General features: G+C 62.4%; 60 protein-coding genes. 31 read left to right on the top strand and 29 right to left on the bottom strand.

Annotated elements, in window-relative coordinates; genetic code table 11:
- Nucleotides 1-506: 506 nt before the first annotated feature.
- Complete coding sequence (gene rhtA / locus AC788_RS00635; protein ID WP_049858715.1) at nt 507-1,388, top strand: threonine/homoserine exporter RhtA; 882 nt, start codon at nt 507-509, stop codon at nt 1,386-1,388.
- A gap of 9 nt (nt 1,389-1,397) precedes the next feature.
- On the opposite strand, the gene AC788_RS00640 is transcribed toward rhtA, so the two are convergent.
- Entirely contained in the window at nt 1,398-3,206 is a 1,809-nt protein-coding gene (locus tag AC788_RS00640; protein ID WP_049858716.1) for an aminopeptidase P family protein, read from the bottom strand.
- 140 nt (nt 3,207-3,346) lie between these two features.
- Nucleotides 3,347-3,910 carry an XRE family transcriptional regulator gene (locus AC788_RS00645; RefSeq protein WP_049858717.1) on the bottom strand — a complete coding sequence of 188 codons (564 nt, stop codon included), beginning with the start codon at nt 3,908-3,910 and terminating at the stop codon, nt 3,347-3,349.
- Nucleotides 3,911-4,100: 190 nt separating this feature from the next.
- On the opposite strand from AC788_RS00645, the gene AC788_RS00650 reads away from it, so the two are divergent.
- Genes AC788_RS00650 through AC788_RS00675 form a run of 6 tightly spaced genes read left to right on the top strand, consistent with a single transcriptional unit; the run spans nt 4,101 to nt 10,164 of the window.
- Nucleotides 4,101-7,019, top strand: a complete 2,919-nt coding sequence (locus AC788_RS00650; RefSeq protein ID WP_049858718.1) for a monovalent cation/H+ antiporter subunit A — start codon at nt 4,101-4,103, stop codon at nt 7,017-7,019.
- Complete coding sequence (locus tag AC788_RS00655; RefSeq protein WP_043186251.1) at nt 7,019-7,363, top strand: Na+/H+ antiporter subunit C; 345 nt, start codon at nt 7,019-7,021, stop codon at nt 7,361-7,363. The genes AC788_RS00650 and AC788_RS00655 overlap by 1 nt, the downstream gene beginning before the upstream one ends.
- Nucleotides 7,360-9,039 (top strand): monovalent cation/H+ antiporter subunit D, encoded by a 1,680-nt coding sequence (locus AC788_RS00660; RefSeq protein WP_049858719.1) that lies wholly within the window; start codon nt 7,360-7,362, stop codon nt 9,037-9,039. The genes AC788_RS00655 and AC788_RS00660 overlap by 4 nt, the downstream gene beginning before the upstream one ends.
- The gene (locus tag AC788_RS00665) at nt 9,036-9,524 is read left to right on the top strand and encodes a Na+/H+ antiporter subunit E (protein WP_049858720.1); all 489 of its coding nucleotides are present in this window, start codon (nt 9,036-9,038) and stop codon (nt 9,522-9,524) included. Before AC788_RS00660 ends, AC788_RS00665 begins: the two co-directional genes overlap by 4 nt.
- Entirely contained in the window at nt 9,521-9,799 is a 279-nt protein-coding gene (locus AC788_RS00670) for a K+/H+ antiporter subunit F (RefSeq protein WP_049858721.1), read from the top strand. The genes AC788_RS00665 and AC788_RS00670 overlap by 4 nt, the downstream gene beginning before the upstream one ends.
- Entirely contained in the window at nt 9,796-10,164 is a 369-nt protein-coding gene (locus tag AC788_RS00675; RefSeq protein ID WP_049858722.1) for a Na+/H+ antiporter subunit G, read from the top strand. Before AC788_RS00670 ends, AC788_RS00675 begins: the two co-directional genes overlap by 4 nt.
- Nucleotide 10,165: 1 nt before the next feature.
- Here the strand turns inward: AC788_RS00675 and AC788_RS00680 are convergent, their stop codons facing one another.
- Entirely contained in the window at nt 10,166-11,182 is a 1,017-nt protein-coding gene (locus AC788_RS00680; RefSeq protein ID WP_049858723.1) for an ABC transporter substrate-binding protein, read from the bottom strand.
- Between the two features lie 70 nt (nt 11,183-11,252).
- Entirely contained in the window at nt 11,253-11,720 is a 468-nt protein-coding gene (locus AC788_RS00685; RefSeq protein WP_082223526.1) for a hypothetical protein, read from the bottom strand.
- Nucleotides 11,721-12,226: 506 nt separating this feature from the next.
- Between AC788_RS00685 and AC788_RS00690 the strand changes: the two genes are divergently transcribed.
- Nucleotides 12,227-12,463 (top strand): DUF2789 domain-containing protein, encoded by a 237-nt coding sequence (locus AC788_RS00690; RefSeq protein WP_049858725.1) that lies wholly within the window; start codon nt 12,227-12,229, stop codon nt 12,461-12,463.
- 21 nt (nt 12,464-12,484) lie between these two features.
- Here the strand turns inward: AC788_RS00690 and AC788_RS00695 are convergent, their stop codons facing one another.
- Nucleotides 12,485-12,889, bottom strand: a complete 405-nt coding sequence (locus AC788_RS00695) for a TraR/DksA family transcriptional regulator (protein ID WP_049858726.1) — start codon at nt 12,887-12,889, stop codon at nt 12,485-12,487.
- Nucleotides 12,890-13,163: 274 nt separating this feature from the next.
- On the opposite strand from AC788_RS00695, the gene AC788_RS00700 reads away from it, so the two are divergent.
- Nucleotides 13,164-13,808, top strand: coding sequence for a YceH family protein (locus AC788_RS00700; RefSeq protein ID WP_049858727.1), 645 nt, complete (start codon nt 13,164-13,166; stop codon nt 13,806-13,808).
- An 8-nt stretch (nt 13,809-13,816) separates the two neighbouring features.
- Here AC788_RS00700 and AC788_RS00705 read toward each other — a convergent pair whose 3' ends face one another.
- Nucleotides 13,817-14,635, bottom strand: a complete 819-nt coding sequence (locus AC788_RS00705) for a shikimate 5-dehydrogenase (protein WP_049858728.1) — start codon at nt 14,633-14,635, stop codon at nt 13,817-13,819.
- A gap of 183 nt (nt 14,636-14,818) precedes the next feature.
- On the opposite strand from AC788_RS00705, the gene AC788_RS00710 reads away from it, so the two are divergent.
- The 3 genes from AC788_RS00710 (at nt 14,819) to pbpG (ending at nt 16,604) form a co-directional block, all read left to right on the top strand.
- Nucleotides 14,819-15,184 carry a hypothetical protein gene (locus tag AC788_RS00710; protein WP_049858729.1) on the top strand — a complete coding sequence of 122 codons (366 nt, stop codon included), beginning with the start codon at nt 14,819-14,821 and terminating at the stop codon, nt 15,182-15,184.
- 113 nt (nt 15,185-15,297) lie between these two features.
- Nucleotides 15,298-15,477, top strand: a complete 180-nt coding sequence (locus tag AC788_RS00715; RefSeq protein WP_049858967.1) for a hypothetical protein — start codon at nt 15,298-15,300, stop codon at nt 15,475-15,477.
- Nucleotides 15,478-15,683: 206 nt separating this feature from the next.
- Nucleotides 15,684-16,604, top strand: a complete 921-nt coding sequence (gene pbpG, locus AC788_RS00720; protein ID WP_049858730.1) for a D-alanyl-D-alanine endopeptidase — start codon at nt 15,684-15,686, stop codon at nt 16,602-16,604.
- A 110-nt stretch (nt 16,605-16,714) separates the two neighbouring features.
- Here the strand turns inward: pbpG and AC788_RS00725 are convergent, their stop codons facing one another.
- Nucleotides 16,715-17,170, bottom strand: a complete 456-nt coding sequence (locus tag AC788_RS00725; protein ID WP_049858731.1) for a hypothetical protein — start codon at nt 17,168-17,170, stop codon at nt 16,715-16,717.
- A 218-nt stretch (nt 17,171-17,388) separates the two neighbouring features.
- Here AC788_RS00725 and AC788_RS00730 point away from each other — a divergent pair, with 218 nt between their 5' ends.
- Genes AC788_RS00730 through AC788_RS00740 form a run of 3 tightly spaced genes read left to right on the top strand, consistent with a single transcriptional unit; the run spans nt 17,389 to nt 20,106 of the window.
- The gene (locus AC788_RS00730) at nt 17,389-18,072 is read left to right on the top strand and encodes a response regulator transcription factor (RefSeq protein WP_049858732.1); all 684 of its coding nucleotides are present in this window, start codon (nt 17,389-17,391) and stop codon (nt 18,070-18,072) included.
- Nucleotides 18,050-19,441, top strand: coding sequence for a sensor histidine kinase (locus AC788_RS00735; protein ID WP_049858733.1), 1,392 nt, complete (start codon nt 18,050-18,052; stop codon nt 19,439-19,441). The genes AC788_RS00730 and AC788_RS00735 overlap by 23 nt, the downstream gene beginning before the upstream one ends.
- Nucleotides 19,442-19,443: 2 nt before the next feature.
- Entirely contained in the window at nt 19,444-20,106 is a 663-nt protein-coding gene (locus AC788_RS00740) for a response regulator transcription factor (RefSeq protein WP_049858734.1), read from the top strand.
- Between the two features lie 15 nt (nt 20,107-20,121).
- Here the strand turns inward: AC788_RS00740 and AC788_RS00745 are convergent, their stop codons facing one another.
- Nucleotides 20,122-21,225 carry a DUF1615 domain-containing protein gene (locus tag AC788_RS00745; protein ID WP_049858735.1) on the bottom strand — a complete coding sequence of 368 codons (1,104 nt, stop codon included), beginning with the start codon at nt 21,223-21,225 and terminating at the stop codon, nt 20,122-20,124.
- Between the two features lie 102 nt (nt 21,226-21,327).
- Here AC788_RS00745 and AC788_RS00750 point away from each other — a divergent pair, with 102 nt between their 5' ends.
- On the top strand, nt 21,328-21,726 hold the full coding sequence (locus tag AC788_RS00750) for a hypothetical protein (protein ID WP_049858968.1): 399 nt from the start codon (nt 21,328-21,330) through the stop codon (nt 21,724-21,726).
- A 90-nt stretch (nt 21,727-21,816) separates the two neighbouring features.
- Entirely contained in the window at nt 21,817-22,587 is a 771-nt protein-coding gene (locus AC788_RS00755; RefSeq protein ID WP_049858736.1) for a YkgJ family cysteine cluster protein, read from the top strand.
- A gap of 19 nt (nt 22,588-22,606) precedes the next feature.
- On the opposite strand, the gene AC788_RS00760 is transcribed toward AC788_RS00755, so the two are convergent.
- Genes AC788_RS00760 through cydP form a run of 5 tightly spaced genes read right to left on the bottom strand, consistent with a single transcriptional unit; the run spans nt 22,607 to nt 25,938 of the window.
- Nucleotides 22,607-22,897 (bottom strand): cyd operon YbgE family protein, encoded by a 291-nt coding sequence (locus AC788_RS00760; RefSeq protein WP_049858737.1) that lies wholly within the window; start codon nt 22,895-22,897, stop codon nt 22,607-22,609.
- Nucleotides 22,887-23,003 (bottom strand): cytochrome bd-I oxidase subunit CydX, encoded by a 117-nt coding sequence (gene cydX / locus AC788_RS21120; RefSeq protein WP_056843503.1) that lies wholly within the window; start codon nt 23,001-23,003, stop codon nt 22,887-22,889. The genes AC788_RS00760 and cydX overlap by 11 nt, the downstream gene beginning before the upstream one ends.
- Before the next feature lie 12 nt (nt 23,004-23,015).
- Nucleotides 23,016-24,158: a cytochrome d ubiquinol oxidase subunit II gene (gene cydB / locus AC788_RS00765; RefSeq protein ID WP_049858738.1), complete on the bottom strand. Its 1,143-nt coding sequence runs from the start codon at nt 24,156-24,158 to the stop codon at nt 23,016-23,018.
- Complete coding sequence (locus tag AC788_RS00770) at nt 24,158-25,744, bottom strand: cytochrome ubiquinol oxidase subunit I (protein WP_049858739.1); 1,587 nt, start codon at nt 25,742-25,744, stop codon at nt 24,158-24,160. The genes cydB and AC788_RS00770 overlap by 1 nt, the downstream gene beginning before the upstream one ends.
- Nucleotides 25,741-25,938, bottom strand: coding sequence for a cytochrome oxidase putative small subunit CydP (gene cydP, locus AC788_RS00775; protein ID WP_049858740.1), 198 nt, complete (start codon nt 25,936-25,938; stop codon nt 25,741-25,743). Before cydP ends, AC788_RS00770 begins: the two co-directional genes overlap by 4 nt.
- Before the next feature lie 227 nt (nt 25,939-26,165).
- Here cydP and AC788_RS00780 point away from each other — a divergent pair, with 227 nt between their 5' ends.
- Nucleotides 26,166-28,277: a TonB-dependent siderophore receptor gene (locus tag AC788_RS00780; RefSeq protein WP_049858741.1), complete on the top strand. Its 2,112-nt coding sequence runs from the start codon at nt 26,166-26,168 to the stop codon at nt 28,275-28,277.
- 51 nt (nt 28,278-28,328) lie between these two features.
- Here AC788_RS00780 and AC788_RS00785 read toward each other — a convergent pair whose 3' ends face one another.
- Nucleotides 28,329-30,221, bottom strand: a complete 1,893-nt coding sequence (locus AC788_RS00785; protein WP_049858742.1) for a methyl-accepting chemotaxis protein — start codon at nt 30,219-30,221, stop codon at nt 28,329-28,331.
- A 254-nt stretch (nt 30,222-30,475) separates the two neighbouring features.
- On the opposite strand from AC788_RS00785, the gene AC788_RS00790 reads away from it, so the two are divergent.
- Complete coding sequence (locus AC788_RS00790; RefSeq protein ID WP_049858743.1) at nt 30,476-31,009, top strand: cytochrome b; 534 nt, start codon at nt 30,476-30,478, stop codon at nt 31,007-31,009.
- 20 nt (nt 31,010-31,029) lie between these two features.
- Here AC788_RS00790 and AC788_RS00795 read toward each other — a convergent pair whose 3' ends face one another.
- The gene (locus tag AC788_RS00795; RefSeq protein WP_049858744.1) at nt 31,030-32,517 is read right to left on the bottom strand and encodes a YdgA family protein; all 1,488 of its coding nucleotides are present in this window, start codon (nt 32,515-32,517) and stop codon (nt 31,030-31,032) included.
- 305 nt (nt 32,518-32,822) lie between these two features.
- On the opposite strand from AC788_RS00795, the gene AC788_RS00800 reads away from it, so the two are divergent.
- On the top strand, nt 32,823-33,188 hold the full coding sequence (locus tag AC788_RS00800) for a response regulator (protein ID WP_049858745.1): 366 nt from the start codon (nt 32,823-32,825) through the stop codon (nt 33,186-33,188).
- Between the two features lie 108 nt (nt 33,189-33,296).
- On the opposite strand, the gene AC788_RS00805 is transcribed toward AC788_RS00800, so the two are convergent.
- Together AC788_RS00805 and AC788_RS00810 are read right to left on the bottom strand one after the other, a co-directional pair.
- Nucleotides 33,297-33,977 carry a GNAT family N-acetyltransferase gene (locus tag AC788_RS00805; protein WP_049858746.1) on the bottom strand — a complete coding sequence of 227 codons (681 nt, stop codon included), beginning with the start codon at nt 33,975-33,977 and terminating at the stop codon, nt 33,297-33,299.
- A gap of 109 nt (nt 33,978-34,086) precedes the next feature.
- Nucleotides 34,087-34,839, bottom strand: coding sequence for an SDR family oxidoreductase (locus AC788_RS00810; RefSeq protein ID WP_049858747.1), 753 nt, complete (start codon nt 34,837-34,839; stop codon nt 34,087-34,089).
- Nucleotides 34,840-34,945: 106 nt separating this feature from the next.
- Between AC788_RS00810 and AC788_RS00815 the strand changes: the two genes are divergently transcribed.
- The 4 genes from AC788_RS00815 to AC788_RS00830 all read left to right on the top strand — a co-directional run bounded on the left by AC788_RS00815 (nt 34,946) and on the right by AC788_RS00830 (nt 38,006).
- Complete coding sequence (locus AC788_RS00815) at nt 34,946-35,239, top strand: hypothetical protein (RefSeq protein WP_049858748.1); 294 nt, start codon at nt 34,946-34,948, stop codon at nt 35,237-35,239.
- Between the two features lie 146 nt (nt 35,240-35,385).
- Nucleotides 35,386-36,123 (top strand): fumarate/nitrate reduction transcriptional regulator Fnr, encoded by a 738-nt coding sequence (gene fnr, locus AC788_RS00820; protein WP_049858749.1) that lies wholly within the window; start codon nt 35,386-35,388, stop codon nt 36,121-36,123.
- Nucleotides 36,124-36,287: 164 nt separating this feature from the next.
- Nucleotides 36,288-36,836, top strand: coding sequence for an adenine phosphoribosyltransferase (locus tag AC788_RS00825; protein WP_049858750.1), 549 nt, complete (start codon nt 36,288-36,290; stop codon nt 36,834-36,836).
- 108 nt (nt 36,837-36,944) lie between these two features.
- Nucleotides 36,945-38,006 (top strand): SDR family oxidoreductase, encoded by a 1,062-nt coding sequence (locus AC788_RS00830; RefSeq protein ID WP_049858751.1) that lies wholly within the window; start codon nt 36,945-36,947, stop codon nt 38,004-38,006.
- Nucleotides 38,007-38,169: 163 nt separating this feature from the next.
- Here AC788_RS00830 and AC788_RS00835 read toward each other — a convergent pair whose 3' ends face one another.
- Nucleotides 38,170-39,036, bottom strand: a complete 867-nt coding sequence (locus tag AC788_RS00835) for a manganese catalase family protein (RefSeq protein WP_049858752.1) — start codon at nt 39,034-39,036, stop codon at nt 38,170-38,172.
- Between the two features lie 393 nt (nt 39,037-39,429).
- On the opposite strand from AC788_RS00835, the gene AC788_RS00840 reads away from it, so the two are divergent.
- Genes AC788_RS00840 through AC788_RS00850 form a run of 3 tightly spaced genes read left to right on the top strand, consistent with a single transcriptional unit; the run spans nt 39,430 to nt 41,317 of the window.
- Nucleotides 39,430-40,047 (top strand): hypothetical protein, encoded by a 618-nt coding sequence (locus AC788_RS00840; RefSeq protein ID WP_049858753.1) that lies wholly within the window; start codon nt 39,430-39,432, stop codon nt 40,045-40,047.
- Nucleotides 40,048-40,082: 35 nt separating this feature from the next.
- Complete coding sequence (locus tag AC788_RS00845) at nt 40,083-40,478, top strand: phage holin family protein (protein ID WP_152965682.1); 396 nt, start codon at nt 40,083-40,085, stop codon at nt 40,476-40,478.
- Complete coding sequence (locus AC788_RS00850; RefSeq protein WP_049858755.1) at nt 40,475-41,317, top strand: DUF3618 domain-containing protein; 843 nt, start codon at nt 40,475-40,477, stop codon at nt 41,315-41,317. Before AC788_RS00845 ends, AC788_RS00850 begins: the two co-directional genes overlap by 4 nt.
- 130 nt (nt 41,318-41,447) lie before the next feature.
- On the opposite strand, the gene AC788_RS00855 is transcribed toward AC788_RS00850, so the two are convergent.
- Entirely contained in the window at nt 41,448-42,344 is an 897-nt protein-coding gene (locus AC788_RS00855; protein WP_049858756.1) for a DUF808 domain-containing protein, read from the bottom strand.
- Nucleotides 42,345-42,504: 160 nt separating this feature from the next.
- Here AC788_RS00855 and AC788_RS00860 point away from each other — a divergent pair, with 160 nt between their 5' ends.
- From AC788_RS00860 to AC788_RS00875, 4 genes are all read left to right on the top strand, one after another.
- Nucleotides 42,505-43,110, top strand: coding sequence for a TetR/AcrR family transcriptional regulator (locus tag AC788_RS00860; RefSeq protein ID WP_049858757.1), 606 nt, complete (start codon nt 42,505-42,507; stop codon nt 43,108-43,110).
- Between the two features lie 97 nt (nt 43,111-43,207).
- Nucleotides 43,208-44,023, top strand: coding sequence for an ion transporter (locus AC788_RS00865; protein ID WP_049858758.1), 816 nt, complete (start codon nt 43,208-43,210; stop codon nt 44,021-44,023).
- Nucleotides 44,024-44,121: 98 nt separating this feature from the next.
- Nucleotides 44,122-45,120, top strand: coding sequence for a sulfate ABC transporter substrate-binding protein (locus AC788_RS00870; RefSeq protein WP_049858759.1), 999 nt, complete (start codon nt 44,122-44,124; stop codon nt 45,118-45,120).
- A 169-nt stretch (nt 45,121-45,289) separates the two neighbouring features.
- Nucleotides 45,290-47,308 (top strand): acyltransferase family protein, encoded by a 2,019-nt coding sequence (locus AC788_RS00875; protein WP_049858969.1) that lies wholly within the window; start codon nt 45,290-45,292, stop codon nt 47,306-47,308.
- Nucleotides 47,309-47,325: 17 nt separating this feature from the next.
- Here AC788_RS00875 and AC788_RS00880 read toward each other — a convergent pair whose 3' ends face one another.
- From AC788_RS00880 to ccmA, 10 genes are all read right to left on the bottom strand, one after another.
- Nucleotides 47,326-47,730 (bottom strand): hypothetical protein, encoded by a 405-nt coding sequence (locus AC788_RS00880; protein ID WP_049858760.1) that lies wholly within the window; start codon nt 47,728-47,730, stop codon nt 47,326-47,328.
- Between the two features lie 9 nt (nt 47,731-47,739).
- Entirely contained in the window at nt 47,740-48,939 is a 1,200-nt protein-coding gene (gene ccmI, locus AC788_RS00885; protein WP_049858761.1) for a c-type cytochrome biogenesis protein CcmI, read from the bottom strand.
- Nucleotides 48,936-49,421 (bottom strand): cytochrome c-type biogenesis protein, encoded by a 486-nt coding sequence (locus AC788_RS00890; protein WP_049858762.1) that lies wholly within the window; start codon nt 49,419-49,421, stop codon nt 48,936-48,938. The genes ccmI and AC788_RS00890 overlap by 4 nt, the downstream gene beginning before the upstream one ends.
- A complete protein-coding gene (locus AC788_RS00895; RefSeq protein ID WP_049858763.1) occupies nt 49,418-49,954 on the bottom strand; it encodes a DsbE family thiol:disulfide interchange protein in 537 nt (178 codons plus the stop codon). The genes AC788_RS00890 and AC788_RS00895 overlap by 4 nt, the downstream gene beginning before the upstream one ends.
- Nucleotides 49,951-51,921 carry a heme lyase CcmF/NrfE family subunit gene (locus tag AC788_RS00900; RefSeq protein ID WP_161804278.1) on the bottom strand — a complete coding sequence of 657 codons (1,971 nt, stop codon included), beginning with the start codon at nt 51,919-51,921 and terminating at the stop codon, nt 49,951-49,953. The genes AC788_RS00895 and AC788_RS00900 overlap by 4 nt, the downstream gene beginning before the upstream one ends.
- A gap of 11 nt (nt 51,922-51,932) precedes the next feature.
- Nucleotides 51,933-52,376, bottom strand: a complete 444-nt coding sequence (ccmE, locus tag AC788_RS00905) for a cytochrome c maturation protein CcmE (protein WP_049858765.1) — start codon at nt 52,374-52,376, stop codon at nt 51,933-51,935.
- Nucleotides 52,373-52,549 (bottom strand): heme exporter protein CcmD, encoded by a 177-nt coding sequence (ccmD, locus tag AC788_RS00910; RefSeq protein WP_049858766.1) that lies wholly within the window; start codon nt 52,547-52,549, stop codon nt 52,373-52,375. Before ccmD ends, ccmE begins: the two co-directional genes overlap by 4 nt.
- Nucleotides 52,546-53,310: a heme ABC transporter permease gene (locus tag AC788_RS00915; RefSeq protein WP_177327934.1), complete on the bottom strand. Its 765-nt coding sequence runs from the start codon at nt 53,308-53,310 to the stop codon at nt 52,546-52,548. The genes ccmD and AC788_RS00915 overlap by 4 nt, the downstream gene beginning before the upstream one ends.
- A gap of 61 nt (nt 53,311-53,371) precedes the next feature.
- A complete protein-coding gene (gene ccmB, locus AC788_RS00920) occupies nt 53,372-54,040 on the bottom strand; it encodes a heme exporter protein CcmB (RefSeq protein ID WP_049858767.1) in 669 nt (222 codons plus the stop codon).
- Nucleotides 54,037-54,669 (bottom strand): cytochrome c biogenesis heme-transporting ATPase CcmA, encoded by a 633-nt coding sequence (gene ccmA / locus AC788_RS00925; RefSeq protein ID WP_049858768.1) that lies wholly within the window; start codon nt 54,667-54,669, stop codon nt 54,037-54,039. The genes ccmB and ccmA overlap by 4 nt, the downstream gene beginning before the upstream one ends.
- Nucleotides 54,670-54,814 lie beyond the last annotated feature (145 nt).

Below are 54,814 nucleotides of genomic sequence, written 5' to 3' on the forward strand. Positions count from 1 at the left end.
GCTGATAATCTTTTTGACTAACAGTCTTAACTCACAAGCACCCACACGAATTGCTTGATTCAATTGTTAAAGAGCGGTGGGTTGATTCTTTCGTCTCAACCGAGGCGCGCATTCTACGCTGACCTCATATTCTGTCAAGCGTTTATTTCGAAGTATTTTTCCAGAAACCTGAACAACTTCAAACACTTGACTCGCTTCGATCACTCGTCAGCGGGAGGCGAATTCTACAGCGTTTCAAACCGCTGTCAACTGCCTTTTTCACCGCTTCCGATCTTGAAGATCGAAGTACTTCCTCACTGCCTGAACGACTAACTCATTGATTAACAAAGCGTTTATCGTTTCGGCTGCGCCGGAAGTGGGGCGAATTATAGAGAGATTACAGAGCGCGTCAATAGCCCAGGGTGTTGAAAGTTCAATAAATTTAAATGGGCAATATATTGCTCATTTCTTGCAGCTTAGCCATCATACGACCAACGCATACCTAACCTCTGCCAAGTAGCCGCCTCATGACTCCGCCTTCGCTCACCACCAAGCTCTACCCTATCGCGCTTCTTCTAATAGCCATGGCGTCCATCCAGACAGGCGCCTCATTGGCCAAGGGCATGTTTCCGCTGATAGGGGCGCAGGGTACGACTGCCCTGCGCCTTATATTCGCCAGCGTGTTCATGTTGATCCTGCTGCGCCCGTGGCGAGCCCGATTGACCTGGAAGGCATTGCAGACCGTGATGATCTACGGCATCGCCTTGGGCTGCATGAATCTGCTTTTCTATATGTCTCTACGCACGGTTCCTCTAGGGATCGCCGTGGCCCTGGAGTTCACTGGCCCGCTGGCAGTTGCGATTCTGGCTTCGCGCAGGGCGATGGATTTCGTTTGGGTGGCACTTGCGCTCGTGGGGTTACTGCTGCTGATACCGCTCGGCGATGCCCAGGCAGGTCTCGATCCAGTAGGCGTCTGCTATGCGCTGGGCGCAGGTGTGTGCTGGGCCCTCTACATCCTTTATGGCCAAAAGGCGGGCGCCGACAACGGTGTGCAGACCGCAGCGCTGGGCGTGATGATCGCTGCAGTGTTCATTGCTCCTGTCGGCATCGCGCATGCAGGTACCGCCTTGCTCGACCTGGCGTTGATCCCGACGGCCATTGCTGTGGCGATCTTGTCCACGGCTCTGCCCTACAGCCTCGAGATGGTTGCGCTGACACGCTTGCCGGCACGCACCTTTGGCACGCTGATGAGCATGGAGCCAGCCATCGGCGCACTTTCCGGGTTGCTGTTCCTGCATGAAGTGTTAAGCGCCACTCAGTGGCTGGCGATCGGCGCGATCATCATGGCCTCTGTGGGAGCCACGTTGACGATCCGCGCCGAGCATGCTCCTGCCGTCGCCGCCGACTGATTGCACAGGTCAGATCGGCTGGGTGCGTTCGCGCAGCCATTCCAACGGCGCATTGGCAAGCAGCGGCGCCACCCGTCTGGCGACTTCGGCATGGTAGTCGTTGAGCCACTGGCGCTCGACGGTCGACAACTGGGGAATGTCGATGCAGCGGGTATCGATCGGACATAGCGTCAGCGTTTCGAAGTTCAGGAACTGACCGAAGTCGCCCTGCCCGGCTTCGCGTGTGAGGACAAGATTTTCGATACGCACTCCCCAGCGTCCGGGCCGATAGGTCCCTGGCTCGATGGAGGTGATCATCCCCGGCAGCATAGCTGTCTGGGGCGTGGCGGGGGCCTGGTAGGCAATGACCTGCGGCCCCTCGTGAACGTTCATGAAGTAACCCACACCGTGGCCTGTGCCGTGCCCATAGTCGACCTGGTCGGCCCAGATGGGTGCACGCGCAATGGCATCGAGCAAGGGCGAAAGAATCCCTTTTGGAAACGTAGCCCGTGACAGGGCGATCATGCCTTTCAGCACTCGAGTGCAATCCGCTTTCTGATCCGCCGTGGGCGTACCGACCGGGACCATGCGGGTTATGTCGGTAGTGCCGCCCAGGTATTGGCCGCCCGAGTCGATCAACAACAGACCGTTGCCCTCGATGACGGCGTGGGCTTTCTCAGTGGCGCGGTAATGAGGCATGGCACCGTTGGCGTTGAACGCGGCAATGGTCGAAAAGCTCAGGGAGACGAAATTGGGTCGACGCGCGCGTGCGGCCGTGAGCTGCTCGTCGATGGTCAATTCGGTTATGCGCTCGCCTGCCCAGGCAGCCTCCAGCCACGCGAAGAACTCGCACAGTGCCGCACCGTCCTGCTCCATGGCGTGGCGAATATGCTCTGCTTCTTTTGCGGTCTTGCGTGACTTGCTCAAGGTCGTTGGGTTCAGCGCTTCTATCAAGGTAACGCCGGTAGCGAGGTTTTCGATGATGCCGACGGTAACGCGAGCAGGATCGATCAGAAGCTTCTCGCCGGTTGGCACCACAGCCAGGGCGGCGCCGATCTCGGTGTACTCGCGAACGTCAATGCCTTCCTGCGCCAAGCTTTGGATAAGCGTGGAATCTATCCTGGACAGTGTGGTGAACAGGGTTGCCGAGTGCTCGCCGATCAACGCGAAGGCAACGAAGACCGGATTATAGGAAACGTCCGAACCGCGCAGGTCGAACAGCCAGGCAATATCGTCCAGAGTTGCCAGCAGGTGCCACTGAGCGCCCTGGGATCGAGTCTGCTCGCGCAGCGCTCTGAGTTTTTCGGCGCGCTCGCGAGCGGCGTACGGCGGTAGGTGGGCGTAGACAGCTTGCGCAGGCAATGGGGGGCGATCTGGCCAGATCTCTGCGAAGAGGTCGATATCGGTACGCAACGACGCACCTGTGTGTTGCAGCTTTTCTCGCAACTGACGGGCGGCAGCAACGGCCATGACTGCGCCATCGACCGCGACCGTGGTCCCAGCATGCATCTGCGAGCCCAGCCAGTCCAATGGACCCGGCTGCCCAGCCATCAGCTTGACCAGTTGGATGCCGCTTCCGTCGAGTTCGACCTGGGCTTGCTCCCAGTAGCGGCTGTCGGCCCAAAGCCCTGCGAAATCAGCGGTCACGATCAAGGTGCCGACAGAACCCTGGAAACCGGAAAGCCATTGGCGTGCCTGCCAGTGTTCAGGCAGGTATTCGGATAGATGCGGGTCCGCCGAAGGCACCAGCAGGGCGTCGATGCCCTCGCGTTGCATGAGCGCGCGCGTGGCGCGCAGGCGCTCGGGAACGGGGAAAGTGGCAGAAGGTGTCAGGCTCATTCGGGCTCCGGTTCGGATGCTGGATCGTGTGGGCTGCTCTTGTGCAACGATCATGGCGAATGCCGCAGCGCCGGGCAACCTTGAAAAGGAGGTGAGTTCGGAAGCCAGACGGCTGCGGGTCTTTGTTGGCGGAAACGAACTTAGATGACGACGTTGCGTACGAAGCGCACCAACGTTTCACTGTCATTGCGATAGGCATAGGGCTGATTGCTGGGATAGACAAAAAACTCGCCAGCTGCCAACGCATGGGAGCGGCCGTCCAATACGACGGTCAGTCGCCCTTCACAAACGTAGATCTGCTCGCTCCAGCCTTCGGCATCGGGCTCCGATGCATAGGTTTCGCCAGGCTGCAACAGCCACTCCCACAGTTCGACCTCCTTGCTGGCTACTGTACTGGCCAGGAGGACGGCCTTGCTGCCAGGGAATGTGCCGACCCAGGCCAGTTCATTGATCCGGCCAGGGTCGCGATTCTCGCCAGGCTGGATGAGATCGCTGAAAGCGACATCAAGGGCTTCGGCAATACGGTCCAGGGTCGTGAGACTGACGTTGTTGTCACCGGCTTCGATAGCCACCAGCATGCGGCGGCTGACCCCGGAGCACTCTGCCAGGGCGCTCTGCGAAAGCCCGGCGGCCTGGCGCAGGCGACGTACGTTATGACTGACGTGCTGGAGTACCGAGGCTCTGGAACTGGGGTCTTTGACCAAGGGAATCTGCGCTCGCTGGGGGTAGTCCCGCTGATCGACGCGATCAAGGCGGAGCTATCGATGGTAAAAAATTGTCATAAAAAAACAAGTCGTTATGGCATGCCTGTACGATTCTGGCACAGCTTGCGGGTTGGTGATCACCCAGTGACCCCGTATGATCCTTTTCAATATTCCTGCAGATTAGAAGCCTATGTCCTTGATAGTACTATTGCTTCTGCCCTTCGTAGGCAGCTGCGTGGCGGCCATCCTGCCGCACAACGCACGCAACGCAGAATCGCTTCTGGCCGGACTGGTTGCCTTGGTCGGCACGGTACAGGTAGCCATGCTGTACCCGCAAATTGCCAACGGTGGTGTGATCCGCGAGGAATTCCTCTGGCTGCCCAGCCTCGGACTCAACCTGGTGCTGCGCCTGGACGGCTTCGCTTGGCTGTTTTCATTGCTGGTGCTGGGCATCGGTACGCTGGTGGCGCTCTATGCGCGCTATTACATGTCGCCGCAGGACCCAGTCCCTCGCTTCTTCGCATTTTTCCTGGCGTTCATGGGCGCCATGCTGGGTCTGGTAATTTCCGGCAACCTCATCCAGATGGTGTTTTTTTGGGAATTGACCAGCCTGTTCTCCTTTCTCCTGATTGGCTACTGGCACCATCGCGCCGATGCGCGCCGTGGTGCCTACATGGCGCTCATGGTGACCGGTGCCGGTGGTCTGTGCCTGCTGGCTGGCGTGTTGCTGCTGGGCCATATCGTGGGCAGCTACGACCTGGACAAGGTGCTGGTTGCGGGCGACGCCATCCGTGCGCATGGCCTGTATCCGGTCATGCTGACCCTGGTCCTGCTGGGCGCGCTGACCAAGAGCGCCCAGTTTCCGTTTCATTTCTGGTTGCCGCACGCCATGGCGGCGCCGACGCCGGTTTCGGCGTATCTGCACTCGGCAACGATGGTCAAGGCCGGGGTATTCCTGCTGGCCCGGCTATGGCCTTCCCTGTCGGGCAGCGAACAATGGTTCTGGATCGTCAGCGGCGCAGGGGCCTGCACGCTCATGCTCGGCGCTTACGCGGCGATGTTCCAGAACGATCTCAAAGGCCTGCTGGCCTACTCGACGATCAGCCACCTGGGCCTGATCACGCTGCTGCTTGGGCTCAACAGCCCGCTGGCAGCGGTGGCTGCGGTGTTCCACATTCTCAATCACGCGACGTTCAAGGCGTCGCTGTTCATGGCCGCCGGCATTATCGACCACGAAAGTGGAACACGGGACATACGCCGCCTGAGCGGGCTGTTCCGACTCATTCCCTACACGGCGACGCTGGCCATGGTTGCCAGCGCGGCCATGGCAGGGGTGCCACTGATGAACGGCTTCCTGTCCAAGGAAATGTTCTTCGCCGAAACGGTTTTCATCAGCTCCACCGCCTGGGTCGAGATAGCCCTGCCGGTAGTCGCGACGCTGGCCGGTATCTTCAGCGTCGCCTATTCACTGCGCTTCACGGTTGACGTGTTCCTGGGCCCCAAAGCCACCGATCTGCCCCACATCCCCCACGAGCCTCCGCGCTGGATGCGTGCTCCCGTGGAGCTGCTGGTGCTGACCTGCCTGGTGGTCGGCATCTTCCCGGCACAGTCGGTGGCGCCCTTCCTGGCGGCTGCGGCGATACCCGTTGTGGGGGGCGAGCTGCCTGAGTACAGCCTGGCCATATGGCACGGCTGGAACGCGCCCATGGTCATGAGCCTGATTGCGATGGGGGCAGGCGTGCTCCTTTATGTGTTGCTGCGCAATCAGTTCCGTCACGGTCGGCTGCGCTATCCACCGGTGATCGAGCGCTTCAACGGCAAGCGGCTGTTCGAGCGCTCGCAGGTGGTCATGATGCGGCTGGCGCGCAGGGTGGAGCGACTGCTTACCACCAGACGCCTGCAGGCCCAACTGTTCATGCTGGTGCTGGTTGCGGTGCTCGCAGGCCTGGCGCCGATGCTTTATAGCGGACTGAGCTGGGGGGATCGACCGAAGATCCCGGGATCAGGCGTCTTCGTGATTCTCTGGTTGATCGCCATTGCCTGCGCATTGGGCGCTGCCTGGCAGGCGAAGTACCACCGGCTGGCAGCCCTGACCATGGTCAGCGTGTGCGGATTGATGACCTGCGTCACGTTCGTCTGGTTCTCGGCGCCGGATCTGGCGCTGACTCAGCTGGTGGTCGAGGTGGTGACCACGGTGTTGATATTGCTCGGGCTGCGCTGGCTGCCTCGGCGGATCGAGAATGTCGCACCCTCCAGGGCGACGCTGGACCGTGCCAAATTGCGCCGTCTGCGCGATCTGGTGCTGGCGGTGGTGGTCGGCGGCGGCATGGCGCTGTTGTCCTATTCGATGCTCACCCGCGCCACGCCCAACTTCATTTCCGAGTTCTACCTGAGCCGTGCCCTGCCTCAAGGCGGCGGGACCAACGTGGTCAACGTCATGCTGGTGGACTTCCGCGGTTTCGATACCCTTGGCGAGATCACGGTGCTTGCCGCCGTGGCCCTGACCGTGTTTGCCCTGCTGCGGCGCTTCCGGCCACCCAAGGAAAGCATGCAACTGCCGGCGCAGCAGCGTTCGCTGGCACCCGACGTGGTCACCGATCTCATCAACCCGCGCGGCGCGGACGACACTGCGCTGGGTTTCATGATGGTTCCGGCCGTTCTGGTTCGTCTGTTGCTGCCAGTGGCAGTGGTGGTGTCGATGTATCTGTTCATGCGCGGGCACAATCAGCCTGGCGGTGGATTCGTTGCCGGCCTGGTGCTATCGGTAGCGTTCATCCTGCAATATATGGTGGCGGGTACCCAGTGGGTGGAGGCGCAGATGCGCCTGCGACCGCTGCGCTGGATGGGTACCGGACTGCTTTGTGCCACTGTCACCGGGATCGGCGCCATTGCCTTTGGTTATCCATTCCTCACTACACATACTGCGCATGTTCATTTGCCGGTCCTGGGTGACTTTCATGTCGCCAGTGCCCTGTTCTTCGACATCGGTGTGTTCACCGTGGTGGTGGGATCCACTCTGCTGATGCTCACCGCGCTGGGTCACCAGTCGGTGCGTGCTCATCGTCCCTCGAGCCTGCCCAAAGGCATTGCCCCAAAAGGAGCCGTCTGATGGAAGAAGTGATAGCGATTGCCATCGGCGTACTGGCTGCATCGGGCGTTTGGCTGATCTTGCGTCCACGGACGTTCCAGGTGGTCATGGGCCTCTGCCTGCTGTCCTACGGAGTCAACCTGTTCATCTTCAGCATGGGCAGCCTGTTCATCGGCAAGGAGCCGATCATCAAGGAAGGTGTGCCACAGGACCTGCTCAATTACACAGACCCCCTGCCCCAGGCACTGGTACTGACTGCCATCGTGATCAGCTTTGCGATGACTGCGCTGTTTCTGGTGGTTCTGTTGGCTTCGCGGGGCCTGACCGGCACTGACCACGTAGACGGCCGGGAGCCCAAGGAATGAGCTGGATGCCCCATCTGATCGCTGCGCCCATCATTCTGCCGCTGTTCACGGCGGCGTTGATGATGCTGCTCGGAGAGAAACACCGTTCGCTGAAAGCGCAGATCAACATCATCTCCAGCCTGCTGGGACTGGCGATTGCCTGTTACCTGATGTGGTGGGTCCAGGACCAAGGCCAGGCCGGTTCGATTGGCGTGTACCTGCCCGGCAACTGGCAGGTGCCATTCGGTATCGTGCTGGTGGTGGACAGGCTTTCGGCGTTGATGCTGGTGCTGACGGGCATCGTCGGCGTCTGCGCCCTGCTGTTCGCCATGGCCCGGTGGGATCGGGCCGGCGCGAGCTTCCACGCCTTGTTCCAGATTCAGTTGATGGGCCTTTACGGCGCATTTCTTACCGCCGATCTGTTCAACCTGTTCGTGTTCTTCGAGGTGCTTCTGGCCGCCTCCTATGGCCTGATGCTGCATGGTTCGGGCAAGGCCCGGGTATCGGCCGGGCTGCATTACATCGCGATCAACCTGCTGGCCTCGTCGTTGTTCCTGATCGGTGCGGCCATGATCTACGGGGTCACGGGAACCCTGAACATGGCTGACCTGGCCCTGAAGATTCCGTTGGTGCCTGAGGCAGATCGAGGCCTGCTGCACGCCGGTGCTGCCATTCTCGCGACAGCCTTCCTGGCCAAGGCGGGCATGTGGCCGTTGAATTTCTGGCTGGTGCCGGCGTACTCGTCCGCCAGCGCCCCGGTTGCGGCTCTGTTCGCGATCATGACCAAGGTGGGCTTCTATACCCTGCTGCGGCTGTGGACCCTGATGTTTTCCGGACAGGCCGGTGCCTCGGCGCATTTCGGCAGTCAGTGGCTGATCTACGGGGGCCTGGCGACCATCGCCGTGGCTGCCGTCTGCATTCTTGCGGCGCAGCGACTGGAGCGCATGGCGAGCCTGAGCATCCTGATTTCAGCCGGCATCCTGCTGGCGGCGATCGGCTTCGGACAGAGCGGATTGATCGCTGCCGCGCTGTTCTATCTGGTCAGCTCGACATTGGCACTCAGCGCGCTGTTCCTGCTCGCCGAATTGATCGAGCGTTCGCGGTCCGCCAACGAGATTCCGCTGGAGTACGACGCCGACCCGCTGCCAGCTGCAGTCGAGGCATTGCATCCGCCCAAGGGTATCAATCTGGATGACGAGCAGAAGGCCGTGGTAGGCCAGGTGATCCCCTGGACCATGGCCTTCCTGGGGCTGAGTTTCATTGCCTGCGCATTGCTGATCATCGGCATGCCGCCGTTGTCCGGGTTCATCGGCAAACTCAATCTGATTGCCGCGTTGTTCAATCCACAGGGACTCGGGGTGGCCACCGAGCAAACCCCGAGTGCAAGCGCGTGGGTCTACCTGGCGTTGCTGATCCTGTCCGGACTGGCGTCGCTGATCGCTCTGGCGCGTGTGGGCATGCAGCGCTTCTGGACGCCGCACGAGCGGCCTTCACCGTTGCTGCGGCTCAACGAGTGTGTACCGATCATGGTACTGCTGGGATTGTGTGTGTTGTTGGCGATGCGCGCAGAACCTCTACTGCGGTACACGGCCGATACGGCGGCCATGCTCGATGATCCCAAGCAATACGTGATGACCGTGCTGGGCGCCCAGCCGGTACCTGGTCCGACTACAACAAGCCTTGAGGGTGAACCATGAGTCGCCTGTTCCCTGCTCCGTTGCTGTCGATCGCCCTGGCCGTGCTGTGGTTGCTGCTCAACGTCTCCATGAGTGCCGGCAACCTTTTGCTCGCCGTGCTGCTGGGATGGCTGGCGCCGCTGTTGATGTCGCCGCTGCGGCCCCAGGCCGTGCGTATCCGTCGGCCCATGGTGATACTGCGGCTGCTGCTGCGCGTAGGCGGCGGTGTTCTGGTGTCGAACCTGCAGGTGTTCTGGCAGGTGTGGAGCATGGACGCTCGCCCGCCACGTTCGGCGTTCGTGGAGATTCCGTTGCAGTTGCACAATGCCAACGGGCTGGCTGCCTTGGCGGCAGTCGCCACCGTCATTCCAGGCACCGTATGGTCCGAGCTGGCGCTGGATCGCAGCGTTTTGCTGATGCATGTTCTGGATCTGGATGACGAGGCGCAATTCATCGAGGAATTCAAGGACACCTACGAACGCCCGCTGATGGAGATCTTTCAATGAGCGCATTGCTGTCAAACGCCATTGTCGCGAGCCTGTTCATATTCGCCCTGGCGATGTTGCTGACGCTGATCCGGCTGTTCAGAGGACCGTCGGCCCAGGACCGGGTACTGGCTCTGGACTACCTGTACATTCTGGCGATGCTGGTCATGCTGGTGCTGGGCATACGTTACGCCAGTGACACCTATTTCGAAGCGGCCCTGCTGATTGCCCTGTTCGGCTTCGTAGGGTCGTTCGCGCTGGCCAAGTTCCTGCTGCGTGGAGAAGTGATCGAATGAATTCACTCCAGGTTTTACCCTTCTGGGTAGAGGTGGCCACGGCCATACTGCTGCTCGCCAGCAGTCTGTTCGCGTTCACGGGCGCCTTGGGGTTGCTGCGCTTCAAGGATTACTTCCAGCGCATGCACCCGCCAGCGCTGGCGTCCACGCTGGGCGCCTGGTGTGTGGCGCTGGCGTCGATCCTGTACTTCTCCTGGCTCAAGCATGGGCCGGTGGTGCATGCCTGGCTCATCCCCATCCTGCTGTCGATCACCGTGCCGGTGACCACGCTGCTGCTGGCCCGCGCAGCGCTGTTTCGCAAACGCACGGCTGGAGAAGCGGTGCCTGCCGAGGTCAGCAGCCACCGCAGCGACAGCGGTCACTGACTCATTTCAGACTGGCGCTCACCTTGCTGGCCACGTCTTCAGGCAGCCAGGTCTTCCACACTTCAGGATGATCCTTCAGAAACGCCTCGCCAGCCTGGCGAGGCGAAGTGCGGGCTTCGCTCATGTTGGCCAGGGCCTTGTTCAAGGGATCGATAGGAAAGTCGACCTTGGCGAAGAACTCGACCAGTTGCGGATACTCCTGCTGGAATGCCTTGGACACCCCGATCGAAAGCTTCGATGGCAGCGAACGGGTAGGCAGCGGCGCGGGATTGTCAGCATCGGTCAGGGTGGCCCAGGCCTTGGCATCGAAAGGGGGTTCCTCGAGCTGGATCAGCTTGTAGCGGCCCAACAGCGGGGTCGGTGACCAGTAGTAGAAGAGCACGGGTTTGCCGCGACGGATAGAAGAGGCGATCTCGGCGTCCAGTGCGGCGCCTGAACCCGAACGAAAATTGACGTAGTCGTCGGTCAGCTTGTAGGCCTTGAGTTTCTGCGCGTTGACGACTTCGGATGTCCAGCCGATGGGGCTGTTGAGGAAGCGGCCTTTGTCTGGGCTTTCCGGATCCTTGAAAACATCCTTGTAGCGCGGCAGATCGGCGACGCTGCGCAGATCCGGCGCCAGCGGCTTGATACCTTTGGCGGCGTCGCCCTTGATCACATATTCAGGCACGAACCAGCCTTCGGTGGCGCCTTTGACGGTGTCACCCAAGCCAATCACCTTGCCCTCGGCTTCGGCCTTGACCCAGACAGGACTACGGCCGGCCCACTCTTCGGCAATGACCTGGATGTCGTTCTTGGCCAACGCCGTTTCCAGGGTGATGGTCGTGCCAGGCTGGGTATCGGTGGGCAGGCCGTAGCCCTTCTCGACGATATAGCGCAACAGTTCGGTAATGAGGCTGCCACTCTCCCAGTTCAGGTCGGCGAACTGGATGGGCGTGGTTTGCGCGTGGGCCGGAAGTGTTGCGGTCGATAGCCAGAGGCCGGCGCCACAGGCGACCAGCCAGGCACGTAATCCTTTCATGCGGGGTTCCTCGGTAAACAGTCGATGACTTGGGTAAGTCACCTTACTGTAGCGCAGGTTCCCCGAAGCATTATTCGCTGGGTTTGAAGGTCAATTCGCCCTTGCGCCATTTGGCTGCCTTGGCGGTCGCCGCTTTCAAGGTCTTGCCCAGATTTTCCTCGATGCGCTCGTGGGCAGCGAAGACCAGCATCACGGTCTGACCTTCCTTGAACACGATGCCTTCGCCCTGAGCCATGCTGACGAATGCATATTCGCCAAGCCCGTAGACCGTAAGCTTGATGTCACGAAACTTGAGCTCGAACTTGCCACCTTCACGGCTTGGCAAAACGGCGGCGCGGAAGTGATCGCCTACTTTAAGTTCGAGCCGCGGCTTGTCGTCGACCACCAGCGCGGACTCGGTATCGAGTTCGGCCATGTAGATGCCTTCCGCGCTTTGCTCGGTGACATAGACGAAACGCGACTGAAAGAGTTTGACCAACTTCGCACGCAAGTCGCCGAGCACGAACAGGGCGTGCATATCCAGATTAGTTACTGCCAATGAAGAATCCTCAAATCGAAACACAGACTACCGGACGCTGTTCGCGTGGTAATAACCTGAAGACGCGGGGAGCGCCGAACGGTCGGCAGCACGTGCAATGATTGCCACCGACCTGCTAACGAAAGACTAAAGGATCGAACCTTGATCCGGGATGCGCAGCGTCGACCTGCTGCAGGGAAAATTGCCGAAGACCGCGAAGGAAAAAGGCAAGCCTGGACGTGTATGGCAGAGCGGCGCCGCGGCCTCATGGGGAAGCTGGCGACCAACACGTGCAGGGCAGCGAAGCGCATGACGGTGATCTGGCGCGAATAGTACCGAATCGAACCCCAGCGCGGTCAAGAAGTTTGTTGGATGGACACGTTCAAACAGGATCGGGACAAAGCTCGATGCCCTGTGCCGTCCATTGCAAACAAACACGGTACTGCGAGCGAACTCTGGCGAAGCCCTCGCCTCAGATACTGAGTAACCTTTCAATCATGGCTGGAAACGGCCGCAGAGGAGTCAACATGGATCTGCCGAACCCAAGCCTTACTGGCCTTTTCGATCAACTGGGCCTGGCCAGCGAAGAGGCTGACATTCAGAAATTCATTGCCGAGCATCAGCTCGACCAAGACACCAAACTGATCGATGCGCCTTTCTGGACTGATCAGCAGCGCAGCTTTCTGAAAGAGGAGCTGCACAGCGATGCGGAGTGGGCACCCATCGTCGATGAACTCAACGTGGCCTTGCATCCGCAGGCGTGAGAAACGCCTGCGGTCTATTGATCACGCTTGACGTTGATGCTTGTCGATCTGCTCGTGGCGCTCTTGCGCCTCGATGCAGTACTTGGTGGTAGGGCTGATCAACAGGCGCTTCAGGCCGATCGGCTCGCCACTGTCGTCACACCAGCCGAAGCTGTCGTCATTGATACGGCCCAGGGCCATTTCCAATTGCGGCAGCAGGCGCTGGTCGCGCTCGATGACATTGACCAACCAATGACGCTCCTCTTCTACAGAGGCAGCGTCGGCAGGATCGGCGGGCGTGTCCAGGCTTTCAATGGCTACACGGCTTTGCTCGATGCGCTGCTGGGTCTCGATCTTCATGGCCTGCAACAGCTCGGTGAAGTAGGCCAGTTGCTCAGCGTTCATGTAGTCATCAGCCGGCATGGCCAGCAACTTTTCCTTTGTCATTGATTTCTCTGCAAACGAATAATGCGCTAGGGCAAAACAGGAAGCCCGCGACGCTGTCAGCGACGCAGGCAGAATTCTTCAAGCACCACACGGCACATGGTCAAGAGGGGCGGCAGTCTAAGGCCGGTTTACATGCGCAGCAACCCTAAATTTGGCAGGGAGCCGAGGGCCTGCTCGCTGGCGCAGGCGCGACCGCGCCACAGGCGGCGGCAGGCAGCCGTCTGGGCGATTTTTATAGCATACTGGCCGTTACCGATTGCCTGGGGTTTATGCCATGACCGATGTTGAAACAACCGCTTCCGAACCCGTACGGCTCGATGCCGTGGAGATTCGCGTACTGGGCGCACTGATCGAGAAACAGGCCAGCAATCCTGAAACCTACCCATTGACGCTCAATGCGCTGGTGCTGGCGTGCAATCAGAAAACCAGTCGCGAACCGGTGACCCAGTACACTCAGGGGCAGATCGGGCAGAGCCTGCGCGCGCTCGAAGGTCGGCAGATGACTCGTCTGGTGATGGGCAGCCGCGCCGATCGCTGGGAGCATCGTTTGGACAAAGCGCTGGAGCTGGTGCCCGCTCAGGTCATTCTGATGGGGCTGATGTTCCTGCGCGGACCACAGACCGTTGGCGAGCTGCTGACGCGCAGTGCCCGCCTCCACGATTTCGAGGACGCCGAGCAGATCGTGCATCAGCTGGAGCGTCTCGCAAGCCGCGGCTTCGCGGTACATGTGCCACGCCAGGCGGGGCAGCGCGAGGATCGCTACAGCCATGCCCTGGGTGATCCTGCGGCCATCGACGCCATCTTGAGCGCCCGGGGCGTGCCGCCCGAACGCAACGGCTCAAAACACGACGATACCCGCCTGGACGAGCTGGAAGCACGTATCGCTGCGCTTGAAGAGCGCCTGTCGCGGCTGGAATGACAGCTGCGTCAGCCGCGGGCGTACTCGGTGGCCAGGCGTAACTGCTCGGCGCTAGGGCGTACGCCGGTGTAGAGCACGAACTGCTCCAGCGCCTGAATGGCGATGACCTCCAGGCCGGTGATCACCGGCTTTCCGAGTTTTTGGGCAGCTTTGATCAGAGGGGTTTGCCACGGCAGGGCGACGACGTCGAACACCTGTTGCGCCGCTTCGATGGCCGCCATATCAAATGACAATTCCTCTGCCTGGTTGCTGCCGGTCATGCCAACCGGCGTGACGTTGACCAATAGCTGCGGGCGCGAGTCGCCCAACTCGGCCTGCCAGGGATAACCGCACGTATCGGCCAGGGCGCGGCCGGTTTCGTAGTTGCGCGCAATGATCAGGCCATTGCGCAGACCGGCGTCGCGAAACGCCGACGCTACGGCCTTGGCCATGCCGCCGCTGCCGCGCAGGGCGAAGGTGGTGTCGGGGTCGACGGCGTGCGTATCCAGCAATTGGCGAATGGCCAGATAGTCGGTGTTGTAGGCCTTCAGATAACCGTTGTCGTTGACGATGGTATTGATCGATTCGATGGCCGACGCCGATGCATCGAGTTCGTCGACCAAGGGTATGCAGGCTTCCTTGAACGGCATCGACACGCCGCAGCCACGGATGCCCAAGGCGCGGATGCCGCCAATGGCTGCCGGCAGATCGCCTGTGGTCATGGCCTTGTAATAATAGTTGAGACCCATCTGCTCATACAGATGGTTGTGAAAGCGTACACCGAACGTTCCGGGACGCGCGGCGAGCGACATGCACAGGATGGTGTCGCGGTTGGGAGCAATGGACATTCTTGGCCTCCTGGCGGGGTGTGACATTAGGAAAGCAGGCAGAGGACACGCTGCCCTTACACAAAATTTACCCATCGACAGGGACGCTTTTGACGGTTTTTTTGTCATAGTCATGTCCCCGGCGAAATGATTTGACCCTATCGCAGGTTCGAACGCCAGGGCGCGAAACACGAGGAATCTATCATGATGCGTCAACTTCCCAAGATGGCTCTGCTGGTAGGGGCGCTGGCGATGGCCGGTCAGGCCTCGGCGCACGGCGGCGGCTGGCACGGTGCCGGGCCGGGTATATTGGGTGCTGTGCTGGGCGCAGCCGTGGTCGGTGCGGTGGTCACCTCCAATACACCGCAGCGGGTCTATGTGGAGCAGCCGCCGGTGTATGTGCAGAGCCCGCCACCGGTGTACGTGCAACAACCTGCCTATGTGCAGCAACCGGTGTATGTGCAGTCGCCGCCTGTGTATGTGCAGCCTTATCCGGTTTACGCGGCCCCGCCTCCACCGCGTGGTTACTATGGGCCGCCACCGGTGTATTACGGTCCACCCCGCTGGTGAGTTGCAGCGGCAGAGCGTGATAGGAATTGTCGATGGTGACTATCGAGCAAGGTGATTTCTATGGGCAGCGGCGAACTCGTAAGGTGGCTGGCAGGAACCACCGGAGGTGTCTCATGCCTGTATTAAGAATCATGTCGGTAGTCGGCAGCGCGGTCCCGGAGAAGTTGCGTGATCTGGGCCTTTTGGCGTGCTGGTACGTGGTGCGCGACGGTGAGCCTGTCAGTGGGCCCCTGCCCTCCCTGCCCCACGCCAAACAAGCCTTCGCCACGCTCAATGCAGCGCAGCCCCACTAGCCGGCGCACTACATCGAATCGATCAAGCCCCGCTCTGCGGGGCTTTTTCATGGTGTCCGCGCTGGATGAGCTTTTCTTCACGCACCAGGCCTTTCCGGGCGCGACAATCGACAGGCGCTTTGCCATACTCGCGCCACGTGACAATCGTCACTTCGAATCCGCTCCACCCCAGGCCCGATCTACCTCTATTTCAGTGAGCGCTCCGCGTGAAGACCCCGCTATCTCTTTTCAGCCTGTTGCTGGCTTTGACCACTTTCGTCGCCACCCCAAACCTTGAAGCGGCGGAAAAAGCCGCCGTGCCCCGGGATCCCTCGCAGTTGCACCTGGCTTCGGGTAGCGCTCTGCTGATCGATCTGCAGACCAACAAAGTGGTCTACGAGAACAACGCCGACCATGTGGTGCCTATCGCATCGGTGACCAAGTTGATGACCGGCATGGTCGTGCTGGACGCCAAGCAGTCGATGAGCGAAGTGATCTCGGTCGACATCACTCACAACAAGGAAATGAAGGGTGTGTTTTCCCGGGTCAAGCTCGGTAGCGAGCTGAACCGCCGGGACATGCTGCTGATCACCCTGATGTCTTCGGAGAACCGTGCAGCGTCGAGTCTCGCCCATCATTACCCCGGCGGCTACGGTGCTTTCATTGCGGCAATGAACGCCAAGGCTCGCGCACTGGGCATGACCCATACCCGCTATGTGGAGCCGACCGGCTTGTCGACCAGCAACGTGTCCACCGCCCGTGATCTGGCCAAGTTGCTGATCGCGGCGCAGCAGTACCCGTTGCTCAGCGAGCTGAGCACCACGCGGGAAAAGACCGTGGCGTTCAAGAAGCCCAGCTACACCCTGGGGTTCCACAATACCGATCACCTGATCAACAAGGATGACTGGGACATCAAGATCACCAAGACCGGTTTCACCAATATGGCCGGGCACTGCCTGGTGCTGGTGACGCGCATGGGTGGCCGACCTGTGGCGATGGTGATCCTCGATGCGTTCGGCAAGTACACCCACTTTGCCGATGCCAGCCGTCTGCGCAAATGGGTGGAAACCGGCAAGAGCAGCGCGCCGCCGGCCGTGGCGATGGACTACAAGGCGCAGAAAAAGCAGATGCGCCAGGCTGCAGACTGACCGCGTCCTTCAGGCACGGCGGGCGGCCCGCTTGCGGGCGTACATGGCACCATCGGCATCGGCAAGCAGACGCTTGACGGTGTCGTGATGGGCCGGGAGTTGACAGCGCCTCAGGCGGTGGTACTGACCATGGAGCCGGCGGTACTGCTGCCTGATTCCTGCATGACCTGAAGCAATGCGGCGGTTGCGGTTTGCAGCCCTGCGGACGTGGCGACGACCTGTGCCTGGATGGCGGCCACTGCGGCGGCCTTGCTTTCTTCGCTTTGCTGGCTGGCCTGGATTCGGGCCATCTCCTGTTGTTGCTCCTTCAACTGCTTCTGCAGCTCGGCAATCTGCTTCTGCAGTTGCTCGATCGTGTCCGAATTACTACTGCTACTGCTACTGCTGCTCTGACTGGCACCCGCCCCGCCTGCGCCACCGACCGGCGCGTTCGCTGGCGTTGCAGAAGGCGCGGCAGCGGTCTGTGTTGCTTCACTTTCAGCAGTGGCGACGGGGGCGGCGGCCGTTGGGGTAACCGCTGGGGTGCGAATGCTCAAGTTGCTGGCGATGGTACTCAAGGTGCTCATGGCGATCGTGTCCCGATAGGCTGTGACCGTTACATCGGCGCCGATCGGCCAGGCTTTAGGATGAGCCTGTGATTCGTCGGCCAATCGCGCGTGCAGCGCGACTGGGCTCACGCCGATGGGGTCAGGTGGCGCAAGATGAAAAAAACTTCAACGAGCCCTGGGCCGATTGTTGTCACAATGCTGCCATCCTCAGCAGAAATCATCGGGTAGAGACCAACATGACTCGCGTACTGACCATCGAAGACGATGCCGTGACCGCCAGGGAAATCGTGGCGGAACTGAGCAGCCACGGCCTGCAGGTCGACTGGGTGGACAACGGCCGCGAGGGGCTGGTCAAAGCGGTGAGCGGCAACTATGACGTGATCACCCTGGACCGGATGCTGCCAGAGCTCGACGGACTGGCCATCGTGACCACCCTGCGCACCATCGGTGTGAGCACGCCGATCCTGATGATCAGCGCGCTGTCGGATGTCGACGAACGAGTGCGCGGTCTGCGTGCCGGTGGTGACGATTACCTGACCAAGCCGTTCGCCTCGGACGAGATGGCCGCCCGAGTCGAGGTGCTGCTGCGTCGCAACAACGCCGTGGCCGCCGCCGACAACACGCTGCGCGTGGCCGACCTGACGCTGGATCTGATGACCCGCGAGGCGTGCCGTGGCGAACAGGCGTTGAACCTGCTGCCCACCGAGTACAAGTTGCTGGAATTCCTCATGCGCAATGCCGGCCAGATCCTCACGCGCATGATGATTTTCGAGGAAGTCTGGGGCTATCACTTCGACCCAGGCACCAACCTGATCGACGTGCACATCGGCCGCTTGCGCAAGAAGATCGACCCACCGGGCACCGCACCGTTGATCAAGACCGTGCGAGGCTCCGGCTATGTCATTGCCGAACCTGTCTAAAGGCTGGCGCTCGTCCAGCAGTCGGCTGCTGGCGCTCTACAGCTTTCTGTTCGTAGCCTGGAGCAGCTTGCTCATGGGCGTGCTGTACTTCGAAGTCTCGGCCTATCTGGCCGACCTGGCGCGGCACTCGCTGATGCAGCGTCAACACCTGTTCTCGCGCTTTCACGGCGAAGCATTGAACGAGGCGCTGGCCGCCAGCGAAGCGTTCGACGACCGTACCTTCGACGCCTATGGTCTGTTCGATCTGCAATTGCGGCCGTTGTCCGGCCAGTTGTTGCAGGTGCCGCGAGGTCTGCCACTGGACGGGCGCATCCATGACCTGAACAGTTGCGTGGACAGCGACAATCCGCAAATGCCGCAGAACAGCTGCGACGCGGTGGCAATGCGCACCCTGGATGGCCGCTGGCTGGTGCTGGTACGCGACAACGGCTCGTTGTTCGCGGTCACTCACATCATTCTGCGGGCGCTTCTGTGGGGCATTTCCCTGACGATCATTCCCGGCATTGCCGGCTGGCACCTGTTACGGCGCAGGCCGTTGCGGCGCATCCGCGCCATCGAAGCGAGCGCCGATGCAATCGTGGCTGGTGATCTGACTACCCGCCTGCCGCTGTCGGACCGGCGCGACGAACTGGACATGCTGGCGGCCATCGTCAACGCGATGCTCGAACGTATCGAGCAGCTGATGATCGAGGTCAAGGGTGTCTGCGACAACATTGCCCATGACTTGCGCACGCCCCTGACCCGCCTGCGCGCGCAGCTCTACCGTATCCAGCAGGAGGCGCCGGCGGATTCGCGCCAGGCGTTGCAACTGGACGAGGTGATCGCCGAAACCGACACGCTGATGGCGCGATTCCGTGGCTTGTTGCGTATCTCCGAAATCGAGGACCACCGCCGACGTTCGGGCTTCATTTCCTTCGACCCGCAACCCCTGCTGCACGAGCTGCACGACTTCTATCTGCCCCTGGCCGAAGACGAGGGCATCAATCTGCGTCTGGACGTGCCGGACACGCTGCCAATGCTGCATGGTGACCGCGCGCTGCTGTTCGAGGCCGTGGGCAACCTGCTCAGCAACGCCATCAAGTTCACCCCGGCCGACGGCCTGGTGGTGCTGCGCGCCACGGCAGAGAACGGCGCCACGCGGCTGGAGATCAGCGACAGCGGGCCGGGCATCGCGCCCGAGGAACGTGAGGCGATCTTTCAACGTTTCTATCGCTGCGAGGGCGATGGTCAGCACAGCGGTTTCGGTCTGGGGCTGTCGATCGTTGCGGCGGTGGTCAAACTGCACGGATTCACCCTCGAAGTGGGCAGCAGCGAACAAGGTGGCACGCGGATGACCCTGTGGTGCCGACAAAGCAAGGCATTGGTGTGACCATGAACCTGCTCTATATCAGCGATACGCCCGATCCGACCCTGCAACAGGGGTTGGCGCAACATCACACGGCCCTGAACACGGTCGACACGGCCGCCGCAGCGCAGGCATTGGCACAGGAACGATACGGCTTCATCGTCCTGGCGCTGGAACGACCCGGCGATAGCCTGCTGCAACATTGCCTGGCGAAACGAGGCGATGCTGCGGTAATGGTACTGCTGGCCGACGACGACCGGCTGGCGCGCATCGCGGCGCTGCGCGCCGGTGCCGATGCGTGCCTGGCGCAGCCGGTGGCCCCTGCCGAAGTGCTGGCGCGCCTGCAGGCCTTGGCTCGGCCGCGCCCCCGGGCGACGGCGCTACCGCCATCGCGTCTGTGGCTGTCGCCTTCGCGGCTGATGGTTGGGCGGGGTAAACGTCAACAGAGCCTGACGGTCAGCGAGCATCGCTTGCTGGCCATGCTGGCGAGCACTCCCGGTGCGGTCAGCCGGAAATCCATCGAGCAGCAGTTATGGGGCACGGGCCTCGAGCCCAGGACCGCACTGATCGAACGCCACGTGTGCAACTTGCGCCGCAAGCTCGCCCAGCTGGACTGCCCGCAGGCGTTGCAGACACTGCGCGGTTTCGGCTACAGCTTGGCCGAACCCCTGGTACTGCGCGCGGATTGAGCACGCCGATCAGGCTCAGCGTGCGCGGGCCATGCAGCGGGCGTAGCGTTCGTCGACGCGTTGGGCGAACCAGGCGGTGGTCAGGTTGCGGGTGATCTTCGGACTCTGCAGCTTGATGCCGGGCAGGATCGCGCGTGGTATCGGCTTGCCAGCGGCCTTGTCGGCCAGGGCGAAGGTACGCTGGTAAAGCGTGGTCTTCTCGAAATCCAGGGTTTCCCCCTCTTCCAGAGCACGGCGAATGTCGCGGTCGCTCATGTTCAAGCGGTTGCCCAGCCCCCGCACGGCCAGCTCGGTATTGCTCGCGGCGTTGGAGTCGTAGCGGATCAGGTCACCGTCGAGCGCCAGGCGGCTGGCGGACAGCTGGTTCACGGCGTTCTGGAACGCGGCGTTGCGGCTGGCGTACCAGCCGGCATTGAAGTCGGCGAAGCGATACAGCGGTCGTTCATAGCTGGCCGGGTAGCCGAGCAGATGCGCAATGCCGAAATACATGCCGCCGCGCCGGGTGAACACTTCGCGGCGAATCGAGCCGTCCACCGTGTAGGGGTAGCCCGCTCGGTGTTTTTCGGCGAAATCGATGCTGACCTGCATCGGCCCGCCGGTACGCACCGGGTTGAAGGTGCCGAACAGCTGTCGGCCCAGAGGCACCATGCCGGTGAAGTCATCGAAGATTTCGCTGAGCTGTTTCTCCGAGCGCGCGGCTTCCAGCCGCTGCGCATAGGTCTTGCCGTCGCCCGAGCGAATGCCCAGGGCAGTGTCGACGAGAAAACCGGGCACGTGCACGCGCCCTGCGCGGCGGTCGATTTCCTGGCGGGCGATCTTGCCCAGCCCCGGCACGCTGGGATCGACCTGAAAGGTGGACTCCTGCTCGGCTACCGCCAGTATTGCGCAGAGGTTGTCGTCGGTGCCGGCGATGTCCTGCACCTTCAGGGCGGTTTCGATATCGGCGGCCCAGCCCTCACGGTCGGCGACCTTGCCGGGCAACAGCTGCACGAGCTTGGCGCGCACCTGCTCGGACGAAGGTGCCGGGGGTTGGCCGGCGCGCTGGGTGGAACAGGCGGCGAGCAGCACAAGGAGGATGCTCAGTGCGCCATGGCGCACGGCGAGCCGACTTCTGGACATGTAAGGCCTTGGGAACGGATGAATTCGCGCCAGTATGGACGAGCACCCGGCCTGTCGACAGCCCCTGTGCAAATCACCTGCACCATGGCTATGCTGCGGGTCATGAACATGGCCCCTGTCGCACGCCAACCCTGCCCGCCCGGCGCTTGCATCTGCGAGCGCGAACGGCTGCACGCGTTACCCGACGCCGACTTGCGCATCCTGCGCCTGACTCGCGAGGAAGAGAAACGCCTGCTCGAACGCCTGGAGAACGTGGAAAGCCTGGAGGAGCTGCAGCGCCTGCAGCAACGCATCTTCGAGCAGCTGGGGCTGCGCGTGGAAGTCACGCCAGGCGCGAGCACCGTGCGCAGCATGCGCGGCATCGCCATTCACATCGAGGCGTTGCCGGGACTGTGTCGCAAGACGCGGCAGTCGATTCCGGCGGCCATCCGTCGCGGCCTGGAAAAGAACCCTCAAGTGGCTTACAGGCTGCTGGACGCCCATGACCTTCTCGGAGGCTGAAGCCAGGCTGGCACGGAATCTGCTCTCTCCCCTCTCACTGATGACGAAGCGCCACGTTTTCGTCATTCATCCAGTTCAGACGGGATTTGCATGGACACACGTTTTTCTTGCACCGGGTGCGGCAAATGCTGCAGCGATCACCACGTACCGCTGACCCTGGCCGAGGCGCGGCGCTGGGCGGAGGATGGCGGTCAGTTGATCGTGTTGCTCGAGGCTTTCCTGGAAAACGGCCCCGGTTTGCACAGCCTCAACCTCAGCCACGCGCAGCAGGAACATGCCCGCCGTCGCTCGCTGCCGGTGCTGTGCGGCAGCGCGCCCGCCTACGTCTCGATCACCTTCGCAGCCTACAACCTGGGCCCCTGCCGAAATCTGAATGCCGACAACCGCTGCGGTATCTATGCCGAGCGGCCGCTGGTGTGTCGCATCTATCCGATGGAGATCAATCCGCACATCCCGCTGCGTCCGGACATGAAGGACTGCCCCAGCGAAGCCTGGGCCACGGGCCCTGCGCTGATCGCCGGCGGGCAGTTGGTGGACGCGCCGCTGGCGGCGCTGATTGAACAATCGCGCCAGGCAGACCGTGACGATATCGCTGCCAAGGCTCAGGTCTGCGCGCAGTTGGGCATTCATACGGCGGCGCTCAAGGGCGACGGCTTCACCACCTACCTACCCCAGCCCGCCGCGTTCCTTGCCGCGCTGCGCGAAGTCGACGACATGCCGATGCTGGAAGACAACTCGACGCGCTGGGACCTGCACATTCCAGACGAGGACCTGGCCCGGCGCCTGGCCGAAACCGGTGCGATGATCGCCGCCATCCTGGCCGACGACGCCATGTTCATCTCGCTGCGTCGCGCGGCCTGAACGCCCGTTGTGGGTGGGTTCAGAGGTTACGCGACAGTACCCAGTAACCCAGGGCCATCAAGGCCCACCCGAGCGAGGGGTGAAAGATCAGGCGCCAGGCCCAGGCACGCGGGTCGAAGCCGACCCCGTGCACATAGCCGGCGGCAATGCCCCACATCATCAGGCTCAGCAGGCCATGGCTGTAATGTCCCTGGGCATCGAGCAAGGCCACCGGGTGCAACAGCAACACCAGGCTGATCGGTCCGGCGAGCAGCAATGACAGCCAGCGCCAGCCGGGCGTGCGCAGCGCGGGCGCCGCTTCAGCGTTCATCCGCAGGGTCCTCGTCCAGGGCGTTGGAGGCTTCCAGCCACAGGGCGTTGATGATGCCCAGGCTGCACGCCAGCAGCACTCCCAGAATCCAGGCGAAATACCACATAGTCAGGCTCCTTCAGTAAAGGCTGTGCGCGTTCTGCTCGATCTGAGCGGTGGTGACTCGGCCCCACATGCGGCGGTAGCACCACAGGGTGTAGCCAAGGATCAAGGGCACGAAGATGCCGGCGGCGACCAGCATGATCAGCAGGGTCTTGTGACTGGACACCGCGTCCCACACGGTCAGGCTCGACGCCGGATCCAGGCTGGAGGGCATGACGAACGGGAACAGCGCAAAGCCTGCGGTGCACAGTGTGCCGACGATCGCCAGGCTGCTGCCGGCGAAGGCCAGCGAGGCGCGCCGACCTGCGGCGGCCAACAGCGCCAGCACACCGCCGAGCATGCCCAGCACCGGCGCGATGGCCGTCAGCGGGTGGCGCACGTAATTGCCCATCCAGCCGGGGTTGCCGCTGACGACCGTCTTAGCCAAGGGGTTGAGCGCCAGTTGCGGATCCAGATTCGAACTGATCACCAGGCCTTGCACATGACCGGTCGCCAGCCAGGCACCGGCGCCGCCGAAGGCCAGCACGAACAGCACCGCCATGGCCACGGCGGCCTGCCGGGCGCGTCCGGCGATCGCGCCTTCGGTGCGCATCATCAGCCAGGTCCCGCCGTGCAGGCTCAGCAGGCTCAGGCTGACCACGCCGGCGAGCACGCCGAAGGGGCTGAGCAGTTGCCAGAACGAGCCGTGGTAGCTGGAACGCAAGGTGTCGTCGAAACGAAACGGCAGGCCCAGCAGCAGGTTGCCGAAGGCGACGCCGAACACCAGCGCCGGTACCACGCCGCCCACGAACAAGCCCCAGTCCCAGCTCTGCCGCCAGCGCGTGTTGGCCAGTTTGCTGCGGTAGTCGAAGCCCACCGGACGTACGAACAGGGCGAACAGCACCAGCAGCAAGGCCCAGTAAAGGCCGGAGAAGGCCGCGGCGTAGACCAGTGGCCAGGCTGCGAACAAGGCGCCACCGGCCGTGATCAGCCAGACCTGATTGCCATCCCAGTGCGGTGCGATGGTGTTGATCACCACACGGCGCTCGTTGTCATTGCGGCCGACGAAGGGCATCAGCACGGCGGCGCCCAGGTCGAACCCGTCGGTCAGGGCAAAGCCGATCAGCAGCACGCCGACCAACACCCACCAGATCAACTTGAGATTCTCGTAATCGAACATCAGATGGCTCCCTGTAGCGGACCGTGAGGCAACGCCGCCTCGCGCTCGAAGTGATAGCGACCGGTATGCAGGCTGCTCGGGCCCTGCCGGGTGAACTTGATCATCAGGTACATCTCGATCACCAGCAGCACGGTGTAGAACGCGGCCAGGGCCAGCAGCGATCCCCAGACGTCACCCGTGGAAAGACTCGACGCCGACAGGTGGGTGGGCAGCACTTCACCGATCGACCAAGGCTGGCGGCCGTGTTCGGCGACGTACCAGCCGGTCTGGGTCGCGACCCACGGCAACGGCAGACTGAACAGCGCCCACTTGAGCAGCCAGGGTTGGCGTGTTTCGTTACGGCGGATCGAGGCCCAGAAGGCGCAGATGAACAGCCCCAGCATCAGCACGCCGCTGAGCACCATGAGGCGGAAGGTCCAGAAGATCGACGCCACACCGGGGATCGAGTCCAGCGCGGCGGCCTCGATCTGCGCGTCGCTGGCGTCGACCACGGTGTCGGTGTACTTCTTCAGCAGCAAGCCATAGCCCAGGTCTTTCTTGACCTGATTGAAGGCGCTCAGGGTCTGTTCGCTGAGGTCTCCGCCACGCAGTTGCCCCAGCAGTGCGTAGGCCTGCATGCCATTGCGGATGCGTGCCTGGTGCTCGATCACCAGGTCCTTGATGCCGGTGACCTGCTTGTCCACCGAGCGGGTGGCGATGATGCCCATGACGTAGGGGATCTTCACCGCGTAGTCGGTGCGTTGTTCAGCCTGGTTGGGCAGGCCGAACAAGGTGAAGGCGGCCGGCGCCGGTTCGGTCTCCCATTCGGCTTCGATGGCGGCCAGTTTGGTTTTCTGCACGTCGCCGATCTCGTAGCCGGACTCATCGCCCAGCACGATCACCGAGAGGATCGACGCCATGCCGAACGCGGCGGCGATGGCGAACGAGCGCCGGGCGAAAGCGATGTCGCGACCCTTGAGCAGGTACCAGCTGGAGATCGCCAGGATGAAGACCGCGCCGGTGACGTAGCCGGCGGCCACGGTGTGGACGAACTTGACCTGGGCCACCGGGTTGAACAGCAGGTCGCTGAAGCTGGTGAGCTCCATGCGCATGGTGACGAAGTTGAACTCGGCGCCCACCGGGTTCTGCATCCAGCCGTTGGCGATCAGGATCCACAACGCGGAAAGGTTCGAGCCCAGCGCCACCAGCCAGGTCACCGCCAAGTGCTGCTTGCGTGAGAGGCGGTCCCAGCCGAAGAAGAACAAGCCGATGAAGGTCGATTCGAGGAAGAACGCCATCAGCCCTTCGATGGCCAGCGGCGCACCGAAGATATCGCCCACGTAGTGGCTGTAATAGGCCCAGTTGGTGCCGAACTGGAATTCCATGGTCAGCCCGGTGGTCACGCCCAGGGCGAAGTTGATGCCGAACAGCTTGCCCCAGAACTGGGTCATGTCCTTGTACACCTGCTTGCCGGTCATCACGTAGACCGATTCCATGATGGCGAGCAGGAACGCCATGCCGATGGTCAGGGGCACGAACAGAAAGTGATAGAGCGCGGTCATGGCGAACTGCAGCCGAGAGAGGTCGACGACTGATTCGGAGATCATTTCAGGTTCTTCTCGAGAGGTGGGGAAGCGGAGCCGAGCACATGCTGGCCGACGGTGGTGCCGTCATCCTTGACGTCTACGCCCCCGCCGAACCACAGGCTGCGAATGCCCAGCAGCAGGACCAGCTTGATCAGCACAATCACGGCGATTTCCCGCGCAAGCGGTTTCTTGAGGAAGTCGAAGTGTCCGGACATGGGTGGCACTCGGTGTCGGGCGGGTCGGTAGGTGGGCGGATTTTCTGCCCGCACCGCCAGACGGCTATTGATCCAGATCAATGATTCTCAAGCACCGATCTGCGACCAAGCGCCACATCGGTTGACTCAGGAAGGAACACCGCTTCCAGAGGATGTAGAAAAGAGATAGGCAGCGGCGCAATTCATGACGTTATAATATAACTATAACCACCAATGGACTGCTGCACATGCGCTCACCTCGCTTCGCCCCCCTGGCCGGCTTCGCCTTCAGCGTGCTGGGGTTGCCCGCCTATGCCGAAACCCCATCCGAGACCCTTGAACTGGAAGCCATCAGCGTCACCGCTGGCGGCGAAATGGAGACGGCCAATGGCCCGGTCACCGGCTACCGCGCCACGCGCTCGGGCAGCGCGACCAAGACCGACGCTGCGATCAAGGACATCCCCCAGGCCGTGAGCGTGGTCCCGGTACAGCTTCTTCAGGACCTGGGCAGCACCAACGTGGAGCGGGCCCTGCAATACGCAGGTGGGGTGTCCCAGCAGAACAACTTCGGCGGGCTGACCCTGTACGAATACAGCGTGCGCGGCTTCACCACCTCGGAGTTCTACCGCGACGGTTTCAGCGCCAACCGGGGCTACCCCGCTACACCGGACGTGTCCAGCATCGAGCGCATCGAGGTGCTCAAGGGACCGGCCGCCAGCCTGTACGGGCGGGGCGACCCCGGTGGGACGGTCAACATCGTCAGCAAGAAACCGCAGGCCGACTCCTTCGCTCGCCTGTACGGCAGTGCCGGCTCATGGGATCGCTACCGCACCAGCCTGGACCTGAACACCCCGCTCGATGACGAAGGTCAGGTGCTCAGCCGCGTCAACCTGGCGGTGGAAGACAACCACAGCTTTCGTGACCATGTGCAGAGCAAGCGGTTGTACGTGGCGCCGTCGCTGAGCTGGCAACTGGATCCGGACACTTCATTGCTGGTGGAGACCGAGCTGGTGCGGCATCAGTCGGTGTTCGACCGCGGTGTGGTGGCACCTGGCAACGGCTGGGGTGGCGGCTCGCGGCGGACCTTTCTCGGCGAGCCCAATGACGGTTTCATCGACAACGACAACAACCGTATCCAGGCCACGCTGGAACACCGCCTCAGCGACGACTGGCAACTGCGCGTAGCCAGCCACTACAAACAGGGCGAGCTGAGCGGCGATGCCAGCGAGGCCCGCGCGCTCAACGCCGACGGACGCACCGTCAACCGCCGCTATCGCGAGCGCGACATGGATTGGCACGACAGCATCAGCCAGGTCGAGCTGCGCGGCTTTCTCGACACCGCCAGCGTGCAGCATGAACTGTTGATCGGCACCGAGTACGAGGATTACCGCAAGAACGAACGGGTGACCAACACAGCCGGTGCCTATCCCATCGACATCTTCAATCCGGTGTATGGCCAGGCCAAACCCACCGGCGCGCGTTCTGGCACCGACTTCCGCGAGCATGTGCGCAGCCACGCGCTGAACCTGCAGGATCAACTGGTCTTCAGTGAAAAGCTGCGCGGCATGCTGGGAGTTCGTTACGAACATTTCGACCAGCGCATCGCCGACTACACCACTGGCAACCGCAGTACCCAGCGCCAGGATGCCTTGACCCAGCGTGCCGGCCTGCTCTACCAGCTCACGCCCCAATGGGGTGTGTTCGCCAATGCGTCCACCTCGTTCAAGCCCAATAACGGCCTGGATGCCAGTGGCAAGTCATTCGACCCGGAAGAAGGCATCGGCTACGAAGCCGGTTTCAAGGCCGAACTGTTCGACGAACGCCTGAGCGCCACCTTGGCAGCCTTCCACATCGACAAGGAGAACGTGCTGGCGCTGGACCCGACGAGCAACCTCAACCGGGCCATCGGCAAAGCCCGCAGCCAGGGCGTCGACCTGCAGTTCAGCGGCCAGTTGAGCGACGCGCTGCGTGTGATCGGCGCCTACGCCTGGATCGATGCCGAGGTGACCGAGGGCGACGACAGCGTGCCCAAGGGCAGCCGCCTGCTCGGTGTGGCACGCAACAGCGCCAGCCTGCTGGGCGTCTATGAGTTTCAGGATGGTCGGCTGCGCGGTTCCGATATCGGTGCCGCGTTCACCTACGTGGGCGACCGGTCCGGGGAGTCGGGGGGCAATTTCGAGCTGCCCGCCTACCACACGGTCGATCTGCTGGCGCACTACAAGGCCAGCGACAAGGTCACCTTGGGCGTCAACCTGAACAACCTGTTCGACGAGAAGTACTTCGAGCGTTCCTACAGCAACTACTGGGCGATGCCCGGCGAACCGCGCAACCTGACCTTCAGCGTGGCGATGGATCTGTAGCCTGACGCGGCTCCTTCCCTGGAAGCCCTCGTGCCGGCGCTGGCCGGGTGATCAGATGCGGAAACTGCCGACCAGTTGCTTGAGGCGCAACGCCTGCTGTTCGAGGTCGGCGCACGCGCGCAGAGTGGATTGCAGGTTCTCCACACCCTCTTGATTGAGGGTGTTGATCTCGGTGATATCGACGTTGATCGATTCCACCACCGAGGTCTGCTCTTCGGTGGCTGCGGCCACCGACTGGTTCATGCCGTCGATCTCGCCGATGCGCTGGGTCACGCTGACCAGACGTTCGCCGGCCTGGTTGGCGATGGTGACGCTGGATTCGCTCTGGCCCTGGCTTTCGTTCATCAGGATGACGGCCTGGCGCGCGCCCACCTGCAACTGCTCGATCATGCCCTGCACCTGCTGGGCCGATTCCTGGGTACGGTGCGCCAGATTGCGCACTTCGTCGGCGACCACGGCGAAACCGCGCCCTGCTTCGCCAGCCCGCGCCGCTTCGATGGCGGCATTGAGCGCGAGCAGGTTGGTCTGCTGGGAAATGCTGGTGATCACTTCCAGGATCTGACCGATGTTCACCGTGCTGGCATTGAGGCTTTCGATGTTGCCGCACGAGCCGCTGATTTTCTGCGACAGCAGGTTCATGGCGCTGATGGTCTGGCCAACCACGGCCTGGCCATCGGCGGCCAGATTGCGCGCGGCACTGGAGTGCTGCGACGCCAGGGCGGCGTTCTGGGCGATTTCCTGCGCGGCGGCGCCCAGTTCGTTGATGGCCGCCGCCACGCTGCTGGTGCGGTTGGCCTGCTGATCGGAGTTGAGCATCGAAGAGTTCGAAGCGCTGACCACCCGCTGGGCCACTTCGTTGACCTGGCCGGTGGCCGAGGACACTTCGCGGATCGAGTCGTGGATACGCTCCACGAAACGGTTGAAGGACAGGGCCAGGGTGCCGAATTCATCGGCGCTGTGGATGCTCAGGCGACGGGTCAGATCACCCTCGCCTTCGGCAATGTCGTGCATGGCCCGGCCCATGGTATGAAGCGGCTGCATCAGCAGGCGAATCAGCATGCCCAGCAAGGCGATGATCAGAACCACGGCCACGATCGTGGCAATCACCGCCGAGCTGCGGAATTGGCTGAGCATGGCGTAGGCCTTGGCCTTGTCCATGCTCAGACCGATGTACCAGTCCACCGAAGGCAGGCCCTCGACCTTGGCGAAGGTGACGATGGAGACGCGGCCATCGCGTTCGACTTCGGTCACGTCATCGCCGATGCGCGGGGTGTGCTGCGGGTACACGTCCTTGAGCGATTTCATGACCAACTGGCTGTCGGGATGAACCAGGATCTTGCCATCGCCGCTGACCAGAAAGGCGTAGCCACCGCCGTCGAAATCCAGCGAGTTAATGGTCTTGACCAGGGTGTCCAGGCTCAGGTCGCCACCCACGACGCCTACCGGCTGGCCGTTGCTGCTCATGGCGGGGGTGGCGATGGTGAGGATGGTCTTGCCGTTGGCGGCATCGATGTAGGGCTCGGTGAGAACGGTCCGACGCGCACTCATGGCATCGGTGTACCAGGGCCGCGTGCGTGCATCGTAGCCTTCGGGCATGGTGTCCGGTGGCTCCAGAAAGTAGTTGCCGGAGACATCGCCCAGGTAGGCGAAGTCAAAGTTGGCCAGCAGGGTTTTCTGCTTGAGCAACGCGCCCACGGCTTCGGCACTGGGGTTCAAGGCAACGCTCTCGGCCAGGGTTTCGGCGAGCAGAATACGACCCGAGAGCCAGTGCTGAATGTTGGTAGACGTGGCGCTGCCCATTTCGTGCAGGTAACTTTCCAGGTCGTCGCGAATGGCGTTGCGCTGCAGGTAATCGTTGTACAAGGTAAACAGCGCGAAGGCTGCAGTCACGATGAGCGAGGCGGCCAGGAGAATCTTGTGGCTGAATTTCAGGGTTTTTTGCATGGCCGATAGGTCCGCTGTGTAGTTGCAGGGGCTATCGGCACCGACTTGCCGCTATTGAATGAAATGAAACAGAAACGTGAATCGATTCATCTTTTCCGACTGGCGGTTATAGGGTCATCGGACAATACCCGCCTGACCGGTACGCCGTTCGCACCACGGCAGTAACGGACATACTATGACCCAGTGGGTGCAGCCGGTCGGCACGCCGATGTCGAGATACGTCCGCCAGGTGCGGCGCTTGAGGAAGTGAGAGGATGGTGATCGAACGCTACAACGGCTTCGCCCAGGCATTGCACTGGCTGACGGTCGCCGCGCTGTGCCTGGTACTGCCCTGTGTCTGGGTCGCGGAGAACTTCCCACCCGGCCCGGTGCGAGTGCTTTGGTACCTGGCCCATGAATCCATGGGCATCAGCGTCGGCCTGTTGGTGCTGATCCGGCTGACCTGGCGCTGGCGGCACGCAGCTCCGGCCTATCGTTCGGACATCGGCGCGTGCACCCGGATGCTCGCCCATTTGAACCATGGCCTGTTGTACGCCGTACTGCTGGCCATGCCGGTGACTGGCTACCTGATGGCGGGTAATGGCCAGGACGTGCCGTTCTTCGGCCTGGTATCGCTGCCTGGATTCGCCAAGAACGAGGACCTGGGCAAACTGGCCAACACCGTCCATGTGTGGGGCCAGTTCGCGGTGTACGGCCTGATCGTCATGCACGTGGCCGCCACGGTATGGCACGTGGCGGTGCGGCGCGACGGCATGCTCGAACGCATGCTGCCGCCGCAGCGCGACTGACGCTTGCGGTACCCCTGCCCTCAGCGCTGCCCCATGACGCCGACCTGGCCGAGCATCTGGGCGAATTGCTGCAGCGGCATCTTCTGACCGTTGAAATCCACCACGGCATCGCTGTAGCGCAGGGTAGCGCGCAAGTGTTCGCCTTCATCCTTGACCAGGCCCAGCATCTGCCCCAAGCCGGCAATGGTTGCAGTCAGATCACGTCCGGCCTGGGCCACCCGTGCCGGGTCGGTCTGCCCTTGCAAGCTGGCTTGCAGACTGCCCACGTCGGCCAGCATCGGCTTGGACACTTGCAGATCGGCCTGCAGACTGGCGATCAGCGCAGGCCAGTAGGCAGGAGAGCCTGGTTGCGTCGGCGCCGGATTGGCCAGTTGCGCCATCATGCTCAAATGGCTCTCACCGTGTTCGGTGGCCAGGCTCAACCGCTCCAGTTGCAAGCGCGGCTTGGCATCGAGCAGCTTGCCGATGACCGCGTCCAGTTGTTGGCGCTGCACCTGGGTCAAGCGCAGGGGCGGTAAGGTGCCATCAGGCAGAGGTGTCTGCCATTGCGGGGCGATGACGGTTCGGTACAGATCGCTGAATTCGCGGCTGGCGGCGATGTCGAGGTTGGCCAGCTTGACGCTCATCTGCAGCGCGCCGACCGGGCGGCTGGCATAGTTCAAGGCGCCGACGCTGTAGCTGGCCTGGACATCCAGGTTGCCTTCGACTTCCTGCATCAGGCCGGAAGCAGAAAGATTTTCCACCCGTACGGGCGCAACATCGGCGCCTTGCAGGCTGGCCTGGGCCAGCTTGAGATCGGAGTGCCCCAGGTACAGGCCGGAGGCGCCCAGGGTGCCACCGGTGTCGAAACTCAGGCCTTTGAACTGCGCCTGGAGGCGTCCGGCCTGGCCTTCGATATCGGCGAGCAGTTCATCGCTCTGACCGGTCAGGCTGTAGCGGCTGGCGTCGGCGTTCAGCGTCAGGCGTGCATTCAAGCCAGAAAACCGGACGGTGTCATTGCCTTCACGGGCGTCGAGCGGCAACAGTTGCAGGCGGGTATCGCTGGCGCCGTCGTAGCCAAGGCTGACCTGACCGCGCAACGGCGGCTGGTTCTGGCTCATGGCGAACCAGGCCTGGGTATCGGCGTTACGCTCGAGCTCGAAGTTGCTCGCCGCCATCACCGGCATGAGCCTGAAGGCCTTGAGGTGCGACCATGGCAGTGGCCCGTGCTCGATGTGATCGACCAGCAACAGCTCGCGGCGTTCAGGTCCGCTGTCGCCCTGCAGGTTGTTGAGTCTGATGCGGTAGTGCGCCGTGCTGGTGAAGAAACGTCGGTCCAGCGACAGCAGTTCGATCTGCATGCCGGGTTGGCCGTCGACGTTGAAGGACGCCGCCAATTCCCGGTTGGCTTGCGTGATGGCAGTGCTCAGGACCGGCTCCAGCTGAGTGCCGGTGTACCAGGCCCCACCCACGGTGGCGGCTGCGGCCACGACTATGATGCCAGCGAGGATGCCTGTTGCTTTGTTCATGATCGGACTCGTTCGAAAGGGTGCCGAGCCAACGGGGCTCTGGCGCAAGACAGTGGCGCGCTCGGCATGAGGTTAGCACCTGCGCTTGGTGATCAGCCAGCCAGCGAGGTGAGTGCTGCGAAGGAAAATGACGCCGCCGGTGACTTTATTCGACATCGTCGATCTAGGCTGAATCTCTTTGCATATCCGTTACTTGTACGCAACAGTTTATGCCCTTTCGTCAGTCTTTTTTTCTTGGCACAGAACCCTTTCAAGTTGTATCAGTCGACTGTGTAGCCGCTTATGCATCTTTGAAGGTACGCCCCATGCCCACCGCCTCCATTCTGGTCCTCGAAGACGAAGATCTTATCCGTGATCTGCTGACGACGGTACTTGAAGATGCAGGCTTCAAGGTCACGGCATTTCAGACGGCTGACCAAGGTTGCGACTTTCTGGAGACCCATCCAGGGGAAGTCAACATGGTGGTCAGCGACATTCGCATGCCCGGAAAAATGGACGGCTACGATCTGAGCATGTTGGCCGCCGAGCGCTGGCCTGCCCTGCCGATCCTGCTCACTTCCGGTTTCTCCGGTCGCGACCTGGTGTTGGGGCCGAACGTCGAGTTCTTGCCCAAGCCCTGGACGAGCGAGCGGTTGCTGAACAAGGTCAACAAATCGCTGCATATTCATTGATGTGAGCGGTGCGCGAGCGTCTTGGATTCGAAACGGTGAGCGATCAGTGGCACCGCAGGGGTTGATGACGCGGCTTGCGCCGCTGCTACAGGGGGATGGCGCAACCTTTCAGGTTTTTGAGTCTCTGGCGAATGTGGCGGCCTGGCGGGTCATGTGATCGAGTTGCCGGTCGCGCTTTTTTTCGGCGTCGAGCATGGCCTTGCGGCCGTGCTGGTTGAGCAGATAGGCGTGAATCTGCCGTACTTCCAATGACGCATAGATGGGCGCCACGTCCAGTACCGCAATGGGCTGATCGGTCGCTTCACCGTCACTGCTGAGCTTGACCTGCGGTCCTTGCGCGCCGATCACCTGAAACCCCAGATTTTCGAACCACGACACCTTGCTCACCACGCAGGCCAGTTCCACGTGGGCATGACGCTGCTTGATTACATCGAGCAAAGCCCGCGCCACGCCCCTGCGACGTTTCGAGGCGCGTACTGCCATGTAGGCCACGGTACACACCGTAGGGTCGTGCTCGGCGCGCAGGAACAAGGCGAACCCGTCCAGCGTTTCCGGCTGCGCTTCGTCCAATGCCAGGACCAGTTCCGGTCGCACCTCACGACCGCCCGACATCGCCTCCAGATACTGATGCACTTCGTAGCCGACACCGTACTGGTAAAGCTGATAGAGCGGATTGCTCGGGGTGATGCCCAGACTGCTGATGTCGGTGAGATAGTCGACGACCATCTGCAGCAGCTGACTCTTGATGTCCTCGGACGGCGCGGAACTGGAGTGGTGGATCAGTGACATCGGTGGCAGGGCTCCGGCAGGATACTCGCAAGTGAAAGAGCGCCATGATAAACCCTGATCCACGCCGATCGACAGCGTAGCGAGAGCGCACGAGTCGCGGTGAGGCGTTTCAGCCTCGTCCAACGAACGGCATATTGGTGGCCATCACGGTCATGTTCAACACGTTCGCCGACAACGGCAGCTTGGCGATGTAGCGAACCGCGTCGACCACATGCTCCATGTCGACCATGGGTTCGACGGCGATGTCGCCATTGGCCTGGCGTACACCCTTGGTCATGCGTGCAGACAGTTCGGTCAGGGCATTGCCGATATCGATCTGGCTGCAGGCGATGTTGAACTCGCGGCCATCGAGCGCCAGGCTCTTGGTGATGCCGAGCACGGCGTGCTTGCTGGCGGTATAGGGCATGCTGAAACTGCGTGGCGTGTGCGCCGAAATCGAACCGTTGTTGATGATCCGTCCGCCTTGCGGCTGTTGGCGGCGCATCAGCCCGAACGCAGCGCGGCAGCACAGAAATACGCCGGTGACGTTGGTCTGCAGAACGTCGGTCCATTTGGCCACGTCCAGCTCGTCGATCGGCACCGCAGGGGCGCCAATGCCCGCATTGTTGAAAATCACATCGAGACGTCCGTAGATCTGCTCAACCTGTGCGAACAAGGCATCGACGCTGACGCTGTCGCGGACATCGGCCGCCACCGCCAGGGCTTCACCACCCTGCTCCGCTATCTGCTGCGCCACCGCCTGCACGGCTTCCAGGCGTCTGCCCGCCAGCACCACACAGAAACCATCGGCCGCCAGCCCCAGGGCGGTCGCCCGGCCAATGCCGCTGCCGGCGCCTGTCACCAACGCTATTCTCTTCGACATGCTTGTTCCTCTGGTTTCGGGTCAGTTACTGTCCGCCGCTCGCCCCTTGCGTTCTTCGATCATCTGCGCACCGCTCTGCTGGCGTTGCTGTTGCAAGGTGTCGGTCGTGTCCGACGGTGAGGAGGACGCGGGCTCTTGGATCGTACTCGAACTTCGGGTGGCCGGGGCGCGATTCATGCTGCTGGACGGGTTGCGTGTGGTATTGGCCTGGGGCTGCGCAGTGCTGGCGGCGGGGGCCGTATTCCCGGTCGAGCCGCCCCCGCCGCCCGCCGCAGGACCCGAGGCGCTGAGCCCGGTTGCGGCACCGACGCCGCATGAGGCCGACAAGAGCATGCCGATCACCCCGCTGTATTTCAGGGCACGAAAAAGCGTGTTCATGGGTATCTACCTTTGGCTGTGACGCGGTGGCTTTCCTGATGTAGCTGAGCCTTTGGTTCGCGCGTAGTTCCCCGCGCCTGATGGCGGTTGTTGGCCTGGAGGCGGTTGACTGGGTTACCCTTGTCCGGTCACGAGTGCTTATCAAGATGTTTCAAGAAGGATCGACCAATGTCCGAGCCGGCGAAAAACCGCGCCACTCATCAGACCCATTGCAAGGACTGCAGCCTGGCGCCCCTGTGCCTGCCCCTGTCGCTGGAACTGGCCGACATGGATGCGCTGGACGATATCGTCAAGCGCGGCCGCCCACTGAAGAAAGGCGAGTTCCTGTTTCGCCAGGGCGAAGCATTCGATGCCGTGTATGCGGTGCGTTCGGGGGCGTTGAAGACGTTCAGCCTGAGCGACAATGGTGAAGAGCAGATCACCGGTTTTCACTTGCCCAGCGAACTGCTGGGACTGTCCGGGGTGGACAGCCAGACGTACCCGGTCACCGCGCAGGCTCAGGAAACCACTTCGGTGTGCGAGATTCCCTTCGAGCGTCTGGACGAGCTGTCGGTGCAACTTCCGCAGTTGCGTCGCCAACTGATGCGGGTGATGAGCCGCGAGATCCGCGACGACCAACAGATGATGCTGCTGCTGTCGAAGAAGACCGCCGACGAGCGCATCGCCACCTTTCTGGTCAACCTGTCGGCTCGGCATACCGCCCGCGGCTACTCGGCTGTGCAGTTTCGCCTGAGCATGTCGCGCAACGAGATCGGCAACTTTCTCGGCCTGGCGGTGGAAACCGTGTCGCGGGTGTTCACCCGTTTCCAGCAGAACGGCCTGCTCGAAGCGCAAGGCAAGGAAGTGCGTATCCTCGATGCGCAGCAGCTGTGCGCGGTGGCCGGTGGCACCCTAGGGTCTGTGTGAAAAGTCTTGAGACGAAGGTCAGGCAAGGCTGTTTTCAACGCAGCATCACCGAGTATCAAGGCTTTTCACACAGAGCCTAGTCAAATGACCGCAGCCGGCGGGGCAGTACTGGCCAGCGGTGAAGGTTATACTGCGCCATCCCTGCCCTTCCAGAGCTAAGACCGATGGTTTTCGACGAACACAGCTTCAAGTCCCTGATCCGCCCCGTACCGGATTTCCCCAAGCCCGGCGTGGTGTTTCGCGACATCACTCCACTGTTTCAATCACCCAAGGCCCTGCGCCTGGTGATCGACAGTTTCGTGCACCGCTACATCGACGCTCAGTTCAGCCACATCGGCGCGATGGATGCGCGCGGTTTTCTGATCGGCTCCATCGTCGCCCATGAACTGAACAAGCCACTGATCCTGTTCCGCAAGCAAGGCAAGCTGCCGGCGGACGTGCTGTGCGAGGGTTATCAGACCGAATACGGCGAAGCGTTTCTGGAAGTGCACGCCGACAGCCTGTGCGAAGGAGACTCGCTGGTGCTGTTCGATGACCTGATCGCCACCGGCGGCACACTGATCGCGGCGGCCAATCTGGTTCGGCGGATGGGCGCGGAGGTGTTCGAGGCGGCGGCCATCATCGACCTGCCCGAACTTCAAGGCTCGCAGCGTCTTCAGGCTGCTGGGGTCGGCACCTTCTGCCTGACCCGCTTCGCCCTCGACGAGCGCTAGGCGCTCTGCGCAGCCGCGCTGCGACGTCCCACCACACGCAATTCGATGCAGTCCCCCACGGAATGTTGCGGTCCAACGCCACAGCATCCACTCAAAACGGGAGACAACATGACTCATTCTGCATTGGTGGTAGGCGCCAGCGGCATCGTTGGCAGCGCGACTTCGCGGCTGCTGCTCGACCAGGGTTGGCAGGTCGCCGGCTTGGCGCGCAAGCCAGCCGTGGCCGAGGGTGTCACCCCGGTCCAGGCTGACCTGATGGACCCGGCTTCACTGGCCACGGCGCTGGCCGAGCTCAAGCCCACCCACGTCTTTTTGACCACCTGGGCCCGCCAGGACACCGAAGCGGAGAACATCCGCGTCAACGCCGCCATGGTGCGCAACGTGCTCGACGCCTTGCGCGCGGCGGGAAGCGTCAAGCATGTGGCCCTGGTCACCGGTCTCAAGCACTACCTGGGCCCGTTCGAAAACTACGGCAAGGGCAGCCTGCCGCAGACCCCGTTTCGTGAGGAGCAGGGTCGCCTGGACGTCGAGAACTTCTATTACGCCCAGGAAGATGAAGTGTTCGCCGCCGCCGAGCGCGATGGTTTCACCTGGAGTGTGCATCGCCCCCACACCATTACCGGTGTGGCTGTTGGCAACGCCATGAACATGGCAACCACCTTGGCGGTGTATGCCTCCATCTGCAAAGCCACCGGCCGCCCGTTCGTGTTCCCCGGCTCGCGCGTGCAGTGGGACAGCCTGACCGACATGACCGACGCCCGTCTGCTGGCCAAGCAGTTGCTCTGGGCCAGTACGACTCCCGCGGCGGCCAATCAGGCTTTCAACGTGACCAACGGTGACGTATTCCGTTGGAGCTGGATGTGGCAGCAGATTGCCGACTGGTTCGGTGTCGAGGCAGCGCCCTATCCGCAGCAGGTCACGCCCCTGGCAGAGCAAATGAGCGACGACGCCGACGTATGGCAACAGTTGGCCCAGAAGCATGGCCTGCGCGAAGCGGATATCGATCGGCTGGTTTCAGCCTGGCACACCGATGCCGATCTGGGCCGTCCGATCGAGGTGGTCACTGATGTGTCCAAGAGCCGTCGACTGGGCTTCACGGAGTTTCAGGCCAGCGATCAGGCATTCTTCGACGTGTTCGAGAAGTTGCGCAGCGAACGCCTGATTCCTTGAACGCTGTAGCATCGGCGCGAGCCGCGGCGTGTAGCAGCGGCGCGAGCCGCGTCGGCGACAGCTGGGGTATGCGCAGATAGTGCTGCACGAAAAAGCCCCCCGCAGCCTGGCTGCGGGGGGCTTTTTTTGCGCCTGATCCGTACAGCGATCAGAGCATAGTGCCTTACGCCTTGCCCGAGCCCAGATCGGCCCCGGTGACTGGGTCCGCATCCGGATCGGACTCGGTACGCAGCTTCATGGCTTCCAGTACATCCGCATCGTCTGCAGACAAGGTTACCGAAGCGCTGCCATCACCGCCGTCGACCGCAGGCTCGGGTGATTCGACGAACTCCCACTCTTCACCCTGATTCCACGGCCCACGTACGTTCGGCTCACCCGACATATTGAAATACTTGTTGGTGAATTCCGGCATGCCCGGCAACTTGCCTTGGGGAAAGTTGGGCTGAATGGAGTGCAAGGCTTTCTCGAATGACAATTGATGCGCTATTTCACGCGTCATCAAAAAGCCCAGCGCTTCTTTCACGCCTGGATCATCGGTCACATTCATCAACCGCTCGTAGACAATCTTCGCCCGCGACTCGGCGGCGATATTGGAGCGCATATCGGCAGTGGGTTCACCAATGGTATCGATATAGGCGGCCGTCCACGGCACACCGGCCGAGTTGACCAAGGGCGCACCGGCACCATAAAGCAGGCTGGTGATATGAGAGTCATTGCCGGCACCGTTGATGGCACGGTACAACTCGCCCTCTTCCTGCACGCCTTCGGCCAGTTGGCCTTTGGCGCCCTTGTTGAGCATGACGATGATCGAACCGACGATTTCCAGGTGGCTCAGCTCTTCGGTGGCGATGGACATCAGCAGGTCCTTGCGGCCCGGATCATCCTCGGCCAGAGCCTGGGTGAAGTAGCGTGCCGCGGCAGCCAGTTCGCCCTGTGCGCCACCGAATTGTTCCAGCAACAGGTTAGCCAGTCCGGGATTGGGTGCGGCAACGCGCACGGTGTATTGCAAACGCTTGTTGTGCAAGAACATTGTCAAATCCTCAGGCTATCTAATTATGCGAGCAAGTCATGGAGCGGCACACGGAAACTCCCGATAAACGAGAGCCACTGAAACAACGCCGTCCTAAGTAGGAAGATAGTTCGCCGAGTTAATGCCATTTATATCGGGCAGCCGGACGAAAGGTTATTTATAAAAGAATGACTACTGGCACATTAGCATGGGTTTATCGTTTCAATAATTGCGCAATGATAGTTATTCAGCCAGGCACACACGTATTTAACGAACTCTTTAAATAAGGCATTCATCCACCGGCGTGAACTATCGAGAAGTAGCGGACGTCATCCGCTTGAGTGTCGCGATAAACCTGTGCTCGGCAAGCTGTGCTTTGTGCCCTGTGCTCATTCCAATGATGGGAGAAAGGCAATGGATACGACGCAACGACCTGCCAGCGACAAGGCTGATGCCAATACGTCCGCAGGCAGCACGCCGCAAGAGCACCTGCAGGTTCTGGCCGACGAGGCTGGCGCTGCATTGAGCGACGCCAAGCAGCAGGGCGCCGAACAGTACGAACACCTGCGCGACCTGGCCACCGATCAAATCGATTCCTTGGTGGACAGCGCGCAATCGGCTGCTTCTGCGCTGGAGGGCAAGGACACCCTGGGTTTGTCGCAATACCTAGGTCAACTGGCATCAGGGCTTGGCACCTTCGCCGACCAGGTTCGCGACAAGAGCGCCGAAGAACTTCTGCACAAGGGCGCGCAGTTGGCACGGGACAATCCGGCCGTGTTCCTGGCTGGCAGCGTGGCGATAGGCTTTGCGCTGTCGCGGTTCCTGCGCGCCAGCGCGAGCGCGCCGTCCAGGCCAGGTTCGAGCTTGCCTGCGCCTTCCGACCTACCGCAATACCAGACCTCCGTGCCGCCATTGTCGGCCGATCCTGCCGCGGCCAGCGTCCCGGAACCGGCCACCCAGGCCGCCGTCAGTCCGCCGCTGGGCGGGACCACGCTGTACTCGACGCCCACGCCGCCACGGGAGGCTCTGTGATGAACAACGATCCGTTCGATACACCCCAGGAACGTATGGACTCGGTCCGTCAGGACGATGCCTCCATTGGCGGCCTGCTGCGCCAGTTGACGCGCGAGGTGCCGGAGCTGTTCACCAAGGAGCTGGCACTGGCCAAGGCCGAAATGCAGCAGAGCCTGACCACGCTCAAGGCGGGCATTGCCGCCGTGGCAGGCGGTGCGATCGTGCTACTGGCCGGTTTCATCATCCTGCTGATGGCGGCCGTGTATGGCCTGGGTACCGTGATGCAGCTGTGGCTCGCCGCGCTGATCGTAGGCGGTATCACCGTGATCGTCGGTTTCATCATGCTGCAGTCGGGCAAGAAGCAGTTCGAACCGTCGCACTTCACGCCGGACCGGACCCTGCACGCCATGCAGCAGGACAAGGAAGCACTGAAGAGGAAAGTCTCATGAGCAGCTCATTGAATAGCGATCTGGACAAAAGCCCGGAAGATCTGGAACGCGAGATCGACGCCAAGCGTGCCAGCATCAGCAATCTGGTCGATTCCCTGGAAAGCCGGTTCACGCCGGGCCAGTTGTTCGACCAGGCCCTGTCGTACACCAAGGGCAACGGCGGTGAGTTCTTCCAGAACCTGGGCACGACCTTGAAGAACAATCCGGTGCCCACGGTGCTCACCGGGGTCGGTCTGGCTTGGCTGGCGATGAACCAGAAAAAGCCGTTCCAGCCCGGTTCGGCGTCGAGTGGATCGGGGTTGGGCGGCAAGGTCAGTCAGGTGGTGGATCAGGTCAGTCAAGCGTTCTCGGGTGCTGGTGATCGCCTGCATGGCGCGGCCGATACGGCGCGTGACCACGGACAGAGCCTGCGCTCCAAGGCGGGTGATCTGTCTGAGCGCGCTACTGATTCTCTGGACGCTATGGCAAGCCAACTCACCGACAAGGCTCATGACGTCGGTCAACGCGTGCAGGAGCAGGCCAGCGAGGTGAAAGGTCAGTTCGAGCAACTGCTCAAAGAGCAACCGTTGGTGCTTGCGGCCATCGGCATTGCTCTGGGAGCGGCGCTGGGCGCGGCATTGCCGTCGACACGCAAGGAAGATGAGTGGATGGGACAGACGCGAGATGACCTGGCCGATACGCTCAAGTCCAAGGGGCAGGAAGCCTATGCGGTTGCCAAGGATACGGTGAAGCAGGCGACCGACAAGGCACCCGAACCGTCCGCCGCACCGTCCCCGGTCACGCCCGCTTCGGCGAGCGAGGGTACGGACCTGTCCTCAGGGCTGGGCATGAAGCCCTGAACCCGGCACAACACCAGGCAAACCCGGCCGCACTGCCTGTAGCAGCGGCGCGAGCCGCGTCGGCGGTGGATACGGTGTGACTGTCGGACCGCGTCGTGGCCGGACGCGGCTTGCGCCGCTGCTACAGGGGCTAGGATTTGCCGAGGAGCTTTTTGCCAAGGGTGACAACAGCCAGGACCACGGCGCCGGTAAGAATACCGGTCAACGCGTCCACCAAGGTGCTGGCCACCGTGCCCATCACGCCGCCACCGGCCAACGCCACCGCTGCTTCGCTGATGTGATGCACGAATGGCAGGCCGTGGGCGATGATGCCGCCACCCACCAGAAACATGGCGATGGTGCCCAGAATCGATAACACCTTCATCAACACCGGTGCCAGCCACAGCAGACCATTGCCCAACGCCTGGCTGGCCGATCCGGTTTTCTGCTTGAGGTAAAGCCCCACATCGTCAAGCTTGACGATGCCGGCCACCAGCCCATAAACACCGACGGTAATCAGCACCGCCGTGATCACCAGCACGCCGACCTGGTCCAGGAAGGGCCGCGTGGACACCACCCCCAAAGCCAGCACGATGATTTCCGCCGAAAGGATGAAATCGGTGCGCACCGCTCCTTTGATCTTGTCCTTCTCGAACGCGACCATATCGACCTTGGCATCGGCCATGGCAGCCTTGCGCTGCTCGAGGTCAGCAGCCGAGTCCTTGTGCAGGAACTTGTGCACCACCTTTTCGAAACCTTCGAAACACAGATAGGCACCGCCGATCATCAACAGGGGCGTGATCAGCCACGGCGCGAACGCGCTGATCAACAGCGCCGCCGGCACCAGGATCGCCTTGTTCAGCAAGGAGCCCTTCGCCACTGCCCAGACCACCGGCAGTTCGCGATCCGCCTTGACCCCGGTGACCTGTTGGGCGTTGAGCGCCAGATCGTCGCCAAGCACCCCAGCGGTTTTCTTTGCGGCCAGGGAAACGTCGTCGAGCAGGGTCGCGATATCGTCGAGAAGCGTCAGCAAATTGCCTGCGGCCACGGGGAGCATCCTTATGGGTGAGTTAGGTGGCTGACGCATGGGACACCGGCTTAGTTCCCCGGCGGGCCGTTGTTGAGCGCTCGGCAAGGCCGGTGCTACCATCGCAGACCCTCCGGCGCGGCCGGATGCCACTGCGCAGAAACAAGGATCTTTGCCCACCATGAGCAGTATTCGCGAGCGCAACAAGGCCCTCATCCTGCGTGCGGCGAGCGAAGAATTCGCCGACAAGGGTTTCGCCGCCGCCAAGACCCAGGACATCGCCAGCAAGGCCGGCGTGCCCAAGCCCAACGTCTACTACTACTTCAAGTCCAAGGAAAACCTCTACCGCGAGGTGCTGGAAAGCATCATCACGCCAATCCTGCAGGCCTCCACGCCGTTCGACACGGCCGGCGAGCCGCAAGCGGTGCTGCGCGCCTATATCCGCTCCAAGATCCACATCTCCCGCGCCCTGCCCTTCGCCTCGAAAGTGTTCGCCAGCGAAATCATGCACGGCGCGCCGCACCTGAGCGCCGATCAGGTCGAGCAGCTCAACGCCCAGGCATTGCACAACATCCAGTGTCTGCAGACCTGGATCGATCGTGGGCAGATTGCTCCGGTGGACCCTCATCATCTGATGTTCAGCATCTGGGCCGCGACGCAGACCTACGCCGACTTCGACTGGCAGATCGCCTCGATCACCGGCAAGGCCAAGCTCGACGACAGTGATTACGAAGCAGCCATCGACACCATCACGCGACTGGTGCTCAAGGGCTGCGCGCCGGAATAGCGCCACCTCGCCAGACCCGCTGACGACGTCGGCGCACAGCCTTGCACCGACGCGGCAAAGCTCCTACGCTGTGCGCCTTCTTGGGAACCCCTTTGCCATGACCACTCTGCGTGATCGCCTGTACGTCGTCGTCTTCCAGAGCGACACCCCTGCCGGACGCCGCTTCGACAAGACCTTGTTGCTGATCATCCTCGCCAGCCTGCTGGTAGTGATCATCGACAGCGTCGAGACGGTGCACAGCCAATACGCCGACCTGTTTGCCTGGATCGAATGGGGCTTCACGTTCATCTTCGCCGTGGAGTACCTGCTGCGCCTGTACTGCTCGCCCAAGCCCCTGCGCTATGCGTTCAGCTTCTACGGCCTGATCGACCTGCTGGCGATCGTCCCCGGCATCCTGGCCATCTACTACAGCGACGCCCAGTACCTGATGATCGTGCGCGTGGTGCGCATGCTGCGGATCTTCCGCGTGCTCAAGCTCAGCCCTTACCTGAAGCAGGCCAACTACCTGCTGGCGGCTCTGCGTGGCAGCAAGCAGAAGATCATCGTGTTTCTGGTGAGCGTCACCACTCTGGTCACGGTGTTCGGCACCTTGATGTACGTGGTCGAGGGCCCGCAGAACGGTTTCGCCAACATCCCCACGGGCATCTACTGGGCCATCGTCACGCTGACCACGGTAGGTTACGGCGATATCGTGCCGACCACGCCGATCGGTCAGGTGCTCTCGGCGATGGTCATGATCACCGGTTATTCGATCATCGCCGTGCCCACCGGCATCTTCACCGCCGAACTGGCCAACGCCATGCGCAGCGAAGGCCTGCAGCACGAGTGCGGGGTGTGCCACAAAAGCAGCCACGAACAGACAGCCTCGTTCTGCTCCCAGTGTGGAAATGCGCTGTTCAAGAAAGCGGTATAAGCACCGCCCTTTTTGATCTAATCGCCCCCATAACGCCTGGCCACGGGGCGCAGGCATAATGCCGCCTATTTCCAAGAACGCTCGAAGAGGGAACTGCAGTGAAAAAATTGATCGGTGCCTCGCTGTTGGCAGCAGGCTTGAGCCTGACCGGCCTGGCCCAGGCCGCGCCCAGCCTACTCAACGTCTCGTACGATGTGATGCGCGACTTCTACAAGGACTACAACAGTGCGTTCCAGAAGCACTGGCAAGCCGAACACAACGAAGCCATCACCGTGCAGATGTCCTTCGGTGGTTCGAGCAAGCAGGCGCGTTCGGTGATCGACGGCCTGCCGGCTGACGTCATCACCATGAACATGGCCACCGACATCAATGCCCTGGCTGACAACGGCAAACTGGTCCCCGACGACTGGGTCACGCGCCTGCCGAACAACAGCGCACCGTTCACCTCGGCGACCGTGTTCATCGTGCGCAAGGGCAACCCAAAAGCGCTGAAGGACTGGCCTGACCTGCTCAAGGATGGCGTGCAGGTCATCGTCCCCAACCCCAAGACCTCCGGCAACGGCCGCTACACCTACCTGTCGGCCTGGGGCTATGTGCTCAAGAACGGTGGCGATGAAAACAAGGCCCGCGACTTCGTCGGCAAGCTGTTCAAGCAGGCACCGGTCCTGGACACCGGTGGACGCGGCGCGACCACCACGTTCATGACCAACCAGATCGGCGATGTGCTGATCACCTTCGAAAACGAAGCCGAAATGATCGCCCGCGAGTTCGGCCGCGATCAGTTCGAAGTGGTCTACCCCAGCGTTTCAGCCGAGGCCGAACCCCCCGTCAGCGTGGTCGACAAGGTCGTCGACAAAAAGGGCACGCGTGCCGCGGCCGACGAGTACCTGAAGTACCTGTGGTCGCCGGAAGGCCAGGAAATCGCGGCCAACAACTACCTGCGCCCACGTGATCCTGCAGTGCTGGCCAAGTACACCGATCGCTTCCCGAAAGTCGAATTCCTCTCGGTGGAGAAAACCTTCGGCGACTGGCGCAGCGTGCAGAAGACCCACTTCAACGACGGCGGCGTGTTCGACCAGATCTATACCGGCCAGTAAACGATCGCTCCACCGCTGGACAGCGTTGCAGGCTTGGGGTAAAACCTCGCCTGTAACGCCCTGCCTTTCGCTTCTCCTCCCTTCTCTTTCCTACGTCCAACGTTCGGCGGTAGCCTGCCCGATGGTTTTTCATCGCGCGCGCTCCAGCGTTGGCGCGAGTTCGATCATCATGACCACATCATCGGATGCCGCACTGAAATACCGCCCGGAAATCGACGGCCTACGCTCGCTTGCCGTGCTGCCGGTGATTCTGTTCCATGCCGGCTTCAGCCTGTTTTCCGGCGGATTCGTGGGGGTCGACGTGTTCTTCGTGATCTCCGGATATCTGATCACCTCGATCATCCTGGCGGAAATGACCAAAGGCGACTTCTCCCTGCTGCGCTTCTACGAGCGTCGGGCCCGACGGATTCTGCCGGCGCTGTTCGTGATGTTGCTTGTCTGTCTGCCCAGGGCGGGGTTGTGGCTGGCCCCGCCGGACCTCAAGGCTTTCAGCAAGAGCCTGGCGGCGGTGCCGCTGTTTTCGTCGAACCTGCTGTTCTGGCGCGAAAGCGGCTATTTCGACGCTGCCGCCGAGATGAAACCTCTGCTGCATACCTGGACATTGGCGGTTGAGGAGCAGTACTACCTGCTCTTCCCATTGCTGCTGATGGCTGGGTGGCGCCTGGGTCGGCGCACCGTGGTGGCGATACTGGCCGTGCTCGCCTTGGCCAGTCTGGCCTTGGCCGAGCATGGCGCCCGCCAGGAATCCGTGGCCGCGTTCTACCTGCTGCACGCACGCGCGTGGGAGCTGCTGGTGGGCTCTTTCATCGCCTTCTACCTCGCTAGGCGACCACGCTCGACCGCTTCGTCCTGGCACGCGCAGGCTGGCAGTCTGCTAGGCGTGGCCATGATCGGCTATGGCGTGCTTGCCTTTGATCACGCCACGGCGTTTCCCGGTTTCAATGCCTTGCTGCCCACCGTTGGGGCAGGATTGGTGATCCTCTTCGCTCATCCGGGTAACTCCGTCGGAAGGGTATTGGCGAGCGGCCCATTGGTAGGCATCGGACTGATCAGCTACAGCGCCTATCTATGGCATCAACCGCTGTTCGCTTTCGCCCGCAACAACAGCCTGGTGGCGCCCACTCCAACGACCATGCTGGGCTTGAGCGGGCTGTCGCTGGTATTGGCATGGCTGAGCTGGCGCTTTGTCGAACGCGCCTTTCGCGACCGACGCCACGTGCCTGCTGCGCGCCTGTGGCGTTACAGTGCCAGCGCTTCGTTACTGTTCGTGGCGTTAGGCATCACCGGCTTCGTGAACAATGGCTTCAGCCAGCGTTTCGACGTCGATCCCAGCATCATGACCGCTTTCGAAGACCCACATATCCGCGATGCCTGCGACACGAACTATGATGGCAAGGGCTGGGGCATGGACTTCTGCCTGTTCGGTGCCGATCGCCAGCGGCAGGCTGCGGATGTGGCGGTGTTCGGCGACAGCCATGCCGAAGCCCTGTTGCCGGCGTTCGATACCGCAGGCAAGCGGTACGACCGGCGCATCGCTCACATTGGCATGGGTGGCTGCCCGCCGTTGCTGGGCGTCGACGTGGCGGTGGGCAACTATGCGCCAGGGGCGTGCCCGGCATTGGCCCAGCGCGAGTACGACTATGTGAAGGCCCATGGCATCAAGACGGTGGTGCTGGTTTCACGCTGGACGCTGTACACCGATGGCGATTACGACCAGAACCGCATGAGCGGCTATTTCCTGGTGGATCAAGCCAGCCAGGCGCGCACCCGCGAGGCCTCGCGCGCGGTATTCGAAAAAGCCCTGGAACGGACCATCGATGCCTACCGAGCGTTGGGCGCACAGGTCTACGTGGTGGCTCAGGCACCGCAACAGCAGACCAGTCCGAAGCAGCTCTACTATCGTCTGGCGCGCGACAAGGGGGACGATGCCGAACACACGCAACGGCTGCTCGACCGGCTGTCCGTGCCCTACGCGAAACACCTGCAGTTCCAGCACTACACACGCGCATTGTTCGCCGCCGACAGCGCGCGCGAACGCATTCGCCTGGTCAGCCTCGATGAAGCGCTGTGCAGCCCACAAACGTGCCTGATCGGTGACAGTGGGTCGTGGTACAAGGACCACGACCACTTGAGTGCCCGCGGGGTCGAGCGGGTGGCGAGCCTGGTGGGTCAGATCATGCAGAACTGACTCGCGCCTGCCGTGCTTCAGGGATGTTTGCGTCCCAAGCCAGCCGGCACGCCGGTGGTATCGGTGGCTTCCCATGGGCCTTTGGGACTGGTGGCCCAGCTCCAGCCGTCGTTCCAGCGGTAGTAGGTGCGCTGGCGATAGTAGGTGTCGGGCTGATCTTCAAGCACATACACGCCCAGACTCGGGTCCCAGTGGCTGGCACCGCCCGGAGGCGGGGCGAAGCTGGCCGAGGTCCGCGGCATCGGCTTGGGCGCGGGTGGCGTGGGCGTCGCAGGTGGGGCTGGAGTGGGCGCGGTGCTCGGTCCTGTCGGTGGCAAGGTCTGCACCGGTGGCTGCGGCGCAGGTTCGGACGGGCGCTGCACGGCGCAGGCACTCATGCCCAGGGCCAGGCCGATGACGGCCATTCGAGCTAAACGGTTCATGGCATCTCTCTACAGGTCAGGGCTGTCGATCATCAATTGCTGCACGGCGGCGCTGTCGCTGGCGATCGGCGCACCTCGCGCCAGCCATTCGCCCTGCGTGGGCTGGCCGGCCCTGGATATCCGGGCGATGAGTTGGACTTCGGGAAAGTTCGACAGTTTCAGCTGCGGCATCATCGCATCGCTGTCCGCCAGCTCGACCTGAGCCGGAAGGTCAGCCACCGTCAGGCGCTTGACCGCCAGTGGCATGGGCGGCCCGGACACCGCGCGAGCAAAGACGAACACGCTGTCGCCGGGCTGCACCTTGGCCGCCACACCGGGTGCTAAGGCCACCTGCACTTTCAATACGGCGCGTACCGGAGCGGGCTCGGCGACAGGCAACTTGCCAGCGGCGCCCAGTTGGCCGCGGGCACGTTCGATTCCGCCCAGCAATGCCGTGCGCGCAGGGTCTTTGTCCGGGAGGGTGGCCAGTAGGCGCTCCCAGTAAGCGATGGCCTTGTCGAAATCGCGCCCTTCGAACGCGACGATGCCGAGCAAGCCCAAACTGGTGGCTTCCTTCGGATCACCCAGCAGGGCTTCGTCAGTGAGTGCCTGGATCTGCTCGGACCACTGTTTGCCTGCAGCGAAATACAGCGCCTGCGCCCACTGCCCCAGTACCTCTGGCTGACGACCGCTGAGTTTTGCGGCGCGCTCGAACAATTCGGCTGCCTGCGCCGGCCGGTTCTGCGCCATGTAGGTCCGACCCAGGATGTACACCCCCTCCACCGCCTCCGGCTGCATCTGCACCGCCTGTTCCAGGCGCGCCGTCATTTGCGCCATGGACGTGGGCGGTACGGCGAACTCGCGGCTCAACTCAACCTGGTCGCTGGCGCCATAGTGCAGGTACACCACGAGCCCCAGCACCGGCACCAGAATCGCAGCCGCCAGCGGTATCGAGCGGCCCAGACGGGTGTCAGCGACCACTTCCCCGCCCTCGGTATCGGCCAGCAACTCGCGGGCGGCTTCGGCCTGGCCGCTTTCCAACTGAGCGGCTGTCAATACGCCTGCAGCCTGTTGCGTATTCAGTTCGGCCAGGCGCTCTTGGTACAGCGCCACGTTGAGGGCGGTGCGGTCCTGCTCGGGCTGGGTGCGACGGGCACGCAGCAACGGTACCAGCAAAAAGCCCAGGGCGAGCAGCAGCAACAGGCCGGCAGCGAGCCAGAAATCGATCATGGGCGGTCATCATCCAACGGTTTTTGGGCGAGCAACGCGGCCAAACGGGCGCGTTCGGCGGGGTCGAGATCACGCGGGCTGGTAGCGGGTTGCCTGCGCCGACGTCGCAAGGTCACCGCGATCACGCCCACGCCGACCACCAGCAAAACCGCCGGGCCGAACCAGAGCAGCCCGGTACGCGCGGTCAGCGCTGGCTTGTAACGGACGAACTCACCGTAGCGATCGACCATGAACTCGATGATTTGCCCGTCATCCTTGCCCTCGGTCAACAGCCGATGGATCTCACGGCGCAGGTCACCGGCGATAGGTGCATTGGAATCGGCGATGTCCTGGTTCTGGCACTTGGGGCAACGCAGTTGCTGGGTCAATTGGTGAAAGCGCTCGCGCATCTGGTCATTGGCGAACTGATAGGTATCGATGGCAGCCCGTGCCACGCCGGACAGGCTCAACAGCAGTATCGACAGCAGCAGCCAGCGCTTCATGGCCGGGCCTCGTCGAGCAGCGCCTGGTACAACGGCGCCAGTTGCTCGCGCCAAACGGTCTGGTCGATGACCCCGACCCACTTGTGGCGAATCACGCCCCTGGCGTCGATAAGGAACGTCTCCGGTGCGCCGTACACGCCCAGGTTCAAGCCCAGGCTGCCGTCCTTGTCGTTGATGTCCAGCGTGTAGGGGTTGTGATAATCGGCCAGCCAGCGCCGTGCTGCCACGTTGTCATCCTTGTAGTTGATGCCGTAGATCAGCACGCCCTGCTCGGCCAGCGTGTTCAGCACGGGGTGTTCGACGCGGCAGGCCACGCACCAGGTTCCCCAGACATTGACCAACGCCGGCTTGCCCAGCAGATCGACTCGAGTCAGCGTTCGTTGGCCCTGGGTGTCAGGCAGGCTGAACTCGGGAAACGGCTTGCCGATCAGGGCCGACGGCAACTGCGCGGGGTCAAGATAGAGCCCGCGGTAAAGCAGCACGGCCAGCACCAGGAATGCGCCCAGCGGCACCGCCAACAGCCAACGTTTCATGCCACGGCCCCTTTGCCCAATACGTCACGCACACGCGCCTTGACCTTGATGCGATAGCGCCGGTCCAGTGCGGCGAGGAAGCCACCCAGACCGGTCATCAGCCCACCCAGCCAGATCCAGCGCACGAACGGCTTGACGTGGATCCGCACCGCCCACGCGCCGTTTCCCAGGGGTTCACCCAGCGCGACATAGAGGTCGCGGGTGAAGCCGGCATCGATGCCAGCCTCGGTCATCACCGATTGCTGCACGCTGTACAAGCGTTTTTCCGGATGCAGCAGGCTCACTTGCACGCCATTGCGCAGGACCTGAACACTGCCCCGCTGGGCGCTGAAATTCGGCCCCCGATGAGGCTCGGCGCCCTGGAAGATGAACTGATAGCCACCCAGATCGACCGCATCGCCTGGCGCCATGCGCAGATCACGCTGGGCACTGTTGTGGCTCGACAACACCACGCCCAGGGCACAGACGGCAATGCCCAGGTGAGCCAGCTGCATGCCCCAGTAGCTGCGCGGCAAGCCGGCAATGCCGCGGGGCAGGCCCTTGTGACGGGTCTTGTCGTGCAAGTCGCGCACCCCGGCCAGCACCACCCAGGCCGCCAGGGCGAACGTGCTCAGCACCGGCCAGGCGAAATCCCCCAGGCACCAGGCGGCCAGCGGCGCCAGCACGGCGCTGCCGAGCAGTACCGGCACCAGCATGCCACGCAGCCAGGCGGTCGGCGTGTGTTTCCAGCGCACCAGCACGCCAACGGCCATGGCCAGCATCAGCAACGCCATCAGGGGTACGAACAGCGCATTGAAATAGGGTGGACCGACCGACAGCTTGGCGCCGGTCAGGGCATCCAGCGCCAGCGGGTACAGGGTGCCCAGCAGAATCATCGAAGCGGCCACCACCAGGATCAGGTTGTTGCCCAGCAGCAGGGTCTCCCGCGACCACAGGCCGAAGCCCACGTGGCTCTGGACCACCGGCGCGCGCAGCGCGAACAGCGTCAATGAACCGCCCACCACGAACAGCAGGAAGATCAGAATGAACACGCCACGGGTCGGATCCGAGGCGAACGCGTGCACCGAGGTCAGCACGCCGGAGCGCACCAGGAATGTGCCCAGCAGGCTCAGGGAAAACGCAGCAATGGCCAACAGCACCGTCCAGCTCTTGAACACGCTGCGCTTCTCGGTGACCGCCAGGGAGTGGATCAGCGCAGTGCCGACCAGCCAAGGCATGAACGAGGCATTTTCCACCGGGTCCCAGAACCACCAGCCGCCCCAGCCCAGTTCGTAGTACGCCCACCACGAACCCAGGGTGATGCCAATGCCCAGAAAGCTCCAGGCCACCATGGTCCAGGGGCGCGACCAACGGGCCCAGGCAGCGTCCAGCTTGCCGCCCAGCAGCGCGGCGATGGCGAAGGCGAAGGCGACCGAAAAACCCACGTAGCCCATGTACAGCATCGGCGGATGGACGATCAGACCGATGTCCTGCAGCAACGGGTTGAGGTCGCGACCGTTGGCCGGAATCTGCGGTAGCACGCGGGTGAAGGGGTTGGACGTGAGGATCAGGAACAACAGGAAGCCAACGCTGATCATGCCCATCACTGCCAGCACCCGCGCCAGCATGACCTGGGGCAACTGCCGCGAGCGGATCGACACGGCAAAGGTCCAGCCGCCCAGGATCAGCGCCCACAGCAGCAAGGAGCCTTCGTGGGCACCCCATACGGCGCTGAACTTGTAATACCAGGGCAATGCGCTGTTGGAGTTCTCGGCCACGTAGCGCACGGAAAAATCGTCGCTCAGAAAGCTCGCGGCCAGGCAGGCGAATGCCAATACCAGGAAGGTGAACTGGCCCCAGGCAGCCGGCCGTGCCAGGCTCATCCACAGTCGATCACCGCGCCATGCGCCCACCAAGGGCACGCTGGCCTGAACCAGGGCCAGACACAGCGCCAGGATCATCGCCAAGTGGCCCAACTCGGGCACCAGCAGAGCACCGATCATTGTGAAGCTCCCATTCGGCCGGAATCCTTCAAGGCCTTGGTGACCTCCGGCGGCATGTATTTTTCATCGTGCTTGGCCAGTACCTCATCCGCCTCTACGACGCCGTCGGCGTTCAAGGTGCCCAGAGCGACGATGCCCTGCCCTTCGCGAAACAGATCGGGAAGGATCCCACGGTAGGTGATCGTGACGCTGTGCTGAAAATCGGTGACCACGAAGCGCACATCCAGCGAGTCGCCGGAGCGTTGCAGCGAGCCCTTTTCGACCATGCCACCGGCGCGAATGCGCGTGCCCGTCGGCGCCTCGCCATTGGCGATCTGCGTTGGCGTGTAGAACAGGTTGATGTTCTGCTGCAATGCGCCAAGGGCCAGTCCGACGGCCAGGGCGACGCCGGCCACCAGGGAGAGGATCAGCGTCAGGCGTTTGCGCCGTTGCGGTTTCACGGTCGGCCCTCCCGGCGCAGGCGTCGCGCCTCTTGTTGCAGATAGCGTCGCCGGGCCAGCAGCGGCCCGACCACGTTGACGATCAGTACCAGCAGGCACAGGCCATAGGCCGACCAGACATAGACGCCATGGCGGCCCATGCTCAGAAACTCGGCGAACGAAGTTAAGCTCATGGGCCGACCCTCGGTTTCAGTTCATCGGCCAGGTATTCCTGAACCCAGCGGCTGCGAGCCTCGCGCCGGAGCACTTCCAGGCGCATGCGCAGCAGCAGTACCGCACCGAAGAAACAATAGAAACCCAGGACCGTGAGCAACAGCGGCAGCCACATCTGCGCGGGCATCGCCGGTTTTTCGGTCAGGCTGAAGGTGGCGCCCTGGTGCAGGGTGTTCCACCACTGCACCGAGTACTTGATGATCGGAATGTTGATTACGCCGACGATGGCCAGCACTGCGCAGGCCTTGGCCGCGTTCTCGCGATTGCCGATGGCCTGGCCCAGGGCAATGAGCCCCAGGTACAGAAACAGCAGGATCAGCATGGACGTCAGGCGCGCATCCCACACCCACCAACTGCCCCAGGTCGGCTTGCCCCAGATGGCGCCGGTGGCCAGCGCCAGCACAGTCATCCAGGCGCCCACAGGGGCGGCGCATTGCAGTGCGACGTCGGCGATCTTCATCTTCCAGACCAACCCGACCACACCGGCCAGCGCCATCATCACGTAGCAGGACTGGGCAAGCATGGCCGCAGGAACGTGGATGTAGATGATGCGAAAGCTGTTGCCCTGCTGGTAATCCGGCGGAGCGAAGGCCAGGCCCCACACCACACCTGCACTGATGAGCAACGCCGCCGCCAGGCCCAGCCAGGGCAGCAAGCGCCCGCTCAGGGCATGGAACGCCTTGGGCGAGCCGAGCTTGTGAAACCACGTCCAGTTCATCACCTTGTTCTTCATGACCCCGTATTCAAAAGCATGAGCCGGTCGCACACCCGGCCTCGTCCGTTCATTCGCCGACACTGATCTTGAGCCCGGCCGCGATCGCGAAGGGCGCCAGGGTCACGGCCAGTGCCGTCAGGCTGCCCAGCCACAACAGGTAGCCAGCGGTCGGCAGCTGCTGCAACGACGCCTGCAGCGCGCCAGTGCCCAGAATCAGCACCGGGATGTACAGCGGCAACGTCAGCAAGGCCAACAACAGACCACCGCGCTTGAGCCCGACGGTCAGCGCAGCCCCCACCGCGCCCAGCAAGCTGAGCACCGGCGTGCCGAGCAGCAACGAGGCCAGCAGCACCGGCAGGCATCGTTCAGGCAAGCCGAGCATCAGGGCCAGCAGCGGTGAAACCAGCACCAGCGCCAGCCCGGAGAACGCCCAGTGCACCAGCACCTTGGCCAGCACCAGCACTGGCAATGGGTGTTCGGACAGCACCCATTGCTCGAGCGAGCCGTCTTCCAGATCGCTGCGAAACAACCCGTCGAGCGATAGCAGCACCGCCAGCAACGCGGCCACCCACACCAGGCCTGGGGACAGACTTTGCAGCAGCTGCATCTGCGGTCCGACGGCCAGCGGGAACAGCGCAACCACGATGGCGAAAAACACCAGAGGATTGGCCAGCTCTGCGGGTCGCCGACACAGCAGTCGCGCCTCGCGCTTGAGCAACAGGACGAAGACACTCATGCCGCGTTCGCATCCAGTTCCAGTCGCCGGTAGCGATTCGGTGTCTGCCCCAGCACATGGTGTGTGGTCAGCACCACCATGCCGCCTCGCTCGCAGTGATCGACCAGGTGCTGCTCCAACTGCTCGACCGCCTGCGCATCGAGCGCGGTGAAGGGTTCGTCGAGAATCCATAACGGCGGGCCGGGCAGATACAGACGGGCCAACGCCACGCGGCGCTGCTGACCCGCCGAAAGGATACGGCACGGCACGTCTTCGAAGCCGCGCAGACCGATCGCCGCCAAGGCGGTCCAGATCTGCTCTCGACTGGCGGGCGTATGCAGCGCACAAAGCCAGGCGAGGTTTTCCTCGGGGCTGAGGGCATCCTTGATACCCGTCGCATGGCCGATCCACAGCAGCTGACCGCCACGCTCGCTGCGCTGCGCGTGCAGCGCCGGGCTGGCAAAGACGACCTGCCCATCGGCGGGCTGCATCAGCCCGGCCAGCACGCGCAGCAGACTGGTCTTGCCACAGCCGTTGGGTCCGCACACCTGGAGCATGTCGCCCGCGGCCACCTGGACCTGCAGATGCTCGAACAGCAGGCGCCCATCGCGGTCGCAGGCAAGATCGGTGGCGTGCAGGTATGGGGTCAAAAATCCGCCTCATCGGGTTCGGTCGCAGGTTACGGCACTGTGCCGCACTCAAGTTTCGCAGGGCAAGGCCGCTATACTCCCATGGCGCTGTGTAGCAGAGCCGGCCGCCGTGGCCGCGCATTATACATGCGCAGTCTCTGCCCAA

The organism is Pseudomonas sp. RIT-PI-a (assembly GCF_001187875.1).
Taxonomy (GTDB): domain Bacteria; phylum Pseudomonadota; class Gammaproteobacteria; order Pseudomonadales; family Pseudomonadaceae; genus Aquipseudomonas; species Aquipseudomonas coleopterorum.

Coding starts and splice junctions, on each gene's coding strand:
- cydB (WP_049858738.1), bottom strand. CDS start 24,158: ATGTTCGATTACGAGAATCTCAAGTTGATCTGGTGGGTGTTGGTCGGC.
- rhtA (WP_049858715.1), top strand. CDS start 507: ATGACTCCGCCTTCGCTCACCACCAAGCTCTACCCTATCGCGCTTCTT.
- AC788_RS00845 (WP_152965682.1), top strand. CDS start 40,083: ATGGACTCGGTCCGTCAGGACGATGCCTCCATTGGCGGCCTGCTGCGC.
- AC788_RS00805 (WP_049858746.1), bottom strand. CDS start 33,977: ATGTCACTGATCCACCACTCCAGTTCCGCGCCGTCCGAGGACATCAAG.
- AC788_RS00770 (WP_049858739.1), bottom strand. CDS start 25,744: ATGATCTCCGAATCAGTCGTCGACCTCTCTCGGCTGCAGTTCGCCATG.
- AC788_RS00675 (WP_049858722.1), top strand. CDS start 9,796: ATGAATTCACTCCAGGTTTTACCCTTCTGGGTAGAGGTGGCCACGGCC.
- AC788_RS00745 (WP_049858735.1), bottom strand. CDS start 21,225: ATGTCCAGAAGTCGGCTCGCCGTGCGCCATGGCGCACTGAGCATCCTC.
- AC788_RS00880 (WP_049858760.1), bottom strand. CDS start 47,730: ATGAACCGTTTAGCTCGAATGGCCGTCATCGGCCTGGCCCTGGGCATG.
- ccmB (WP_049858767.1), bottom strand. CDS start 54,040: ATGAGTGTCTTCGTCCTGTTGCTCAAGCGCGAGGCGCGACTGCTGTGT.
- AC788_RS00710 (WP_049858729.1), top strand. CDS start 14,819: ATGATGCGTCAACTTCCCAAGATGGCTCTGCTGGTAGGGGCGCTGGCG.
- fnr (WP_049858749.1), top strand. CDS start 35,386: ATGTCCGAGCCGGCGAAAAACCGCGCCACTCATCAGACCCATTGCAAG.
- AC788_RS00860 (WP_049858757.1), top strand. CDS start 42,505: ATGAGCAGTATTCGCGAGCGCAACAAGGCCCTCATCCTGCGTGCGGCG.
- AC788_RS00735 (WP_049858733.1), top strand. CDS start 18,050: ATGTCATTGCCGAACCTGTCTAAAGGCTGGCGCTCGTCCAGCAGTCGG.
- AC788_RS00850 (WP_049858755.1), top strand. CDS start 40,475: ATGAGCAGCTCATTGAATAGCGATCTGGACAAAAGCCCGGAAGATCTG.
- AC788_RS00810 (WP_049858747.1), bottom strand. CDS start 34,839: ATGTCGAAGAGAATAGCGTTGGTGACAGGCGCCGGCAGCGGCATTGGC.
- AC788_RS00705 (WP_049858728.1), bottom strand. CDS start 14,635: ATGTCCATTGCTCCCAACCGCGACACCATCCTGTGCATGTCGCTCGCC.
- AC788_RS00670 (WP_049858721.1), top strand. CDS start 9,521: ATGAGCGCATTGCTGTCAAACGCCATTGTCGCGAGCCTGTTCATATTC.
- AC788_RS00755 (WP_049858736.1), top strand. CDS start 21,817: ATGGACACACGTTTTTCTTGCACCGGGTGCGGCAAATGCTGCAGCGAT.
- ccmI (WP_049858761.1), bottom strand. CDS start 48,939: ATGATCGATTTCTGGCTCGCTGCCGGCCTGTTGCTGCTGCTCGCCCTG.
- AC788_RS00695 (WP_049858726.1), bottom strand. CDS start 12,889: ATGACAAAGGAAAAGTTGCTGGCCATGCCGGCTGATGACTACATGAAC.
- AC788_RS00785 (WP_049858742.1), bottom strand. CDS start 30,221: ATGCAAAAAACCCTGAAATTCAGCCACAAGATTCTCCTGGCCGCCTCG.
- AC788_RS00650 (WP_049858718.1), top strand. CDS start 4,101: ATGTCCTTGATAGTACTATTGCTTCTGCCCTTCGTAGGCAGCTGCGTG.
- AC788_RS00665 (WP_049858720.1), top strand. CDS start 9,036: ATGAGTCGCCTGTTCCCTGCTCCGTTGCTGTCGATCGCCCTGGCCGTG.
- AC788_RS00690 (WP_049858725.1), top strand. CDS start 12,227: ATGGATCTGCCGAACCCAAGCCTTACTGGCCTTTTCGATCAACTGGGC.
- AC788_RS00780 (WP_049858741.1), top strand. CDS start 26,166: ATGCGCTCACCTCGCTTCGCCCCCCTGGCCGGCTTCGCCTTCAGCGTG.
- AC788_RS00835 (WP_049858752.1), bottom strand. CDS start 39,036: ATGTTCTTGCACAACAAGCGTTTGCAATACACCGTGCGCGTTGCCGCA.
- AC788_RS00640 (WP_049858716.1), bottom strand. CDS start 3,206: ATGAGCCTGACACCTTCTGCCACTTTCCCCGTTCCCGAGCGCCTGCGC.
- AC788_RS00890 (WP_049858762.1), bottom strand. CDS start 49,421: ATGAAGCGCTGGCTGCTGCTGTCGATACTGCTGTTGAGCCTGTCCGGC.
- AC788_RS00760 (WP_049858737.1), bottom strand. CDS start 22,897: ATGAACGCTGAAGCGGCGCCCGCGCTGCGCACGCCCGGCTGGCGCTGG.
- AC788_RS00825 (WP_049858750.1), top strand. CDS start 36,288: ATGGTTTTCGACGAACACAGCTTCAAGTCCCTGATCCGCCCCGTACCG.
- AC788_RS00895 (WP_049858763.1), bottom strand. CDS start 49,954: ATGAAACGTTGGCTGTTGGCGGTGCCGCTGGGCGCATTCCTGGTGCTG.
- AC788_RS00700 (WP_049858727.1), top strand. CDS start 13,164: ATGACCGATGTTGAAACAACCGCTTCCGAACCCGTACGGCTCGATGCC.
- AC788_RS00830 (WP_049858751.1), top strand. CDS start 36,945: ATGACTCATTCTGCATTGGTGGTAGGCGCCAGCGGCATCGTTGGCAGC.
- AC788_RS00715 (WP_049858967.1), top strand. CDS start 15,298: ATGCCTGTATTAAGAATCATGTCGGTAGTCGGCAGCGCGGTCCCGGAG.
- cydX (WP_056843503.1), bottom strand. CDS start 23,003: ATGTGGTATTTCGCCTGGATTCTGGGAGTGCTGCTGGCGTGCAGCCTG.
- AC788_RS00875 (WP_049858969.1), top strand. CDS start 45,290: ATGACCACATCATCGGATGCCGCACTGAAATACCGCCCGGAAATCGAC.
- ccmD (WP_049858766.1), bottom strand. CDS start 52,549: ATGAGCTTAACTTCGTTCGCCGAGTTTCTGAGCATGGGCCGCCATGGC.
- AC788_RS00725 (WP_049858731.1), bottom strand. CDS start 17,170: ATGAGCACCTTGAGTACCATCGCCAGCAACTTGAGCATTCGCACCCCA.
- AC788_RS00800 (WP_049858745.1), top strand. CDS start 32,823: ATGCCCACCGCCTCCATTCTGGTCCTCGAAGACGAAGATCTTATCCGT.
- AC788_RS00865 (WP_049858758.1), top strand. CDS start 43,208: ATGACCACTCTGCGTGATCGCCTGTACGTCGTCGTCTTCCAGAGCGAC.
- AC788_RS00730 (WP_049858732.1), top strand. CDS start 17,389: ATGACTCGCGTACTGACCATCGAAGACGATGCCGTGACCGCCAGGGAA.
- AC788_RS00740 (WP_049858734.1), top strand. CDS start 19,444: ATGAACCTGCTCTATATCAGCGATACGCCCGATCCGACCCTGCAACAG.
- AC788_RS00795 (WP_049858744.1), bottom strand. CDS start 32,517: ATGAACAAAGCAACAGGCATCCTCGCTGGCATCATAGTCGTGGCCGCA.
- AC788_RS00840 (WP_049858753.1), top strand. CDS start 39,430: ATGGATACGACGCAACGACCTGCCAGCGACAAGGCTGATGCCAATACG.
- AC788_RS00655 (WP_043186251.1), top strand. CDS start 7,019: ATGGAAGAAGTGATAGCGATTGCCATCGGCGTACTGGCTGCATCGGGC.
- cydP (WP_049858740.1), bottom strand. CDS start 25,938: ATGTCCGGACACTTCGACTTCCTCAAGAAACCGCTTGCGCGGGAAATC.
- AC788_RS00750 (WP_049858968.1), top strand. CDS start 21,328: ATGAACATGGCCCCTGTCGCACGCCAACCCTGCCCGCCCGGCGCTTGC.
- AC788_RS00680 (WP_049858723.1), bottom strand. CDS start 11,182: ATGAAAGGATTACGTGCCTGGCTGGTCGCCTGTGGCGCCGGCCTCTGG.
- AC788_RS00790 (WP_049858743.1), top strand. CDS start 30,476: ATGGTGATCGAACGCTACAACGGCTTCGCCCAGGCATTGCACTGGCTG.
- AC788_RS00660 (WP_049858719.1), top strand. CDS start 7,360: ATGAGCTGGATGCCCCATCTGATCGCTGCGCCCATCATTCTGCCGCTG.